The sequence below is a fragment of the Shewanella maritima genome, from assembly GCF_043643735.1.
Taxonomy (GTDB): Bacteria; Pseudomonadota; Gammaproteobacteria; order Enterobacterales; family Shewanellaceae; genus Shewanella; species Shewanella maritima_A.
In genome coordinates this window covers 1-57671 of the sequence record NZ_JBHZSM010000020.1, presented here as the reverse complement: position 1 = coordinate 57671, position 57671 = coordinate 1, and the positions used below count along the sequence as shown (strand labels likewise).

The following is a 57671-nucleotide window of genomic DNA, read 5'->3' as shown; positions in this document are numbered from 1 at the left end:
TCAAGGCAAAAGCCCCGCTGCAGCTGCCAAAGAGTTGTTAGGTCGTGACAAAAAGTCAGAGACAACAGATAGCTAATACTTGCTTGTCGACTCGGTATAAAAATATTCAAAAGGGTGCTAATATAGCGCCCTTTTTTGTGACTGGTCGAAAATTGTTCGGCTCGGTTTTAAAATTTTGAGTGAAGCCGTTAGGCGAACTTGACCATCATTATGAGAGTAAAGCATTGAAGCATCATGACGTAATTATTATCGGAGCAGGCGCTGCAGGGTTAATGTGTGCAGCAACCGCAGGCTATCGAGGGCGTGATGTGCTGGTGTTAGATAATGCTAAAAAAGCGGGTCGCAAAATTTTAATCAGTGGCGGTGGCCGTTGTAACTTCACCAATCAGAAAGTTGAACCACATCAGTTCATTTGTGCTAATCCTCATTTTGTAAAATCCGCGCTTGCCCGATATAAATCAACTGACTTCATTGAATTAGTTGAACGTCATGGCATTGAATATCATGAACGGGATCATGGCCAACTATTTTGCAATGACTCAGCTAAAGACATTGTCGATATGCTGCTTACTGAGTGTGAATGGGCAGGTGCTCAGGTGCAATTACGTACCGAAATCAGCCACATTGAAAAAGCCGCGTCAGGTTTGTTTCATATCGTCACCAACCAAGGGGAATACAGCTGTGATGCCTTAGTTGTGGCAACCGGTGGTTTATCCATGCCGAAACTAGGTGCCACCCCTTTTGGTTACCAATTAGCCGAGCAATTTGGTTTAAAGGTGTTACCGACGACGGCTGGCTTGGTGCCTTTTACTTGGCATGCCGAACAAAAAGCGAAATTTGAAGCGCTGTCGGGTATTGCGGTGCCCAGTACCATTACCGCCGAAGATGGCACTCAATTTAGTGAAGCCTTGTTATTTACCCATCGAGGTTTATCAGGCCCAGCTGTGTTGCAAATATCGAATTACTGGCAACCTGGTCAAGCCGTCTCAATCAACTTACTGCCTAATGACGATGCTACAGTTCTCCTCAGCCAAGCACTTGAATCCAGTCCCAAACAAAGCTTGCGTAACACCCTCAGTCAGTGGCTGCCGAAGCGATTAGTTGAGGCGCTATTTGAGTCTGTACAATTGGATAAAGCGTTAAACCAGCTTGGTCACGGTGAACGAGATTCAATTGCCCGGCAGTTAAATAGTTGGTCGATAGTGATGAATGGCACAGAAGGTTACCGCACTGCAGAGGTGACTTTAGGCGGTGTTGATACCAATGAGCTGTCTTCTAAAACCATGGAGTCAAAAAAAGTCGCCGGGCTATATTTTTCTGGCGAAGTGATGGATGTCAGCGGTTGGCTTGGCGGCTTTAATTTCCAATGGGCATGGGCGTCGGGTGTTGCGGTTGGGATTGCTGTGTGATTGTTTCTGGACATACTGTTTTGTTGAGATAGTCAGATTATTTGTATTTTACGCCGCTGACTTGGCAAATTGATTAGATGCCTTAGATACTGCTACATCAGACAGCCTTTTGATACTGTTGTTAAACAAATGTTGCATTTTATGGTTTTTCCTTTTAGGTTGTATTGGTTTTTAAGGATTGATACAACTCAAGGAAGAGAAAATGCGCAGCTTTTGCCGCTCTATATCGATATTTATTTCCGTTGCCCTAGGCTTTTTTACCCTATATACATCTCCTATTTATGCTTTGGGAATCATTACTCCAGCGCCTCCCACACCTGATTTATTAGGTGGGAAGTCAGGTACCCAAATTACCTTATCTTGGTCAATGGCATGTGATGTCAATCGGGTTGAAATCCAAGAATCTTTAACAACACAGTCATGGGTAAATATATACACTGGACAAGGTTTGTCTAGTGGCGGTGGTGGTGTAATGAGCTTGCAAAGTTCTTTGTATAACACTGCTATGGATCTTGATGGCTCTGATGTAAATGGTTTTACAGGGCCTGGTGATAGTATTGGCGGTTGTGTAAATTGGATGCCTAATCGTTACGTAGTTGCAACTAACAAAACTGCGCCTCTTTACTATTTCAGAATTAGAGCATGTAATTCATCAGGTTGTAGTGCATATAGCCAGCCAATAAATGTCGCTAGCTCAGGCAATTCAGGTGAAAAGTCGTTAGCAGCAATTACTGCCATTCCTAACAGTAGTAATCCTTTAACCACGCCCATTAGCGGAGATTTAGTCGGCGAAATACAGGGTAAATCGATTGTAGACGGTGGTGCGTTTTCCTACAGTGTACCCTTGCAAATTGCCCCAGGGCGTAAAGGGGTTCAACCTAACTTATCACTCAATTACAGCAGCCAATCAGGCGAAGGTATTGCAGGTATGGGGTGGAGTTTGTCAGCAAATAGTCAAATTTCCCGTTGTGGCAAAATTTACGATATCGACAACTCAACAACTAACGCCATATACAGCACGGCCGATAAAATCTGTCTTAATGGTCAAAGGCTGGTCCCCATCCCTGAGACCGAAGGTGGCACCCCTGGTGCTTATGGGCAAAATGGTACCTACTATCAAACGGAACGGAAAGGTGCGTTAGTTATCCAGCAATTGGGCGGTAATTTAAACACCAGTAACACTTATTTTGTTGGTTTTGAGCCTGATGGTACGCAGCATAGTTATGGCCGTACCAGTAATTCAAAAATTGTACCGGTTGGGCTAAGTCAAACATTGACTTGGTTGCAATCACTTACGCAGGACACTCATGGTAACGAAGTTAGTTATGTCTATGACGATTCAACCGCGGGGAGTCGTAATCTTGCCGATATTTATTACACTGGCCATAACGGCACTCAGGGGACTCGAAATGTACATTTAAATTACACCTCACGCCCAACAAAGAAGAGTTATCACTGGGGAGGTTATACCGTATCTAATAAACAGTTAGATAACATTGAACTTAATATCGATGGACAGTTAAAAGCGCAATGGTCACTCAATTACCGTACATCTACCTCAATCAATAAAGCTTCAATATTAGATAATCTTACCTACTGTAATGGTGATAATGCCTCTGAGTGTTTAACGACTCAATTTGATTGGTATACCCGTAACTACAGCCATTACTTAAAAAGCACTCATTCACTCTCACAAATAACAGATAACTACCAAGTCGGTTTGAGGGCCAAAAAGAGTGCTGATTATGATGGCGATGGTGTGTTAGATCTGGATATCCCTCTTGACGGCATTTATCTGTCTAGAACTGGGAATAAAGTGACCTACAGAGATTTGCCTTCTATTAGTTCAAGGCAGTGGGCTGGCGACATCAATGATGATGACTTACCTAACGCCAATGAAATATCTTCAAATATCGTCAATGGCAGCATTGACTATGACTTAGATGGGGCTGATGACTTCGTTTACACCAACGGTAATTCAAAGCTAGTCTTTGTCAGCTTTAACCCTGATGGCACCCGTAAGCGAGTGTATACCACAGGTATTAATGCTACCTGTTATGCGTCGATATATAACGATATTGGCAATAAGTTTTGTAATAGCCATGCAGTTGATTTTGATGGTGACGGCCGCAAAGATATTCTTTTAGCTAGCAATAAAGCCGTGGGTTCTAGCAATTACACCATTACCTACAAGGCATACCAACGTAATAAATCAGGTGATGGATTTGCCTATAAAGGTGCTTTTACGGCAGAAGCCAAAGAGCCCCTCGTTCCGATGGATGTTGACGGTGATGGCATCCTTGACCTTGCACCAAGTAAATTCCACAAAGAATTAAAATGGTACAAAATTGGTATCAATAGCTCAGGTCAAATTACAGCGACTAAACGGGTGAATACGTTTAATATTAATGTTGACGTTACCCACCGAGCCAACCCTAGCCAATGGGCTGATTTTAACGGTGATGGGCTAAGTGATATTCTGACGTTGCACAAAACCAATTCAAGTGACAATTTTTATACCCGTTACATCATACTCAATAAAGGTAATGGCAAGTTCACTTCTCCAATTAAAACAGCTCATAAAGAACTCGCATATACTGCCAGTGGTGCAATCGTAAAAGACCCAACATATGGCGGACCAGATGGATATGTGCACGAACAATTCATTCAATTTGTTGATTTCAATGGTGATGGGCGCCAAGATATTTTGTACCCAGATTCGAGCCGACGCAAATATATCTATGAATGTTGGGAGTGGAGTACTAATGAGGCTTGTCGAGCAGTCGATGGCGCTAACGCACCAAAGTTTTATGCGCACGATGTTTGGCATTGGAATGTGCTGTTAACCAATGAGAATGGCGTTTCATTCACCAATAAAACCTTACCAATATATGGCGCATTATCGACACTTTCGCCCATTGATTTAACCGGTGATGGCCGTATTGATTTTGTATCGGGTATCGGTTTTGAGTCAAATGCCACTAAAAGGCGATGGTACTTTGGATCAAAGTCAGGCAAGCCAAGCCACTATCCAGTGGGCTTTAAGTTGTTTGCCAATCATACTACTCAAGACACTGTAATAAACAGTGTGGCTACCGGAATGGGACAGAAATTTGCGGTTGATTATGCCATGTTGGCGGATACGAATTACCCACAACCTGTATCTAGCGGTGGCCACCCCTACGTGAACTTCACTAACACTATGCGTGTAGTGAAAGAAATCAGTAAAGACAACGGTAAAGGCTCAGTAAATAAAACCAGTTACCAGTATCGAAATGCACGTTTTCATGTTGCCGGTCGTGGTTTTCAAGGGTTCAGTGACATCATTGAAACCAGTCGTGATGCAAATAACTTGCATACGATAACTACAACTAATCGTTTTTCGCAAACATTTCCATGGTCGGGTACTGTCATCTACAAAAAAGTACAAGACGGTCTAAATCGAATCTTAAGCGAGTATGAGGTTGATACGCTTTATCCAAGTGCGAGTCAGTATCAAGCTTCACCAACCTCTGCTTGGTGTTTTTATCCAAAAGAGGTGACAAAAACCACGCGTGAGTTAATCCCTAATTCGTTAACCTCAACTGCGAAGACCAATGTGGTTAAAAAAACTCGTTTTTGTCAAACAATATTAGTATCAAAGTCGCTTGACGACGCCATAAACACGCATCAAAAGACCATCACTACTGACTTAACAGAGCAAATTGGTTGGTCAGTGCCGTTGACGATTTCGACGAGTCAAACGGTAAAATATAAAACGGCTCATCCTAGCGTTGTTATCGATCCTACGAATACCGCGACAAGCACCAAAATCACCAACACATACCGAAACAACAATAAAGGTGTGATGTCACTCTACTCCACTAAAACGGAAGGGACAGGTAGTCTTAAGGGCGTTGGCGCAACCACAATCTACACCGAATATGATAAATATGGCACGCCGTTAAAGGTCAGCACGGGTGATAGGTATACCAAACTGCAAATGACCTCAGACGGTTATTTTGCGAGTAAAAGCTTTAATGCGCAGTGGGGAACGACAGCAATAAACACCAATACTTATGATGCGCTTACCGGTAAATTAAAAACCTCACTTGATATCCATGGCGTACTCACAACCAATAAAGTTAATTTCCTTGGGCAAATTGAATCGACAACAGTAAAAAAAGGCAGCGTGACAGTCGCCCCAGCGACCTATATATCAAGGCAATGGCAGCAAGGTGAGTATGCCTTTAAGCAAACGCAGCAAACGGATGGGCAACCCACGTCAGTCACTTATGTCGATAGCCTTAATCGTCCGGTCAGAACCGAAATAGACGGGTTTGATGGTGTTGTGGTGTCCGCAACTGAGTTTGATGTTAGGGGTAATAAACTATCTGAAACCCTGCCAACACAATCCTACGGCTCGCATAAAGTCACCACATACCATGATTATGATGCGCTAGGTCGCCCCGCCTATAAACAGCATGACGATGGCATGGTGAGCTATCGCTCTGATTACACCTACTCGAGCAACTTAACCACCGATATTCAAGTCTCAGGTGGCATGAATGCAACCATGAGCCGTACTTACAACACTCAAGGGGCTTTGATTAGTACAACTGATGCCAATGGTAAAAAGAGTTATTTTGCCTATAACGCAACAAGCTTACCGGTACTCATTCAAGATGTACTTGGAAGTCGCATCACTGCCAGATACGATGATTTAGGGCGTAAGGCTTGGTTTGATGACCCTAACATGGGTAAATGGTCATTTACCTACAATCAGTTTGGTGAGCTAAAGACTCAAAAAGACGCCAGAGGTATTACTACGACTTTTGAGTACGACAAGGCTGCGCGGCCTACCACGCAGACTGTTAATGGCAAAACCAGAACCTGGGAGTACGATAACGTTGTAGGTAAGGGTAAGCTGTATAAAGCCTTTGTCGAGGGGCACAGCCAAACCCACAGCTATGACACCGCAGGGCGGATTAAACAGACCATGACAGCCATCGGTAATATCAGCTTTACTGAAAAGTTTGCCTATGACACTCGCTTTGGTCGTTTAAAGGCAATGCAATATCCAAGTGGTGAGCATGTGGCTTATCACTATGACGATAATGGCTTTGTCATTGAAGACTATCAGCTTTACACCGACAGCAGTGAAGTGACATTGCGTGAAGTGACCGAGTACAGCGCCTTTGGTAGTATTAATGAGCAGCGCTTTAGTAATAATAAAGTCCAAAAGTTCTATCGTAATGTGGCAGGTGTTCCTACTGACATTTGCACCAGCACCACAGGTAGCTGTAGTGCCTACGGCCTCCAGTCATTGGCTTACGACTATGACCCTATGGGTAACCTTGCTTATCAGCATAATCTAGTCGCAGATTTTAAAGAGAGTTACGTCTACGACGAGCTAATGCGCGTTGACTACTCAACCAAAGTTATCAAGGGCACAAGCTCAACCACAGACTATGACTATGACGCCGCGGGCAACATCTTGCTTAAGTCTGATTATGGTAGTCAGTTCAAGTATGGTAATACTGCCCGCAGCGCAGGCGGTAATGCGGGGCCAAATGCCATCAGGCAGTTTATGCGTAACGGCTCAACGTATAAATTCACCTATGATAACAACGGCAACCGCACATCGGGTGATGGCGCGACCATTACCTATGATGACCAAAACAAACCGCTTGAGGTGACCCGTAATGGCGTTACCAGTATTTTCAGTTACGATGCCAACGGTAATCGCTATAAACAGGTGAAGAAACAAGGCGGAATCACCTTATCTAACACCTACTATGTCGGCAGTTTCGAACGGGAAGTGACGGTATCTGACACCATAGACAAAACCTACATTGGTGACCACACCATTAAGATGAAAGCCCACGTAGGCTCGCTGGGTAATCAATCGGCGTTTCAGCATGTATTGCGTGACCATTTGGGCAGTGTTGATACCTTGCTAGATGCAAAATCAAGTAAGGTACTTCAATACCGAGGTTATGATGTGTTTGGCCGCCCAAGAGACATTGCAGCAGGTAACAGTCTGCTTGATGATTGGCAAGGCGTCACCAAAGGCTACACTGACCACGAGCACTTGAACGAGCAACAGCTCATTCATATGAATGGCCGCATATATGACTTCAATATTGGTCGCTTTTTAAGTGTTGACCCGTTTTTGCAGTTCCCAGAGAACAGTCAAAGTGCTAATCCGTATTCGTATATTTTGAACAATCCGATGTCAGGGACGGACCCGAGTGGTTATCAGTCTGAGTGCACAACAGGTTCTAATACTGGATTTGAAGGGTTTTGTTCGTCAGCTCAAATCGCTGAAGTTGAAGATGGAGAGGAGAAAGATGATGATACAGAGGTACCTGTATCAAACGGCCAAAAAAATGAAGCCAAAGGTGAGGATGTTGATTGGGCTAAACGGGTGATAGAAACCTATGGTAAAATAACAGGTGAGAAGGTGAGTAGCAGTGACGTTACCGAAACAGCAGCAAAACTTGCAACTGGAGCTTCAACTATTGCGTTAGGGCTTGAGAAAACGAAAAACTTGACACTATTAAATACTGCCGAGACAGGGACTGCCCTCATGGCTACAGGTTCAACCCTAAATGCTTGGGGGGTAAGCAATAACTCTAAAGCTGCAACCGCTTTGCTGTCACTAGATGCGTCTAAGCTAGGTAAAGAACTTGGAACAAAAGCAGGGGTTGCAGGACTCTTTGTAAGTCTAGCGTCTAACGCTGCGGCTTTAAATAACGGAAAAATCACTTCTTCGGAAGCAGTCGTTAAATCAAGCATTGATGTAAGTGCCTTATTAGTTGGGATAAGAGGAGGCCCAGTCGGCGCTACGGCTTCGATAGCTTATTCAGTGACAGATATCGTATACGGTGACGGTGGCGGAGTCATTCAACTAAAGCGCGATGCCGTTCAAGCGATTAATCAAATAGAAATCCAAATGGGAGCTAACAAAGTCAGCCAAAAAATTCAACAAAATCCACTGGGAACGATGAGACGCCTGTTTGGCCTGCCGAGTATTAAACTATGATTTTAAAGTTATATGACGATTTATTACAAGGATTATGGGCTTATTCTGTGAGTAAGGGGGTATCAGAAGAAAATGCATATTATTTGACTAGAATTCAAATCGTGATGTTTGAAATGTTTATATTTATTCCAATAATATTTCTTGCTTTTACCTTTGTTGATGTATCCGATAATCATATGATAATCGGGGTAACGGTTTTTGGCTTAGTATTAGAGACAATAAATCAATGGTATATAAATAAGAAGCAACTATTTCAAGGGGTTGATTGTGACGATGAAGTAACTAAAAAGAAGATTACAAAATGTAATGTTTTTTACATCTTTCTTTTTATATATGTACCTTTTGCAACTTACTTGTTGTCAGTACTGTGGTCATAAGGCTATTGAAAACGAGCAAGTACCAACGCATTTAAAAAGCCTATATCGGCACTAAATATAGTACACCCATAAAATTTGGGCGGCCAGACGAAACCTAGTCTTGGGAACTATGGTGCCACCCATTGTTAATGATGCGTTGTTTATAAATTAAATAGTAAATTAAATAGGACACCCATAGTTAATGGCATGGACGTCAACTTTCTACTAGGCTTTATTTGAGCATTAAACAAGGAGGTTATGATGCCGCGCCCTCGTAGAACTCAAATTAGCCTTGAAGACACTCCCTATTATCATTGTTGTAGTCGTGTGGTACGCCGTGCATTCTTATGTGGTGATGATAAATACACTGGTAAAAACTATGACTACAGACGTGGTTGGGTTGAAACGCTGATTCTTCAACTGACTGACGTGTTTGCGATTGATGTGGCGGCATATGCTGTGATGTCAAACCATCTGCATGTAGTGTTACATATTGATATTGAAGAAGTAAACAAATGGAGTGACCGTGAAGAATTAAATAGGACACCCATAGTTAATGGCATGGACGTCAACTTTCTACTAGGCTTTATTTGAGCATTAAACAAGGAGGTTATGATGCCGCGCCCTCGTAGAACTCAAATTAGCCTTGAAGACACTCCCTATTATCATTGTTGTAGTCGTGTGGTACGCCGTGCATTCTTATGTGGTGATGATAAATACACTGGTAAAAACTATGACTACAGACGTGGTTGGGTTGAAACGCTGATTCTTCAACTGACTGACGTGTTTGCGATTGATGTGGCGGCATATGCTGTGATGTCAAACCATCTGCATGTAGTGTTACATATTGATATTGAAGTAGTAAACAAATGGAGTGACCGTGATGTGGTGATGCAATGGCATAAGTTGTTTAAAGGCGATGCACTCACCCATAAATTTGCCAAAGGTCAGCTGATAGAAACCCATGAAGTAGTAAGGCTAAAGCACACCATCGCAATCTACAGAAGCCGATTATGTGATATTTCATGGTTTATGCGCTGCTTAAATGAACCTATCGCTAGACAAGCCAATCAAGAAGATAACTGCTCAGGTCGTTTCTGGGAGGGCAGGTTTAAATCTCAAGCTTTGTTAGATGAAGCAGCAGTATTAGCCTGTATGGCCTATGTTGACTTAAACCCCATACGTGCCAACATGGTGGCCACACCAGAGCAATCAGATTACACCAGTATTCAGCAGCGGATAAAAGCCGCCATCAAAGGAGAGCAACCTAAAGCGTTATTGCCATTTATTGGTAATGAACGTGCTAACCAGCCTAAAGGTATTGCGTTTTCATTACAGGATTACCTTGAATTAGTCGACGATACAGGTCGGATTATTCGTGATGATAAACGAGGTGCTATTAAAGCCGGCAGCACAAAAATACTCAATAGATTAAACATTAATCAAGCCAACTGGCTAAAGCTAACGACCGAGTTTGGGCAGTTATTCCATGGCCCTGTGGGTTCGCTGCAAGAGTTGACACAATATTGTGAGCATTTACAAAAGAGGCGACGGCACTTCGCTACAAGCTGCCAGTATTTTCAATAATCGGGTGCGCTGAACAGGTGCTTTCGAACCAATAAAGCAAAGCGCTTAATCTAACCATTTACCGACATTCGAGTGTCGGCAGCTTAGTAATGACTTAAAAAAGCAAATATAAGCTTAATACACTGAAAACCATCCAGTTTGGTTAACTCAATTCATTACCCACGCTGCAACAATAAAAAGGTCATGAGTGTTCACTTGCTAGCAGGTTAAAAGGCCACTATGTTATTGATTAACAATGGGTGGCTTGTTTTTTATTTTGGCCCAGTGGGTTCGCTGCAAGAGTTGACACAATATTGTGAGCATTTACAAAAGAGGCGACGGCACTTCGCTACAAGCTGCCAGTATTTTCAATAATCGGGTGCGCTGAACAGGTGCTTTCGAACCAATAAAGCAAAGCGCTTAATCTAACCATTTACCGACATTCGAGTGTCGGCAGCTTAGTAATGACTTAAAAAAGCAAATATAAGCTTAATACACTGAAAACCATCCAGTTTGGTTAACTCAATTCATTACCCACGCTGCAACAATAAAAAGGTCATGAGTGTTCACTTGCTAGCAGGTTAAAAGGCCACTATGTTATTGATTAACAATGGGTGGCTTGTTTTTTCTTTCTTTTTTCAACTTGATAACTGCTGGTTTCGGCTAGATCTGATTTCAGGTAGTTAAAGCCAAAATTTGAAGATTGAGCCAAGAAGGCATTAAGGGCCCAAGGACCTGAATCAGTGCTCACTGCATCAAAATAATAGCGATAACTGGCAAATAGATAAGCGTTGTCGCTGTTGTCTGTATCAATGATATATGAAGCACTAGTATCGTGATGAAAACTGTTATTCACTGTTGCTAGTGTATTGTTAGCTTGAGCAGAAAAAGCCATAAAGCTAATAGCAGTTGCTGCGGTCAGTTTGAGTGGCTGAGAGTGGCATCGTTTCATATTTACATCCTTGTCGGTTTAGTGGTTTAAATAACAATCCCACCTGTTATCATCTGGTAGCACTTGTATGCGATTGTATCAAATATTGCTATTTATCAATGATTTATGTTTGGTTTAATGTATATACAAGTGTGGGAGGTGTAAAGGCTGAAGTGATGAGGCTCCAATTGTGTAGTTTCGTTTCTTAGCGAAAATAACTTATTTTTGGGCTTGAATGGGAGTGAAATTACGTAAGCTATAACAATTAAATAGGCCACCCATAGTTAATGGCATAGACGCCAATTTTCTACTCGGTTTTGTTTGAGCATTAAACAAGGAGGTTATGTGCAGTGCCTTCGCAGAGCTCAATTTAGCCTTGAAAACTCACCTTAAAACTTTCCTCAGTAAACCTATTGCTCAATAGCGATGGTTGAACATGTCATCTTTCTACTACCTTCTAATTAAATACATAATAACTTCATATGTTTAATGGTTATTTTTGTTTGAAATTTGGGTATATTATCTGCTCGGTGTTTTAAACAACAAGGAATGAGTCTGTGAGCCTACAGGGTGTGAGCCGTCTTTCTGGGTTGTACTTGGGCGATCAAGTGCAGATGCACAATGGTGTGGCCAGTTGTATTAACCAAAAACATAAAGCGCAGCAATTGAATGTGCAATTTGATCGTATTTTAGGTAACAGTGAAGCCGACCCTAAGCATCACGGTGGCCTTGACCGCGTTATTCATCATTTTCCTCGAGAGCATTATGGCCAATACCGACGTTGGGATTTAATCCGTTCAGGCCGAGATGCACCCAGTATGGGGGAGAATATCTCAACTGTTGGTATCAATGAGCAACAGGTGTTTATTGGTGATATTGTGCAAATTGGTGATGTTACCTTGCAGGTCACGCAGCCACGATCGCCTTGCTTCAAGCTTAATTTACAATTTGACCATGTAGAATTTGCTTTAGCGATGCAAGAAACTGCTATGTGTGGCTGGTTCTACCGTGTGTTATCTGAAGGTGAGATCCACGCTAGCGATAGTTTGCAAATCATTGAGCGAAAGAGTGACATCAGTGTTGCTGAGGCGATGAAATTATATTTTGTACCCGAATTTGATGCTAACGCTTTTGAGCGATTAATAGCTTGTGAAGGCTTGGCACAAAGCTGGGTTGCGAGTTTAGAGAACCGCCTGCAACGTCAGGCCATTGAAGATTGGGAAATGCGATTATTTGGGCCAGCAGGTAAGCCGGCACATTTTGTGACGAGAACAATAAAGGAATAAGACATGAGTGAATTTTCAAGTGAGTTGAGCCAAGATACCAAAAACATTGGGGTACTAGTGCACGGTATGAGCTTAGTGGGGTACTTGATCCCGCTGGGTAGCATCTTTGGGCCATTAATTGTGTGGTTGATGAAAAAGGATGAATCTGATTTTATCGACCAATGTGGTAAAAATTGCTTGAACTATAAAATCAGCCTATTGATTTATGTGATTATTTCTAGTTTGTTAGCGCTTGTTTTAGTTGGGTTCGTATTTCTAGCGATACTAGGCATTATAGATATTATTCTAACTATTTTGGCTATGGTGAAAGCCAGTGATGGCATTGCCTATAAATACCCATTAACGATCAAATTTATTAAGTAACCACAGTATTCTTTCATACTAAGAAAACAAAAACGCCGCTAACAGGAATGTTAGCGGCGTTTTAATGGTGCAGAATCAATGGTTATTCCACTTTAAAGCGGGCAACTAATTCATCTAACCTATTTGCCAGTTGATTGAGGGACTCACTGGCTTGAGCTGCTGCTTGAGCGGTATCAGCTGTACGCAAGGTAATGTCATTGATCTCAGTGACATTATTATTTATCTCCTCAACCACAGTAGATTGCTGCTCTGTGGCCGCAGCCACTTGAATATTCATATCGCTAATGGATGCGATTTGTTGGCTGATCCCTGTTAATGACTGGCTGGCTTCGTCAACGGCATTTACACCGGCGAGTGAACGCTCCCGAGATTTCTCCATGGCATCTACCGCGCGTTTCGCTTCTGATTGCAGTTTATCAATCATGGTTTGTACTTCATTAGTTGAGTCTGCGGTGCGTGAAGCCAAACTACGCACTTCATCTGCCACAACAGCGAAACCACGACCAGCTTCACCTGCTCGTGCGGCTTCAATGGCAGCGTTGAGTGCAAGTAAGTTAGTTTGTTCTGAAATCGCGCGGATTACATCCAAAATACTGCCAATCGACTTAGTGTGGGTTGCCAGAGATTCAATAACTTCGCCTACTTGCTCAACTTCATCTGAAAGTTGATTAATTGTGGTGCGTGCGGTCATGACGACTTGCTGGCCATCAGATGACTCAGTATCGGCTTCTTTAGCACTCATGGCAGCTTGTGCAGCATTATTGGCAATCTCGTTAACGGTTGCCCCCATTTCATTAATCGCGGTGACAACCATCACTGTGCGGTCTTTTTGAAGATGGCTATCATTCAGTGTTTGATTCGCTTGGTCTGAAACATCTTTAGCTGAGTGACTGAGATGCTCACTTGTACGGGCAACCTCTATCACCGACTCTTGGATTTTACTGATAAAGCTATTAAAGCCTTGAGATAGCTGCGCGAGTTCATCATTACCTTCAACAGGTAGGCGCTGGCGTAAATCACCTTCACCTTCACCAATATCCTTGAACATATCTGCTACGCGGGTGATTGGACTGCTGACTGAGCGTGCAACCGAGATTGCAATGGCGATGGAAATGAGTGCAATGATGATGGTACTGATTAATATCTGATAGACCGCTTGGTCTAGTAGTGCATAAACCTCTGCTTCAGGTACTTGCGCCACGAGATACCAATCTAATGCCGAGATGTAGCTACTTGCCACTATTTGGCTTTCCCCATCTAGCTCGATATTCACTAGATTGAAGTCATTTTGCTGCATCAAGTTGCCAGTGTTGGCTTGTGGGTATAGTTGATTAATGGATGACTGCCCAATTAAGCTTGGGTTAGGGTGTAGCATTACCTTGCCTGATTTATCGACTAAATAGACAAAACCCGTATCTTCGATTTTAAAAGAGTCTAGAAATCGAACCATGTCATCCATGGCTTTAGCGAGTCCAACTAAGCCTCGTCCTGTGGGTTGTTGGTAGTTGATGAACAGTTTCACATCGCCATTTTCTTCGGTGAACACATTTAACATGCGCTCTTGACCACTATCACGATAACCAAAAAACCAACCATCCTGTTGTGAGTTCAGTATCCGTAAAAAACCATCTTGCGTGTAGTACGCTGCAGTCTCACGGTCGGCAATAGAAGCTTGTACTAGGTTATATTGACGGGTGATATCGCCAAGGTGAGCAATAACATCATCAGCGCCATCATCGGGGCGGCCTTGCTCAATCCAGTTTAAGATTAACCGGTTATTAGCCATTTGCTCTGCTGCGTTCGAGAGACTATTAATGTCTAATTCCACTTTATTGCGAATTTGCATTAATAGGCTAGGTAACTCAGAGGTTTGCATACGTTGCTCTACAACACTCTTTGCACTTCGCTGCCCCAATACACCGACCATGATGGTTGAAAGAAGTACAGCACAGGTCACCGTAAGTAGAATTTTTTGTTTGATGGTGAGGCTGTTAAATAATGTCATAAGTTTGCCTTGTGTACTCAGAAGTAAAAACTGTCAAAATCATGCTCTTTATATCGGCTTTGATGATAAAAACCTTTGCGGAATTTATTGCGCACTCGCTGGATAAGTTATAGACAGTAAAATAAAAAAACGCACCTCATCGGTGCGTTTTTGTTATTACATTTACATATTTGGATAGTTCGGTCCGCCGCCACCTTCGGGCGTTACCCAGGTAATGTTCTGGCTTGGGTCTTTAATGTCGCAGGTTTTACAGTGAATACAGTTTTGACCATTGATCACAAACTTGTTTTCACCTTCTTCTTCGACAATCTCGTAGACACCTGCTGGACAATAACGTTGAGCGGGCTCATCAAATTGCGCCAAATTAACATTCACAGGGATGCTTTGATCTTTTAGGCGCAAATGGCAAGGTTGGTCTTCTTCGTGGTAAGTATTTGATAAATACACCGACGAGAGCTTATCGAAGCTGAGTTGGCCGTCAGGCTTCGGGTAGTCAATTTTGTTGTAGTCGCTCGCTTTACCCATGCACTCGTGATCCGGCGTCGTATCTCGGAACGTGACTGGGAACTTACCACCAAACCAGTTTTGGTCGATGTAGTTGAATGCACCACCAACAAAAGTACCGAACTTATGTAATGCTGGGCCAAAGTTACGTGAGCTATGCAGCTCTTCATGCAACCAGCTATTTTCAAAGCGAGTCTGGAAACAATCTAAATCTTTGCCGCCATCAATGCCGGCAATAAGGCCTTCTGCTAAGGTTTCAGCCGCCAAAATACCGCTCTTCATCGCAGTATGTGTGCCTTTAATTTTGGCAAAGTTTAATGTACCTGCATCACAACCGACTAATAGTCCACCTGGGAAGCTCATTTTAGGTAATGAGTTTAAGCCGCCTTTTGCAATGGCGCGGGCACCATAAGTGATTCGCTCACCGCCACTCAGGTATTGACTGATGACCGGGTGTGTTTTGTAGCGTTGGAATTCATCAAACGGGCTAAGGTGTGGGTTTTTGTAATTTAAGTCGATGATTAATCCCACGGCGACTTGATTGTCTTCCATGTGGTACAGGAAGCCGCCACCAGAAGCGCCGTCAACTAAAGGCCAGCCACCTGTGTGCACCACTTTACCTTGCTGGTGTTGCTCTGCTGGGATCTTCCAGATTTCTTTGAAGCCAATGCCGTAGTGTTGAGGTGTTTTGCCATTGTCTAAATGATATTTAGCAATCAGTTGCTTACCAAGGTGGCCGCGACAACCTTCTGAAAATACTGTGTACTTAGCATGTAGCTCCATACCTGGCATGTAGCTGTCTTTTGGCTCGCCATTCTCGCCAACACCCATATCACCAATCAAAATGCCTTTGACTGAGTTATCGTCGTTGAACAGTAATTCGCTTGCGGCAAAGCCAGGGAATATCTCGACACCAAGCGCTTCAGCACGCTCGGCTAACCAACGGGCTAGGTTACCAACACTAACAATGTAATTGCCATCATTGTGCATGGTTTTCGGTACCATGCTATTCGGCATCAAGCGTGAGTTTTTGTCAGAGTTGAGTAAATAAATATCGTCATTAGTCACTGCCGTTTTTAACGGCGAAGCATCACAGTCGCGCCAGTCGTCAAATAGCTCGTCGAGCACATCAGGCTGGAAAACCGCCCCTGAAAGAATATGTGCACCGACTTCTGATCCTTTTTCAACGACACAAACGGTGATTTCTTTGTCTGCATCCTTTGATATTTGCATTAACCTGCAGGCGGTTGCTAGTCCAGCGGGGCCTGCTCCGACGATAACTACGTCGAACTCCATTGATTCGCGTTCCATCTTCTCACCTTCTGTTACCCGTGCATGGCGGGTTGACTATTGTTATGACGATTAATTGATCACATCAACTATTCCGCTAACGTAAACGATCGTTTATTTATTCTCTAACAATACCGTAATTTTTCGCTGGGGCACAGACTAAAACCTCAACAATTGATAGTGAGGTGAGTCACATTTTGTTAACGGTCAGATAGTGGGTATTGAAAATTTGATCTTTAGGGGTATTTGTTAAAGCTGATTTAAGCCTATAATTGAATACAGACGGTTCTCCGAGCTTTTTCTCCTAAGTCTAACGATATGGGGGATTAGCCGTGGTAATAGTGCCACCGGGGTGTGTAAAGAAATGCGCTCACCTCCCCAATTTGGAAAGGTTAACATGTCCCAACTACAGGATAATTTTGGTCGTAGGTTTCATTACCTGCGCATGTCAGTTACTGACGTTTGTAATTTCAAGTGTACCTATTGCTTACCCGATGGTTACCGCCCCGATGGCAAGCCCAAGTTTTTATCTCTGCCCGAGATAGAAAATTTAGTCTCGGCTTTTGCTGATGTCGGTACACAAAAAATTCGTATTACTGGTGGTGAGCCCTCACTGCGTAAAGATTTCACCGATATCATTCGCATCGTGGCCGATAATGCCAATATTCATACCGTGGCAACCACCACAAATGGTTACCGATTAGAAAAGCACGCAAAAGAATGGTACGAAGCGGGCTTGCGTCGTATTAATGTGTCGGTAGACAGCTTAGACCCACGTATGTTTTATCAAATCACAGGTGAAAACAAATTTGATGAAGTGATGCGTGGCATAGATGCCGCACTAGAGGCGGGATTTGAGCGTATTAAGGTCAATGCTGTGCTACTGAAAGATCTGAATGACAAAGATCTTCCTAAGTTTTTAGAGTGGATAAAACACACGCCCATCGATTTACGATTTATTGAATTGATGGAGACGGGGTTAGGCCACGATTACTTCAAAGCACATCATTTATCAGGACTAGATATAAAGCGAAAGCTTGAGCAAGACGGTTGGTTATACGACCTACCGAGTGTCAGTGATGGCCCTGCTCAAAACTTTAGCCACAGCGATTACCAAGGCCGAATTGGCTTGATCATGCCGTATGCTAAAGACTTCTGTGCTAGCTGTAATCGCTTACGCGTGTCAGCGAAGGGCAAGCTGCATTTATGCTTATTTACAGAAAATGGCTTGGATTTGCGGGATTTATTACAAGACCCATCACAAAAGCCAGAATTGATAGAACGTTTACATGGGCAATTAGCCCAGAAAAAAGAAACTCACTACTTACATCAAGGTGTCACTGGTGTTACTCAGCATTTAGCTTCAATTGGTGGCTAGTGTTACTTTTGATGACCGGTTGACTCGAATTTTAAACACAAGGCGAATCTAATGACCGAGCGTTTTACCCATATTAATGCCGATGGCAATGCCCATATGGTGGATGTGACTGAAAAAGCAATTACTGAGCGCGAAGCACGTGCTGAAGCATTCATTGAAATGGCGCCAAGTACCCTAGAGATGATTATGAGTGGCAGTCACCATAAAGGTGATGTGTTTGCGACCGCTCGTATTGCCGGCATTCAAGCGGCTAAAAAAACCTCAGATATTATCCCACTATGTCACCCATTAATGCTCACCAAAGTGGAAGTTGAGTTAGAAGCTCAGCCTGAATTAAATCGTGTGCGTATCACCAGTTTGTGTAAATTATCAGGTAAAACCGGCGTGGAGATGGAAGCGCTCACGGCGGCATCAGCGGCTGCACTCACTATTTATGATATGTGTAAAGCAGTGCAAAAAGACATGGTGATTAGCCAAGTTCGCTTGTTAGAAAAGCGTGGTGGTAAATCAGGTCATTTTAAGGCGTAATAACGCCAATCATTCTCCCAAAATTCGACCCAATTTGACCAGCTTATTAGCTGTGCAATTAAGAGATAAAGATATGATCCAAGTATTATTTTTTGCTCAAATTCGTGAATTGTTAGGTACTGCGAAAGTGGACATGCCAGCTGAAGGGATCAGCACGACTGATTCGTTACGTTTAGCATTAGCCGCTAAAGATGAGAAGTGGGCTAAAGTGTTGTCATCAGACAAATTGCTAGTGGCCGTTAACCAGACAATGAGTCAATGGGATACACCTGTTGCTGATGGTGATGAAGTTGCCTTTTTCCCACCTGTTACAGGAGGTTAATATGGCAGATGCTAACAACCAAGCAAAGGTGATAGTGCAAACACAAGACTTCAATGTCGCTGAAGAGTACGCCTTACTGGCCAATGACAATAGCGATGGTGCAGTGGTTAACTTTGTTGGTAAAGTGCGTGACTTCAATGACGGCAGCGTGGTGACCGACTTAACCCTGGAGCACTACCCTGGTATGACTGAAGCGGTATTGAACCAACTTGCTCAACAAGCATACGAACGCTGGCCTTTAAATAAAGTCACAATCATTCACCGCGTGGGCACCATGGCACTTGGCGAGCAGATTGTTTTCATTGGCGTGACCAGTGCACATCGTAAAGCGGCATTTGCAGCCTGTGAGTTTTTAATCGACTTTTTAAAAACCAAAGCACCGTTTTGGAAACTAGAAGCGGGTGACGATGGTGATAAGTGGGTTGAAGCGCGAGATAGTGATGAGCAAGCTGCAAAAATGTGGCAGGCATAATCAATCATTGTTGGAGACCTAATCGGCAATGTTGAATCGATATATTGGCGGTTGTCGCCGCCATCTTTTATTTGTGCTTTCTTTGCTGGTTCTAACCTTACCCTTGTCGGTTAGAGCCAATGATGTTCCTGCCATTGCAGCCGCTTCCAGTATTAAATTTGCCTTAGATGAGATTGTCGAGCAATTCACCCAAGATACAGGGCATAGAGTGCGCGTATCTTATGGTTCATCGGGTAATTTTGTCGCGCAAATTCAACATGGTGCCCCTTTCGAATTACTGCTATCTGCAGATAAACGTTATACAGAGCAATTAGTCACAGCCGGTCTCACCAATGATACTGGGGTGGTTTATGCCGTAGGTAAGCTTGTATTAGCAGCACCGAAACATTCCCCTTTAGAACTTGATGCACAACTTACAGGGTTAAAAGCCTTAATTGAGTCTGGGCAATTAAAGCGTTTTACAATTGCCAATCCACAGCATGCGCCATACGGTGAGCGTGCCCAGCAAGTGTTACAACAAGCTGGTTTGTGGGAATCGATTCAAGGCCAGCTTATCTACGGTGAAAACGTGTCTCAATCTGCCCAGTTTGCTATTAGTGGTTCGACACAAGGGGGATTAGTTGCGTTGTCATTAGCTAAGTCGCCAGTATTTGAAGCTCGAGCGAATTACATTGAAATCCCAATCAGCGCATACACGCCACTTGAGCAAAAAATGGTGTTACTGCGCAATGCAGGGCAAACGGCTCACGCATTTTTTGATTACCTGCAAACAGACACGGCACACGCTATTTTTCAGCAATATGGCTTTGGCAAAGGAGCTGAATGATGGATTGGGAAGCGCTGAGACTATCGATAAAGCTCAGTAGTTATACTGTCTTGTTGTTGATCCCATTAGCCATTGTGGCAGGGCGTGCGTTAGCTTACCGACAATTTAAAGGTAAATCTTGGGTTGAGGCGTTAATCATGGTGCCTTTGGTACTGCCTCCCACAGTTATCGGTTATTACCTGCTGGTGGGCTTAGGTAGCCAAAGCATGATTGGTCAATGGGTGCAGCAGGTGTTTGGCCAGCAACTTGTGTTCCATTTCTCTGGGCTGGTGATTGCCTGTATGTTGATAAACATTCCCTTTGCAGTGCAGCCTATTCAACGGGCATTTGAAACCATACCGCCAGATATTCGCGATGCGGCAGCATGCTGTGGCATGGGGCGCATGAGAACCTTTTTCAAAGTTGAGCTACCCATGGTTTGGCCTGGAGTACTCACTGCTTTTGTGTTGTGTTTCTCCCATGTATTAGGCGAGTTTGGCGTGGTACTGATGCTGGGGGGCAGTATTGCTGGTGAAACGAAAACGATTTCAATTGCCATTTACGATAGCGTGCAGGCGTTCGACTTTGACTCAGCGGGCTTGATGTCACTTATTTTATTGTTGTTTGCAATTAGTGCTTTGGCACTCACTACGGGGTTATCCCGCCGTTTAGGGGGGCAAAATGCACGCAAGTGATCATGAGTTACGTTGTGATATCCAGCAGCAAAGCCCCATTCCTATTCAGGCCAATTTTAGTTGTAAAAAAGGTGAGTTGCTTGCTGTTGTAGGGCCATCGGGTGGTGGTAAAACCACGTTGCTGCGAATGATCGCTGGACTCAGCAAACCGCAGTCAGGCGAAATTACCTGTGGCGATCAAACTTGGTTTGATAAGCAAATGTGCCTTTCACCGCAAGCGCGTCACATTGGTTATATGCCACAGCACTTTGGCTTATTCCCGCATTTGAGTGCCCTTGATAATGTAATGGCGGGGTTAGACCATTTGCCTAAACCACAGCGCCGAATTAAAGCGTTGGAATGGTTAGAGAAGGTTAATTTACAAGGCTTTCCTGAGCGTTTACCTGCGAATTTGTCTGGTGGTCAACGCCAACGTGTCGCGTTAGCAAGAGCATTAGCCAGAGAACCCAACATCTTACTGCTTGATGAGCCTTTCTCTGCGGTAGATAGAGAAACGCGTGAAAGGCTATACATTGAGCTTGCGAGGTTAAAGTCGCAGCTGTCGATACCGGTCGTAATGGTAACTCACGATATTAATGAAGCCTTATTACTGGCAGATAGAATGATATTAATCAGCCAAGGCAAAATGCTACAGCAGGGTAAGCCATTTGATGTGTTGTCACACCCGCACAATGAGGCGGTGGCAAGACAGATGGGGCTGCGTAATATTTTTGATGGTGAAGTGATTGCGATTGAGGCTGAAAATAATTTGGTTCGCTTACAGTTTGGCGAACATGTGATCGTATCTGATAGCCTGCCGCAGTGTGAGATTGGCCAAACAGTACGTTGGGTTATTCCCAATCAAGGGGTACGATTTAATTCCATTACCCGTGGCCGTTTGTGTCGTAGCATCAATAAAATCGATGTCACTATTGAGTCGTTATTGACCATGGGAGAGACGGTGAGAGTGATTGCCTCTATGCAAGGCGTACGTCATCACCTGAATACTGAAATACCATCACACTTGGCAGCCAAACTAGCCTTAAGAGTGGGCTTGCGTACGACGGTTGCCTTAAAATCCAATCAGGTTCATTTGTTGGTTGATAACCTAACTGACTAGGTAAAAATCGATGAACAGACTCAAGCCATTGTGTGCAATTAAGCCTATGTATTGGCATGTGCTTTTTATTTTTATGATCAATTATTAATCTTGCAAAACTTGGGTCTTGCCTAGCTCTTAGGTAAAGTAAGTATGTTGAATAGTTAAATTAGAGGCGAGTGATGGTTCGGTTGCTGTTAGCAATGTGTCTGTTCCCTGTTACTGTTTTCGCAAATCCAACTGTGCAAACTTTACTTGCACAGGGTGATTTTTTTGCGCCAATTACAGTGATGCAAGAACTTGAATCGAAGAATGATCGAGGCACAATTTGTGGTTTTGGCATGGATGTCGCGGACAAACAGTTAGTCTATAGGCTCTCTATGATTGACCTTTCCACAGGTAAAATATTACGTTTTCAGTATCTTGCTGCTGATGGTTCGTTGCTACAACAATCAGATGAACTGCTCACTAATCAAGGGGTGGAACAGGTCAATGCAGTGAAAATGCTCCAAGGTAAAAATATTCATTTCTCCGATTTAGTTGCGATGGCGAGAAAAAATCATCAAGGGCAGTTATTGCAGGCCGAACTCGATCACGACTTATCTATTAGTTACCTAGAGCTCAAATTATTGAACCAAAATAGCAAGAGCATCGTTGCTTTTGATATAAAAAACCTTCGCCCTCTGCCACTGTTGAAATGGGACTAAATGATATGCGCATATTAATTGTTGAAGACGATGCCACCACATTGAAATATGTCACTGACGGCTTTGTTGCTCAAGGGTTTGACGTAGAAAGCGCCACTGATGGCCAGTCTGGACTAACGCTAGCCAAGCATAATCAGTATGAATTAATTATTCTCGATAGAATGTTACCCAAACTTGATGGGTTAACTTTGTTATCAGCATTGCGAAACTGTGGCAATACTACACCTGTGTTGATCTTATCTGCGCTAAGCCATGTTGATGAACGTATTAAAGGGTTACGCGCGGGTGGCGATGACTATATGACCAAACCTTTCGCTTTTGATGAGTTATTGGTCAGGGCTGAAAAGCTAGGGCAACGAAATGTGCCACAACCTGCACAAACCGACCTGACTGTTGGTAGCCTGAATATGGAGTTACTTACTCGCAAAGTAACCCTAGATGGCCACGAATTGATGCTGCAGCCCAAAGAGTTTCAGTTATTGAAATACTTAATGGAGCATCCAAATAAAGTCATCAGCCGCACGCTGTTATTTGAAGCTGTGTGGGATTATCACTTCGACCCGAGAACCAATGTGATTGATGTACACATTGCCAAACTGCGTCGCAAGTTTGAAGAGATTGGCTACGGCGAACTGATTGAAACTGTACGAGGGGCTGGTTATCGCCTTTGCAAAGGGCATTAAGCCCTACCAAAGTAGTGCATGGCGTATCACGCTCATCTTCTCTACTTTGGTCACAATTTTGATTGTGCTGCTAGTATCAGGTTTATATCGGCAGTTGGTGCTTGAGCAGCAAAATCAGGTAGACAAGCACCTTGCTGCAGAAATGCAACGCTACCAACAATTGGCATTGACGGTAAACCGTCGAAGCTTTGCTGCACAAATTCGCGCAGCCGACCCCAAAACAGCCTTAATTGCTTGGCGAAGTAATGTCGATATGGTCGGCTCATTGACCTTCTTGCCAGAAGATATGCCACTTTTACCTAAAACCAAAGACTTCCCCATTTTTACTGGCGGCCCAGATAAGCTGCATATTTTAACGGGTGGTATTGTGATGACCCGCTATGGGCCAGTATTGATCGCGACGCGTACCGACCAATTTTCAGCACTGATAGATAAGTTTTTTAATGCCGCCTTTTGGGCTGTCGCTTTTGCACTAGCGATTACTTTGGCACTAGGTTATGTGTTTTCAAAAGCCATTTTAAGGCGGCTGGTGGAATATAACCGCTTGAGCGAACAAGTCGCCGCTGGGCATTACCAGACTCGTTTGCCGGTGAGTAAGCAACAAGATGAATTTGATATGCTGGCCAAGCAATTTAACTTGGTATTGGACTCGCTGGAGCAAAACTTACTGGCCGTAAGAGGGGTGACAGACAATATTGCCCATGATTTGCGTACGCCACTTTCACATTTGCGAATAGGTATTGAGCAATTGGTTTATAAGCCACCTGAACAATTGCATGATGCCGCAGCCGATTTGCTTGAGGAGCTTGATGATTGCTTGGTTACCTTTGATGCGATGCTGTCTTTGACTCGCATTGAGGAAGGACAGCAAACACTTGATTTACAGACAGTAAGTTTATCTGAGCTTAGTCAGGATTTATTTGATATGGCTGAGGTGCTCGCTGAAGCTAAAGAGCAAACGTTAACAATTTCTGTGCACAAAGATGTCCATATTCAAGGCGATAAAAACCTATTGTTTAGAGCTTTATTTAACTTGTTGGATAACGCGATAAAATACTCGCCTGAAGGGGCTAATATTGCCATTGAACAGAAGGGCAAGCAGATCATCATTAAAGATAATGGTCCAGGGATACCTGATGAAGATAAAGAACGGGTATTCGGCCGATTAGTCAGGCTTGACCCAAGTCGTCATTACAAAGGCACAGGCTTGGGCTTGTCGATGGTTAAGGCGATTTTATCCCGCCACCAAGCGGAAATTACCTTAAGCGATAATAATCCAGGTCTAGTGGTGAGTATCAAGTTTTAGTTTCATGCTTTAATCTTGTTTTTACTGGGCTATACCTACTTATAGACGAGTGGTCTAGTGCGGTTGTATTAGCTTGAATGGGATAGTTTCTCACCTTATTTACCATTGAATGTTTACAAGGAATCTATGTATCAAGTTGTTAGTCAGCATGATGATTTCGTGGTGATCCATAAACAGCCTAATGTGCACTTTCATAGCCAAGATGGCCATGCTGGTGTCGTGGCACAAGCTGAGCAAGACTTAGGGATAAAGCTGTATGCGGTTCATCGTCTTGATACGCCCACTTCAGGGCTAATTATCCTAGCAAAATCATCACAAGCGGCAGCTCAATTTACTGAGATGTTTAGTCAGCACCAGGTGCAAAAGTATTACCTAGCACTTGCTCAGGGAAAGCCCAAAAAGAAGCAAGGTTGGGTCAGTGGTGATATGGCTAAGGCTCGTCGTAGTATGTATAAGTTACTGCGCAGTCAGGACAACCCCGCTGTGACGCAGTTTTTCAGTCACAGTTTAGGTGATGGCTTACGTGCTTATTTATTGAAGCCTTTAAGCGGTAAAACTCATCAGTTGCGAGTGGCTTTAGCCAGTATTGGGGTGCCCATTCTTGGGGATAAGTTGTATGGTTCAACAAAAGACACTGCAGATCGATGTTACTTGCATGCTTATCAACTAGGTTTTACGTATTTAGGGCAGGCCTATTGCTTTAAAGCGTCACCTGAACAAGGTGAAGTGTTTACTCATGCCGCTTTGCAAACCTTGCTTAGCGAGCAGTGGCAACAGCCACAAGACCTCAATTGGCCAAAAACCTAAGCTGCCAGCTTAATGCAGTTTCTTCCGGCCCCTTTTGCTTCATACATGGCATTGTCTGCCAAACTCAACAGGTTATCCGTGCTGAGATTTGGTTGAATTGTGGCGATGCCAAAGCTTGCTGTAACTTTAATCACTTTAGAGTCTGTTTGGACTTGAAAGTTGGTCAACACTTGATGGCAACGCTCGGCAACAATGCGGGCTTGTTGCTGATCAGTGTTGGGCAAGATAATTAAAAACTCTTCACCACCAAAGCGGCAAAAAATATCATGCTTTTGGATTTCTAATCCGAGTGCTTGTGCTGTTTGCTGTAAGACTGAGTCGCCTACACCATGGCCATAGGTGTCATTAATTAACTTAAAATGGTCGAGATCAAACAGAATGACACTATAAACCTCTTTTGTATTAAGCCAGCGTTGATGTATTTTGGCGAGATGCCTTTGCAAATAATTACGGTTCCACACTCCAGTTAGTGCATCAACATTGGCAATCGTCATAATCTTAGTCACGAGTTTGTTGATTGAGTTACCCACAATCAGAATGTTCACCACTAAAATGAAAGCGATGTAAGCCCATAAAATGGGTTTTGCTTGTTCGGTATTGAGCGTCGCAAATGTATCAATGTGCTCTGGCAGCAAAATTAATATGAAAGTGCGTGAAGTAAATAACACAGAAATGATCAAGATTGGCACCACAAGCCAGTAAGTCGCAAATGATGTCATGGTTTCTTTGAATGCAAGGTAATGATCTCTTGCTAGACCATAGAAAATGATGGCAGCAGACAGCGAAAGCACACTAACAAGATAAGGTGCTGAGTCAGCATGAGGCGGCACAAATAGCATTGCTGCAGCTGTGATGACTATGATGGTGAGATCAATATGCAATGAAGATGGGAGCCGATAGAGTGTCTGCGCCCCTCGTCTGAGAGTGGCAAAACCAAATAAGATAATGACATCGGCAATTAGCCAATAAAGGTAACTGGATGCATCACTTCTTTGGGTATAGAGCAGCATGCCCACTAACACTAAAAAGTTGGCAAGCGCGAAGCGAATGCTAGCCTTTGGTGCCACACGCATTGGTCTAGCCATGATGACCCATGAAACTGACGCGACAGCCAGTAGAAGGCATATGACCTGAATCAAGGTGTTAGCTGAGTCTTGTTGCATGTGGATATCTTGTATTTGTGGTTATTTCTCACACTTTGTGCTGACAGAGTAGGTTAAAAATTCAGCGCTGGCAATCTGTATCATTGTCAATACGGGCTTAATTTTTGCCGCTGTTACTTAGGTGTGTAAAGCAAATGGTATTACGTCCCTGTTCTTTCGCTTGATACATGGCATCGTCTGCCAGCTTTAATAACTGTTCTACGGATAAGCCTATTTGACTACTTGCGCAGCCAATACTGGCAGTCACTTCAATGTTAGATTGTTTGTACTTCAACGGAAGTTTGTTAATGGCCACTTGTAGCTTCTCTGCCACTATCATTGATTGACGTTCATTGGTCGATGGCAAGATAACTAAGAATTCTTCTCCGCCATAGCGACAAATAAAATCCACGTTACGCAGTGTATTCTTCAATATTTTTGCCGTATGGATTAAGGCTTTGTCACCCACTAGGTGGCCATAGTTGTCATTAATTGCTTTGAAAAAGTCGAGATCCAAAATCAAAATACTGTATTGGCGCTTATCTCGCAGCCAAAGATTGTCCACTTCCGTGAGCTTATTCATCAGTGCGTGGCGATTCCATAATCCAGTAAGCTGGTCTTTATTTGCTAAGCCTTTGATTTTGTATACCAATCGTGTAATGGCATTACCAAATAGAATTATATTTACCAATAGCAGCAATATAATATATGCCCACATAATCTCTGGGCGATGCAAGCTATCTGCGGCGGCTAATAGTTCTATTTTTTCTGGATATAGTATTAAGGCAATAGAACGCACAATAAACAGAATAGCTACAAGAGATACAGGGATACTGACTAAGGCGGCATAGGGTGCAGATAAGCCTTTGCGGAAGGCTAAGTAGTTATCTTTGGTGATGAGTGCAAAGATGTACACCGACACAGCATTCATAATTAATACGGTGAAAATGGCATAGGTGATTTGTGGCGGTACGAGCAACATTAACAGTGCACTGGTAATTAATACCGTGCTGTCGCGTAAAGTTGTGTGCGGCATTTTGAACAAATGCTGCCCACCCCAACGAACCAGCATGAATCCAATGAGGAGTGCCATATCGGCGATAAACCAGCTTAAATAACTGACATCTGCAGTACGCTGAGTGTAGAGTAAAAAACCAATGACAATGGCAATATTGGCAAGGGAAAAGCGCATACTCGCCTTCGGCGAAATCTTAATTGGGTGTGCTAATAATCCCCATGCAAGCGCGCAACTTGCGGCGATTAAGCAAAGAAATTGCACATAAATCATTTCGACTAAGCGATCCCGTTATAATTAACAGACTAATTTGTCAGCATAAATGGATTTTTATTACCTGCAAAGCAGTATACCATCTGGTGTACAATATGTTGCATATGTTAGATTGATGTTGGTGTACATTAATTGTGTCAGTTAAGGGAAAACAATGACGACAAATAAACTACTACTAATCATTATTGCTATTTTACTCCCACCAGTCGCTGTATTTTTGAAAAAAGGCGTTGGTAAAGACTTACTAATCAATATCATACTTTGCTTATTCTTTTTTGTCCCCGGTTTGATTCATGCTATTTGGGTTGTGTTACAAGAGTAATGACGCAGCTTTCAGGCAACAAAAAACACAGCCTAGGCTGTGTTTTTTTTTATACTGCTTGGCAGTAATAGCTAATGAATATTGGTGGCACTGCAAAAATCATGAATCGACGTAAAAAAATTAATCAAACATTGAAAGCCAAAGCCAAAAAGGCGAATAGCAAGTTTCATAGCACCAATAAACCAAAGTATATTGCTAAGGCTGACCGAGAGGCTATGGAAAAAACCGAAGCGTGTGCATCAGTTGAAACCTTAGAGCCTGATCCAAAGTTACCTCAACAAGATTAACAGCATTACTCCGTGGGTGCAGGGGTGCCACATACACTGCATAGCGGCTGTTTAGGCAGTTTCATTGAGCGAAATTCCATTGTCATTGCATCAACCATTAAAATTCGGCCCGCTAAATTATCACCAAATTCGGCTAATGTTTTAATTGCTTCTGTCGCTTGTATACAGCCAACTAAGCCGACAACAGGCGCTAAAATGCCTGATTCAACACAGGTTAAGTGCTGCTCACCAAATAAGGCGCTATAGCATTGGTAACATGGACTATCAGCTTGATAATTAAAAACCGTTACCGTACCTTCCATTCGGATAGCCGCCGCAGAAATGAAAGTGACTTTATGTTTAAAGCAACTGCGATTGAGCTGTTCGCGCACCTGTACATTATCGGTACAATCAAGTACAAGTTGGTGTTCACTGACTAATTGGCTTAGCTCTTCTTCACTGAGCAAAGAGTTTATCGCATTCACTTCGATATGAGGGTTAAGCTGGCACAGTGATGCTTTAGCAGAGTCCACTTTGGCTAAACCTATATCGGCATCATGATGCAATACTTGGCGCTGTAAGTTGGTTACTTCGACGTGGTCAAAGTCTACAATTGTCATCTTGCCAACACCTGCAACGGCAAGATATTGGCTCGTAGCACAACCCAATCCTCCTGCACCTATGATTAACACTTTGGCCAGTTTCAGCTTTTCCTGACCTTCAAAATCCATGGCTTTGATAGAGATGTGGCGGCTATAACGTAATATTTCAGCATCGCTGAGAATGTCTTGTTCAATATCCATAATGGTGTGTTAACTCAATACCGTATTAAAAGGTTCAATGGTCACAATGGAGCCAGCAGGTGTATCACCTTGTTCGCGTTCAAGTAATACAAAGCAATTGGCCAAACTCATGGAGGTGAGCATGCCTGAACCTTGTCCGCCGGTCGTCGCGACTTCTAGTTCACCTTTGTCATTTGAAGTGACAACAGCTCGCTGATATTCAAAGCGGCCAGGATGTTTACGGATATCTGTAGTTAATTTAGCTTGGCAGATGAGTGGCTTAGTTGGCGTGAGCCCCTGCATTTTATTGATGAGTGGCCAAACTAATTTGTAAAACGTCACCATGGATGACACAGGGTTGCCAGGTAGACCACAAAATACAGCCTTGCCCAGTTTACCAAATGCAAAAGGTTTTCCTGGCTTGATAGCCAAACGCCAGAATGTAATTTCACCTTCTTCAGATAAAATTTGCTTGGTGTAATCGGCATCCCCAACTGAAACGCCACCTGAGGTTAATACCATATCAGCCCGTGATGCCGCTTCTCTAAAGGCACCACGAATCGCTTCTTTATCATCTTTAATCACGCCTAAATCGATCCACTCAATATTCGCTTTGGTTAATAAGCCTTGAATAGAGTAGCGGTTTGAGTCGTATATTTGTCCTGGTGCGAGCTCACTGCCAATGGGGCGAAGCTCATCACCGGTCGAGAAAAATGCCACAGTTAAGCGACGCTTAACGCGTACTTGGTCGATGCCTATGGTAGCTAAAATGCCCATTTCGGCCGCGCGAATAATCGTGCCTTTAGTCAGGATTTTTGTGCCACGTGTTAATTCTTCACCTTGCAATCGCACGTTGGCGCCCTTAGCTTTGGGCGATTCAATACTAATGAGCTTCCCTTGGGTCTGGGTTTTTTCTTGCATTTGAACAGTGTCATAACCACTCGGTACAGGTGCGCCTGTCATAATACGTATGCAGGTACCCGGCTCAGCCTTACCTTGATAAGGATGGCCAGCAAATGAAGTGCCTGCTAATGTCAGCTCTGTGGTACCGGAGGCGTCAAGATCTTCAAAACGAAATGCAAACCCATCCATTGAAGAGTTATCAAAGGGAGGTAAGTCAATACTCGAGGCAAGGTTTTCAGCAAGGATTCTACCTGTGGCATTGGCTAAGTTAACCATTTCACTGTCTTGAATTTCTTCAACCTGTGCCATGAGTTTTTCCATGGCTTCGGCTGGGTGCAATAATGCAGGTTGAGCACAAGGGTCTTGGGTTGGTAACATCTCAGATTCCTTTACACGCATAACATTGCCATATGGCAATGATGGCACAGATTGTCATTATTCTTAATACGCTAATATAACGTAATTATTGAATATAATAACGATCATAATATCGAATTATCACAAGAGTTATTCAGACATATGCCGCAAATTGAGCAATGCCAGCCCTGGTTTTTATATGTTATTCAGTGTGCCAATGGCCATTTGTATACTGGCGTGACGACCGACGTGGCGAGGCGGTTTAAAGAACACCAAAGCGGTAAGAAAGGCGCGAAGTTTTTGCAAGGTAAAGGGCCGCTCACCTTGGTTTACCAAGAGAGTCAAACGAATCGGAGTGAAGCGCAAAAGCGTGAAGCTGCGGTAAAAAAACTGCCTCGTGTAAAAAAGCTAGCCATGATTAATAGCCAGCAAAATCAACTGCTTCAAAAGTGATAGTAAATGCTATTCACGCTTGAAATAAGCTGCAGCATTTTATTAAAACAGTCTACACTTAGTTTGATAAACAACATACGGTTAACGACTGTTTATGTGGAATAACCACACATCAAGGTCGTTGCCTTGTAGAAATTTCTAACAAGTCGCTGCAACAATAATTTTGAAAGGTCAACAGGCCCTAGTAAGGATACTATGATTCGTTACCTCGCAACCTGCTTACTGTGTTTGCTATCTATTTTGGCAACCGACGCTAATTCACAAGAGGTGATTAAGATACAATCACCTAAATCTGAAGATAACTTAAGCCACCGATATTTTGTTGACCTATTGACGCTTATTTTACAGGAGACAAAGCACGACTATGGCGAAGTTAAATTAGTGCAGGTGGATGGTACTGTATCGCAATCGAGAGGCTTCAGTATGTTAACTCGTGGTAGTTTAGATGTATTTTGGGCGGGGACTAACGTACAGCGAGAAGCAAGGTTTTCAGCAATCAAGGTGCCATTAATTGGTGGGCTGTTGGGCTATAGAATGCCAGTCATTCGATATCAAGATGCCGACAAGTTTGGCGAGATTACCCAAGCAACACAATTGCAAAGCTTGGTTGCTTGTCAGGGCGCACAATGGCCTGATTCTGATATTCTGGAATTAAATCAATACCATGTTACAAGAGTGATTACCTTTGGTCTGATTTATGAAATGCTAGAACAAGGTCGCTGTGATTATTTTCCTCGCGGGCTAAATGAAGTTTACCCGGAAGTTGCAGGGAAGCCTGATCTAGTGGCCTTCGAAAATATCTTATTACATTACCCTTTACCCATGTATTTTTTCACCAGCAAAGGTAAACCGCAGTTGTCGAAGCGTTTAAACAAGGGAATGCAGAAATTAGTAGAGTCAGGTGATTTAATCGAGTTTATTGAAAATCATCCAACTACACGTGATATTTTTCCATTAACTCGCTATAGCGGCAGCCATATTTTTGAGTTAAACAACCCCTTATTACCACCTAATACAGAGACAAATAACGCGGCTATGTGGTTAACCATCCCGCGCCATTAATCTTTGCAATGTATGCTTAATCTAGCGAACGCAGCACAGGGTATTTACGGTATTGATTGTCGTAATATTCACTACGCTCATAGAACCAAGATAAGCGTGCCCGACTGTCTGCAGCAAAATCAGGATCTAATAAGGCTTGTTCAAATGCTATTTTTAATGCTGGATCTTCGGCTAGCATTTTGGCGGCTAGGACTTCTACCGCGTAGGCTTCAATATATTCTGTGCGAGTAAAAATACTATTGAACTCACCCCAATAAAATAGTGAATCTGGCGCTTGAGGCTCCAGTAGAAGCATGGCCAATATTCCCAGTGGTTGCTTGGTTGAGATTTTCACAGTGCCTGCTGGCAAGGTGGCTTCAATCTCGCTACTGGTCATATCGGCTTTCACCGTTTGTCTGCTTTCATAATCTTTACTACCAAATTGAGGCTTAGCAAAAGCATATTGGGTTAAATTGAGTGTTTGCGGCGTTTCTAAACGGGTCATTCTAATGCCATGCAGCGATAATTTATCAATCACATTTTGCCATTGCGGCGGAATATAATAGGCATCTGGGCGAGAGACTTGAATATCAGCTTTGGTGTTGCCAATCACAGGCAGATTTGGATAAAGGGTCGGCACACCACTCCAGCGAACCACTTTGTTGCCACTGATAGGGCTTTGTTCAAGTTGGTAGCCAATACCTTTAAAATCCCACCCTTGTTGCTGCAGTTCTTTTTGCCAGGTAATGGTGACGTTTGTTGGATGTTGAAACTTATCAGCATAAATGGCTGATTTAAGTTTAGTGGTGTGTGCTGCAACAGTTTTTAATGTCTGCTCTAACATCACATAAGTACCAAGTACGCGCTGTTTAAATGGCTTTAAACTGTGGTTTTCAATCAATATTGTCGGAAGGTGGCGCGCATCACCATAGCCATTTGAATAGCGTGCACTCGGATTCCATAAGGACAGGCCTTGTTGCATATCGGCATTGTCTATTGCAAAAACTAGCGGCCCTGGCACGTGCCCTTGAGCAGTTAGTGCCGCTTCAACTTCAGGGCGATAAACGGTGTCTAACCATTTAAATGCATTAGGGCTATAGCCTTGAGCGACATTGTAGCCAAAGGTGACATCATATTGATAATCAATGCCATCAGTGACATGTACGTCGATGTATAAATCCGGTTGCCAAATATTGATCGCACTAATCAAATGCTGCATTTCAGGCGCGTCAGCTTTAGCATAATCTCGGTTAAGGTTTAGGTTGGTTGCCGTAGTTCGCCAGCCCATATTAACTGGGCCACGTTGATTCACGCGGTTAAACTTGTCACTGCGCTCATGGCCATCTGTGCTTAAAATAGGGATGAATAATAAGTTGGTATTTTTAAGCAGATCAGATTTACCATTGAATGCGATATCTCTGAGCAGCATCATGCCAGCATCTTTACCATCAATTTCACCAGAGTGAATGCCCGCTTGCACCAAAACCGTGGCTAAGCCATTTTCTAATAACGCTTGCGGCGTATTGTCACCAGAATGAGTGGCAACAATCATCCAAATATCTCGGCCTTGGGGGCTTTCCCCTAGGCTCACTTTACTGAGCATGTCACTGCTGTCGACCAATTTATCTAGCCATAACATGGTGGTTTGGTAGTCCGGACTGTGTTGGTAACCTTGCTGCTCAAAAGGCGTTGCCCAAGGGGCATCGGGCTCCACTAATAATGATTCACTGTTACCTGACCACTCAGCAATCGGCGGTAATATTGGGTCATTAATGTAAGTGTTGGCCAAAGGCACTGGCGAGTGTTCAGCGTCAGAGGTAAGTTCAGTCGTATTGCTGTCGATGGGTTGTGGAGTCGGCAATGGGGGGTTATCAGCAGCAATGACCCACGAGGAAAATAATAGGGTGCTGATTAAACAAGATAGCTGAGCGCGCAACATTTCTGTCCTTAAATTGAGTGCCAATGTTGCTCAATCATAGCATTGCCAATGGTGTTGATAAACGCCTAAAAATCAATAAAAAAGCCTGAGGTAAACTCAGGCTTTTTGTTGAAGATGTCCCGTCCTGGAATGTGTTTACACTTTTAGGACGGGACAAGAACAAAGGCTAATTACGCCTTTGGCCCTGCGGCTTTGATATCTTCTGAAACATCATACTTGGCGAAGTTTTTCTCAAACTCTTGGGCTAATTGCTTCGCATACACTTGGTATTGCGCTTTATCCTGCCAGGTTTTTTCTGGGTTAAGTAAGTTGCTGTCAACACCAGAAACTTGTGTTGGCACGGATAGATTCAGCAGTGGCAAGAATTCAGTTTCAGCTTCTTTTAGCTCACCACTGACAATGGCATCAACAATCGCACGTGTAGTTGGGATATCAAACCGCTTACCAGTGCCATAAGGACCACCAGTCCAACCTGTGTTGACAAGGTAAACCTTACTGCCAAATGATTCGATGCGTTTCATCAACAGTTCAGCATATACGCCTGCTGGACGCGGGAAGAAAGGTGCGCCAAAACAGGTTGAGAATGTTGATTGAATAGCCGCTGTTGACCCCATTTCAGTGGAGCCAACTTTAGCCGTGTATCCAGATAAGAAGTGATATGCCGCTTGCTCTTTAGTCAGCACTGATACTGGTGGCAATACGCCAGATACATCGCATGTTAGGAATACAACTGAGTTTGGTTCTGCACCACGGTTTTCTTCCTTACGCTGGGCAATATGTTCTAGTGGGTATGCTGCTCGGCTATTTTCCGTCAGGCTTGTATCTGTGTAATCAGGAATGCGTTGCTCATCAAGCATCACGTTCTCTAATACTGTACCAAAGCGAATTGCATTCCAAATGACAGGCTCATTCTTTTGGCTCAAGTCGATGCATTTTGCATAGCAGCCGCCTTCAATATTAAATACGCCGCCAGGTGCCCAACCATGCTCATCATCACCAATTAAGAAACGCTTTGGGTCGGCTGATAACGTTGTTTTACCTGTACCTGATAAACCAAAGAATAGTGTTGTGTCACCGTCATGGCCAACATTCGCTGAGCAGTGCATAGGTAATACACCTTTCGCTGGCAGTAAGAAGTTCTGCACTGAGAACATCGACTTCTTCATTTCGCCCGCATATTTTAAACCTGCTAGCAGTACTTTACGCTCTGCAAAGTTGATGACAACGACGGCTTCAGAGTTGGTGCCATCACGCTCAGGCTCACAAACAAAGCCTGGCGCATTCATGATTTGCCATACGTCTTTATTGCCACGGTTGAAACTGTCTGGTGTGATAAACAAGTTGCGGGCAAATAGCTGATGCCATGCATACTCGGTAGTGACACGCACAGGTAGGTAATGGTCGTCGTCAGCGCCCACTTCCAGTTCTGACATAAATAATTCTTTTTCAGATAAATAGGCTTCTACGCGTCCCCATAATACATCAAACTTGCCTGCATCAAATGGACGGTTAACATTGCCCCATTCGATATCAGCTTCCGAGCCAGCTTCTTTTACTATGAAGCGATCTGCAGGGGAACGACCAGTACGCTCACCCGTTTTAGCGACCAAGGCACCATTTGCTGTGAGTTGACCTTCTTGACGAAGTAGCGCTAATTCAATTAATTGGGCTGAAGTAAGGTTAACGTGAACGCGGTGTTGTGATTCCGCCATAATGTCGATCTCCATGTCATTAGGTCGTTTGTTAGTGCGTGAACTGTTCGAGCACGCATACAGCGCCAAGTCACTTTTATCGATGTGTCTCTAGCGGACGGTGAGCTTGGTTGCGAAATTGTAACTTATGTTCACCATCATATGACATACAGTTTTGTAATTATTTTGAAAGTTTTTGGGGTGTGTGGTAGGGAATCAATGACTTAGCAATAAAAAAGGCGCCAATGGCGCCTTTATGTTGAAATGCTTTCAAGTTGATCGCTGAACTTTTTACTGTTTAGCTGCAGATTGTACTGGGCTATCAGCAAAAATGGCGGCAATATCGATAGCATCAAAGCTATAAGTGACATTACAGTACTCACACCCCATCAATACTTTACCTTCTTCTGCAAGAATGCTGTCGACCTCTTCTTTCGACACAGTACGAATTGCGCTGGCACTTCGCTCTCTTGAACAAGAGCATTTAAATGTTACCGGCACTGGGTCAAATAAGCGCACTTCTTCTTGATGATACAAGCGATGCAGGATATCAGTCGCTGGAAGCGTGAAAACCTCTTCGGCCTTGATGGTAGCGGTTAGCGTGGTTAGATGATCAAACTCTTCATTTGACTCTTTGTTGCTTGGCAATACCTGTAGCAGCATGCCCGCTGCTTTTGAGCCATCAGCAAATAACTTAATTTGAGTTGGTAACTGCTCTGACTGATTAAAGTACTCTTCAAGACATGCGCCTAAGTCGGCGTGTTCAAGAGAAACAATACCTTGATAGCGTTCACCTTCATCAGGCGTCAGGGTGATGACCATATGGCCTTTGCCAAATAGCTCTGCTAGCGCGGCATCATCAGCAAGTTCGCCATTCCAACGTGCCACACCCCTTAGCGCTTGGTGGTTATTACCATTGATCACTGCTAATGATACTGGTCCATCGCCTTGCAGTTGCACGCTGATGTTGCCAGAGAACTTAATGGTTGCAGTTAAAAGGGAAGTCGCAGCCATTAATTCCCCTAATAGCTTTTGCAAAGCTACAGGGTATTCATGCGCGGCTAAAATAGCTTGATAACTTTGCTCAAGCTGGACAATTTCACCGCGCACATCGGCATTTTCAAATAAATAACGGTGTAATGTATCTGAGTTCATGGTTTTTCTCGTAACAATTTGTAACCCGATCTTACTGTGTTTTAAAACGTAAAATCTGTCGGCGTTGTTTCTTATCCGGCTTATTTTCTGGAGCCGGATTATTCAATATATTGAGTCGTCTTGCTTCAGCGTTAAATTCACGCTTGGTTAAACTCTCAGGTGTTTCTTGGTATAAGGTTTGCGCTATCGTGGCTTTTTGCCTGTGCTCAGAAAGCTGGCAAATGACAACTTCTTTTTCGTCATGGCCTTGGCGTAATCTAATGGTTGCACCGACTTCAGCATTTTTGCTCGACTTGGTGCGTTGTCCGTTATAGTGGACTTTGCCGCCATTGATCATGTCTTTAGCAAGTGAGCGTGTTTTATAAAACCTTGCAGCCCATAGCCATTTGTCGAGTCTGACAGTTTGCTGTTTTGATGAATCTGCACTCATAAAAGTCTCCTAAATTAGGAAGTCGCTCACAACCTGATTAATTTTACGGTCATACAACATGGATACAATCGCAAAATTTATCATACTCCATAGTACTTTCAGGCGCGCAAAGTTAACATATTTTGTGTAAATTCGCCAATCTAATGCACCTTGTGGGCTTGTTGAGATTAACTGGCTGAGTTAGCATGAGTAGTTATCACTAAATTATGAAAATAAAAATAGCGACCTTTAAAAATAAAAATGAACCTGGGTCCTCTTCAATATGAATTTATTAGAAAAATTGGTTGCTAAATCTGCAGCAATTCCGCAAAAGACCGTAAGTAATATTATCTTTGGTTTGGGCGTGCTAATTGCATTGATGTTGGCGGCACAAATAACATGGAAGCTAGTGCCTGTTTCAGAGCAGCAATCTGCCTGGCAGCCAATGCCGATTACCTCTTCTTCTGGAGGTAATAGCATTGAGTTAAGCGCGGTACAGAAGTTGAAGCTATTTGGCAAAGCCGATGCGGAAGCGAGTAAGCCGAAACCGCGACAAGTAGAACAAATCACTGATGCGCCGAAGACTAGCCTGTCAATTTTATTGACGGGCGTTGTTGCTTCAACCGCCCAAAATAATGGCCTTGCGGTCATCGAATCTAAAGGCAATCAAGAAACCTACAAGTTAGGTGACCGGATTAAAGGTACCTCAGCGTCATTAAAAGAAGTGTACGCTGACCGCATTATCATTACTAATTCTGGTCGTTATGAAACCTTAATGCTTGATGGGTTGAAATACACTGCCAACAGTGCTGCGAACCAACCACAGCAGCAAGTCAACACACCTACAGAGGTCAAGCAACTAGATAAGCGCAGCAATGCTGAGTTTTCTCAAACGCTGGCCGAATCTCGTGATGAATTGTTAGCCGATCCAAACAAATTAACCGACTTCATTTCCATCTCTCCGGTAAGAGGTGCAGATGGCTTGTCTGGTTACCGCTTAAACCCGGGTAAAGATTTGGCTTTATTTACAGCAGCAGGCTTCAAGGCCAATGACTTAGCAAAAACAATTAATGGCTATGACTTAACTGATATGAGTCAGGGGTTAGAGGTGATGGCGCAATTGCCAGAACTCACTGAAATGTCCGTTATGGTTGAGCGCGAAGGTCAATTGATTGAAATCATGTTTAGTTTGCCAGAACAATAACTGGCAGTAGGGGATAGATTAAATGAATACAATAGGGATCCGACGTAAGATTATTGCTGGGCTTATCGCTAGCGCAGCATTATTTGCGTCGCAGCCATCTTGGTCAGAACAGTATGCTGCGAACTTTAAAGGCACTGATATCCAAGAGTTTATTAATATCGTAGGCAAGAACCTCAACAAAACGATTATTGTTGACCCTACTGTGCGCGGCAAAATCAATGTGCGTAGCTACGATTTATTAAATGACGAGCAATATTACCAATTCTTCCTCAATGTACTGCAAGTTTATGGCTACGCTGTGGTGGAAATGGAAAACAATATTATCAAGGTGATTAAGGATAAGGATGCTAAAACTGCATCGATTCGTGTTGCTGATGATGATACGCCCGGTTTAGGCGATGAAATGGTTACCCGTATTGTTGCCCTTTATAACACCGAGGCAAAACAATTAGCCCCGTTGTTGCGTCAGCTAAATGATAATGCTGGTGGCGGTAACGTAGTGAACTACGACCCATCTAACGTATTGATGATTTCTGGCCGTGCCGCAGTAGTTAATAAGTTGGTTGAAATTGTACGTCGTGTCGATAAGCAAGGTGATACCGAAGTTCAAGTGGTTTCACTCGAGTTTGCATCAGCTGGCGAAATTGTCCGTATTATCGATACGTTATACCGTTCTACGGCGAAACAAGCCCAGTTACCTGGTCAGGCACCTAAAGTGGTAGCCGATGAACGTACCAATGCTGTGGTTGTTAGTGGTGATGAAAAGAGCCGCGCCCGTGTGGTCGAGCTGATCAAACGTTTAGACTCAGAGCAAGCGAATACCGGCAACACCAAGGTTCGTTACTTACGTTACGCCAATGCCGAAGATTTAGTTGAAGTATTGACAGGCTTTGCTCAAAAATTAGAAAACAGCCAAGACGGTGGTAGTCAACAAGGTGGTGGTAATAGCCGTCGTAATGAAATCACTATCATGGCGCACACCGATACCAATGCGTTGGTGATCAGTGCTGAACCTGACCAAATGCGCACATTAGAGAGCGTCGTTAATCAACTTGATATTCGCCGCGCACAAGTATTGGTTGAAGCTATTATTGTAGAAGTTGCCGAAGGCGATGATGTTGGGTTTGGTATCCAGTGGGCTACAGAGTCTGGTGGTGGTACTCAGTTTAATAACTTAGGCCCAACCATTGGCGAAATTGGTGCCGGTATTTGGCAGGCACAAGGTGAAGAAGGTACAACGGTTTGTACTGAAAACGGTACCTGTACAGAAAACCCTGATACCCGAGGTGACATTACTCTACTAGCTCAGTCACTGGGTAAAGTAAATGGTATGGCTTGGGGTGTGGCAATGGGTGACTTTGGCGCTCTGATCCAGGCTGTGTCGAGCGATACCACATCAAATGTGTTAGCAACGCCATCTATCACCACGCTTGATAACCAAGAAGCCTCATTCATCGTGGGTGATGAAGTACCGATTCTAACCGGTAGCCAAAATTCAAGTAATGGTAACTCAAACCCTTTCCAAACGGTTGAGCGTAAAGAAGTGGGTGTGAAGCTTAAAGTGGTACCACAAATCAATGAAGGTACCTCGGTTAAGTTAACAATCGAACAAGAAGTGTCGGGTATTAACGGTCAAACCGGTGTCGACGTCACATTCGCAACACGTCGACTCACTACAACGGTGATGGCTGACTCTGGTCAAATTGTTGTCTTGGGTGGTTTGATTAACGAAGACGTACAAGAAAGTGTGCAAAAAGTCCCATTCCTTGGTGACCTGCCTATTATTGGTCACTTATTCAAGTCATCTTCTAGTGGCGTGAAAAAGCGTAACCTCATGGTATTCATTAAGCCGACCATTATTCGTGATGGTATTACCATGGAAGGTGTTGCAGGACGTAAGTACAACTACTTCCGAGCACTACAGCTTGAGCAACAAGAACGTGGTGTTCACTTAATGCCTGGTCAAGAAGTACCTGTATTAGAAGAGTGGGATCAAGAAGCTTTCCTACCTCAAGAAGTGAACGAGGTGCTTGAGCGCTATAAGAGTGGCCGCAGTTTAGATACGCAAATGCGTGAAACTGACCCAGCGCTGCGCGTTATTGATGAGAATAAGCAACCGAAGCAAGCTCAAGAAGACGGTAACGCTGATGACTGAAGCTACAAAAACTGAAGCGTTAGCTCAGGTCTCAAGTGAGTTGGCGATGGAAGTGGAAGGTGATGAAGTCTTCCACTCCAACAGCAAAGAGCAGCTGCCATTTGCTTTTTCGCATCGCTTTCATTTGGTGTTAACCAAAGAAGATGACCAGCTGCACCTGTATTACACCGATGAAACGCCGCTGAATGCCATGCTAGAAGTGCGACGCTACACAGGTGCAGAATTGCAAGTGAGCAAGTTAGAAAGTCATTTATTTGAAGCTAAGTTAACCCAAGCATTCCAAGCTAACTCTTCTGAAGCACAGCAGTTGATGGAAGATATTGGTAATGAAATGGATTTGTTCACGTTAGCTGAAGAATTACCACAGACCGAAGACTTACTTGAAGGCGATGATGATGCGCCAATCATTAAATTAATTAACGCCTTACTGTCAGAAGCCATTAAAGAAGAAGCATCTGATATTCACGTTGAAACCTACGAAAAACAATTGGTTGTGCGTTTCCGTGTCGATGGTGTTTTAAAAGAAGTGCTTAAACCAAATCGCAAGTTGTCATCGTTATTGGTGTCACGGATTAAGGTAATGGCACGTCTGGATATTGCAGAAAAACGTGTACCACAAGATGGCCGTATTTCATTGCGTATTGCCGGTCGCGCGGTCGATGTGCGTGTATCAACGATGCCATCGAGCCATGGTGAGCGCGTGGTAATGCGTCTGCTAGATAAAAATACCGGTAACCTTGACCTACTGCAGTTAGGGATGACTGAAGCCATTCGTGTTCAGTTTGACCAGCTGATCCGTAAACCGCACGGGATTATCCTTGTGACCGGCCCAACCGGTTCTGGTAAGAGTACCACCTTGTATGCGGGTTTAACTGAAATCAACTCGAAAGATACCAATATTCTGACCGTAGAAGATCCGATTGAGTATGAGTTAGAAGGTATCGGTCAAACTCAAGTTAACACCAAGGTCGACATGACCTTTGCCCGTGGCTTACGTGCTATTTTGCGTCAAGACCCTGATGTGGTGATGATTGGTGAGATCCGTGACCTTGAAACGGCTCAAATTGCAGTGCAAGCCTCGTTAACCGGTCACTTAGTCATTTCGACCTTGCACACTAACACCGCATCTGGCGCGATTACGCGTTTGCAAGATATGGGGGTTGAGCCATTCCTCGTATCATCGAGTCTGTTGGGCGTACTGGCTCAGCGACTTATCCGTACCCTATGTAATGAATGTAAAGAACTGCATGAGCCTGATGATCGTGAACGCGAACTATTAGGTATTACCGCCAATGACACGCGTAATATTTACCGTGCAACTGGTTGTAAAAAATGTGGTTTTAATGGCTACCGTGGCCGAACCGGTATCCATGAGTTACTCATTGTTGACGACAACGTACGTGAGTTAATTCATGGCGGTAAAGGTGAATTAGCCATTGAAAAATATATTCGTAGGGAAGTGCCAAGTATTCGTTTAGACGGCATGTCAAAAGTCCTTGCTGGCGTGACGACACTTGAAGAAGTGTTGCGTGTAACACGCGAGGAATAATTGATGGCAGCGTTTGAGTACAAGGCTCTTAATAAGCAAGGGAAGCAAGTTAAAGGTGTGGTTGAAGCGGATACCGCTCGCCACGCCCGTAGTCAGTTACGCGATCAACGCCTGATGCCGCTTGAAATTGTGCAGGTTAATGAAAAAGAAGCGCAATCAGGTAAAACCGGTTTTAGTTTAGCTGGCTTGTTTAAACAGCGTATTTCTGTTGCTGAACTCGCGTTAATCACCAGACAAATTGCAACCTTAGTTGCGGCAGGATTGCCGATTGAAGAAGCCCTAAAAGCGGTCGGTCAACAATCAGAGAAAGCACGCCTTGGCAGCATGATCATGGCTGTACGTTCTCGTGTTGTTGAAGGTTACAGTTTAGCCGATTCAATGGCTGAATTCCCTCATGTTTTTGATGATTTATATCGCGCAATGGTGGCCTCAGGCGAGAAATCAGGTCACTTAGAGATCGTGTTAAATCGTCTAGCTGACTACACCGAGCGTCGTCAGCAGTTAAAGTCTAAATTAACTCAAGCGATGATTTACCCTATCGTATTAACGGTTGTTGCCATCAGTGTGATTGCTGTGTTGCTTGCTGCTGTTGTTCCTAAGGTTGTCAGTCAATTTGAGCATATGGGACAAGATCTACCTGGCACAACACAGTTCTTAATTTTAGCGTCCGACTTTGTGCAAAATTACGGTGTGTTCGTTGTTGGCGTATTGATGCTCATGGTTGTGATATTTAAGCGATTGATTAAGCAACCGGCTATTCGGATGAAATACCATACGGCGTTATTAACTATGCCGGTGATCGGAAAGGTCAGTAAAGGGCTTAACACTGCTCGCTTTGCCCGTACCTTGAGTATTTTGTCGGCCAGTTCAGTGCCTCTACTTGACGGTATGCGTATTGCCAGTGAAGTACTACAAAATGTGAAAGTGCGTGCCAGCGTTGATGAAGCGACTGCGCGCGTGCGTGAAGGAACCAGTCTGGGTGCTGCACTTACGCAAACTAAACTGTTCCCAGCGATGATGCTGTATATGATTGCATCGGGCGAAAAAAGTGGTCAATTAGAAGATATGCTAGAACGCGCCGCTGATAACCAAGATCGAGAGTTTGAGGCAAACGTCAATCTAGCCTTGGGTGTATTTGAGCCTATGTTAGTAGTAAGCATGGCGTCTGTGGTGTTATTCATTGTGATGGCCATTTTACAGCCAATCTTAGAACTGAATAACTTAATTAGTGGCTAGCAAGGAAAGTGGTCACCGGCCAATTGGCCATGCAAAAGTTTTTTAATGAGGAAGATGTAATGCAAAGAAATCGTAATCAACGTGGTTTTACTTTATTAGAAGTCATGGTCGTTATCGTGATTTTAGGTATTTTGGCGTCAATGGTTGTACCGAACTTGATGGGGAATAAGGACACCGCTGATCAGCAAAAAGCAATTTCTGATATTGTCGCGCTAGAAAACGCATTAGACATGTATCGCCTTGATAATGGTGTTTACCCAACAACTGACCAAGGCCTTGATGCGTTAGTTAATAAGCCAACGTCATCACCTGAGCCGCGCAACTACCGTGAAGGCGGTTATATTCGTCGCTTACCATTAGATCCTTGGAGAAATGATTACTTATTGCTAAGCCCAGGCCAAAATGGTCGTATCGATATCTTCACTGCTGGCCCAGATAGTACGCCTGGCACTGAAGATGATATCGGCAACTGGAATATACAAGACTTCCAATAATATGAGGTCGTCTCGTCAATCAGGTTTTACTTTGCTGGAAGTCTTATTAGTTGCATTACTAATGGGGATTGCTGCCACCATGATAACCCTGACGTCCAGCACCGCGGGGCCTAAACAAGCGCTAGAAAAACACGCGCGACAATTTATGGCCGCCACGGAGCTGGTGATTGACGAAGCAGTACTTAGCGGTGCCTTTATTGGCATTGTGATTGAGGATAGCCAGTATCAGTTTGTCATGTATGAAGAGCAAAAATGGCAACCGATCATCCAAGACAGATTGCTGACCACCAAAACAATCGACGATGGTATGCAGATGAACTTGGTGCTTGATGGAATGCCCCTTGAGCAAGAAGATGAGCAAAGCGAGTCTTGGTTCGATGACCCATTTATTGATGACAAAGACAAGGAAGAGCGCAAAAAGTATCCTGAACCACAGATTATGCTGTTTCCTAGTGGGGAAATGACCCCCTTTGAATTGACGTTTGTGTTCGACTTACCTGGCACGCAACAAGAAACCGTTCGCGTGGTAGGTGATGCATTAGGCCGGATGGCGCTGGGGCAATTCGATGAAGACTACTAACAAAGGCATGACCCTATTAGAAGTCATTGTTGCTTTGGCGGTGTTTTCAATTGCTGCAGTTGCTATTGTCAAAAGTTTGGGTGATCAGATTGCCAATTTGCCGATATTAGAGCAGCGCACGTTAGCCCAATGGGTCGCCAGTAATCAAATGGTGGATGCACGTTTGATTGAGGGCTTTCCAGAGTTGGGACGTAAAGACGGCACTGAAGAGTTAGCTGGGCAAGAGTGGTACTGGCGCCGTGAAGTGATTAAAACCGTTGATGATAACTTTCGGATGATCCGTATTACTGTTAGCGAAGATGAAAGATTTAATCGTGTTGCCGCGCAGGTGAGTAGTTATGTGCATAACCGCCAGTAACGCAAATAAGGGTTTTACCTTATTGGAAATGCTCATTGCCATTTCTATTTTCACTATGCTTGGATTAGCTGCCAACTCGGTACTTGATACGGTCATGACCAATGATGAGACAACGGCTGAGTTTGCCAAACAATTAAAAAGTTTGCAGCAAGGTTTTGGTGCGATTGAGCGTGATTTAGGCCAAATGGTTGCACGAACCAAACGTAATTTTGAAGGTGAGCGTAGTGATTCATTCTTTGAAGCTGGTGATAATATTTTAGATTCTGATACCGAAGCGTTGAGTTTTTTTCGCTTAGGTTGGTTAAACCCTGATGGTATGTTGCCGCGGGGCAGTATTCAATCAGTGGCCTATGTTGTGCAGCAAGAACGTTTAGAGCGTTGGTATTTTCCTTACCCTGATCCTGAATTAGGTGCAGACCCGATAAAAAGTGTGGTAATTGAAGGTGTGCTAGGTGTGGAGTATTCGTTCTTCATTGATAAAGAGTGGCGTCGAAAAGTCGATGGTACTCAAATGCCTCAAGCCATTGCAATGGAAATCGAATTAGAAGGGTTAGGCACCATACAAAGGCGCTTTATGTTAGCGAAAGGTGCACCAGCAATTAGCGATGCTGATGATGATAATTCAGGCGGAAATAGCTCAGGTAACAGCTCTGGTAATAACTCAGGAAATAGTAATTCTGGAGGCAACTCCGGTGGTAGCTCAGGTGGCGGTAGCTCGGATGGTACTTAGATGATGAGACATATCCCACCGAGTCGCAGCAAGCAGCGAGGAGTTGCGCTGATATTTGTGATTTTAATTGTAGCGATGGTATCTATCATTGCTACCAATATCACCAGTCGTAACCAGTTATCTATGCGCCGTACTTTGAACGTAGCACAATTTGATCAAGCATACTGGTATGCATTATCGGCCGAAGAGCTAGCGATGAAGGTGTTACGTCAAGACATGAAAGATGCCGACGGTACTGTGCATTTACAGCAATATTGGGCATTAGCCGATGCTGTATTTCCTGTCGAAGGCGGTCAAATTGGCGGTAAAATCAGTGATATGCGTGCTTGTTTTAATCTGAATGCATTATCGCAACCTTCAACGGGTAATGAGAACGGTCAGCCAAAGCCCACAGTGGCGGCTAGGCAATATAAGTCTCTATTAGTAGCATTAGGTATGGATGATTTTGGCGCTGAGCGGCTGAGCCATACATTAAAAGATTATATCGATGAGGATACCGTCTCTAGCCCATACGGTGCTGAAGATGCGGAATATGAATCTCGTAATGTACCTTATCGAGCGGCAAATACGTTAATGCAACACCGCAGTGAATTACGTGCAGTTTTAGGTTACACGCAACAAACTTATTTAAACTTACTGCCATATGTGTGTGCTATCCCTGGTGATAACCGCCAGTTGCTTAACGTCAATACCATTGAGGTTGAACAAGCTGCGCTAATGGTTGGCATGTTTGATAATCAGATTACGCTGAGTGATGCACAAAGCATCATTAATCAAAGACCTGCAGACGGTTACGAAAAAATTGATGAGTTTTGGGAGAATTCCACATTAAGTAATGTGCAGTCTGCCAATGCTGACTTGAAATCCAGCTTTGTGGTTGATAGTAATTATTTTAGCCTAAAAGCTGGCGCGAAAGTCGATAACGCTATCTTTAAGATGGACAGTGTTTTACAACGGAGTGGCGAAAATTTTGAAGTGTTAACACGACAATATGGCGGCCAACAATAATGCAATCTCATGTAGTCTGTTTCAACGAGATTGGTGGAGAATAAAGTGTCTGAAAGGCTATTTATCCGCTTAGGGAGCACACAAGAGCAACCCTGCTCTTGGTTAGTGTGGTCAGAGCAAGAGCAAGAAATTATCGCATCAGGTGAATTGCCTGATGCTAACAGCTTGCCGACCCTGACTGAGCGAGCAGGTAACCGACCTGTTGATGTGTTAGTGCCAGCTACCAGTATGATGCTAACCCAAGTGGCATTACCTGAAAAAGGGCAACGCCAAGCAGTCAAGGCAATTCCATTTATGTTGGAAGACAACCTTGCGACTGATGTCGACAATATGCATGTGGTTGTCGGCCCACGCGATGGTGCAAACATTAATGTTGTTGCTGTTGCTCATGAGCAAATGCAAGAGTGGTTGCAGTGGTTAGCCCAGGCAGAATTAAAAGTAAAAAATATTGTTCCTGATTGCTTAGCACTGCCACTTGCTGATTGCCAATGGGCACTGCTTGAGCTGCAAGATGAATACTTACTGAGAACCGGTGACGGCTCAGGGTTAACTTTACCAAAATCATGGGCAGAGTTTGCTTTACCACAATTAGTTGCACAGCAAGCCAAAGGCACTGATGAAGAGACTGACACTTCAGTGACTGTCGCGGCCTATTCACCAGATGTTGATTTACCGAGTGTCGAGCTTGAACAACAGCAATTAGATTTACCCATGATGGTATTGGCTAAGGGGGCGATAAACGCACCACTCAACCTATTGACCGATATGTATAAGCCTAAGCGCGAATACAGCAAACATCTATTGGTATGGCGTAATGCAGCGATTATATTGATCGCCGTTGTGGTGTTGGCATTAGCGAATAAAGGGCTGTCTATTAGCCAGCTAAATAGTCAAACTGCTCAATTACGTGCCGAAAGTGAGGCTGTTTTTAAGCGAGTTGATCCAAGCGTTAATCGTATTGTGAATATTCGCTCTCAAATAGATAGCAGCTTACGCAGTTTGAGTAGTCAAGGTGGTGGCGCAGAGTTTTTTGCCATGCTCAATTCCCTTGAACCTGCATTTAAGAGTGTACCTGAATTGAAACCAACGACTTTGCGTTTTGATGCCAATCGCCGAGAGCTCAGAATGCAGATTACGGCTAAAACTTATGATCAAGTTGATAAGTTTAAGGGCTTGGTTTCAACGGACTTTGATATTGATGGCGGTGCTATTAATAACAATGAAGATAACATTACTAGCACTATCACCTTGAGGAGCAAATAGATGGAAAATTTGCAAACTTGGTGGCGGGGACTTGCCACTCGCGAACAGCAGTTAGTTGGTTTTTGTGGTGCCATGCTCGTGATTGGTATTTTGTATTGGGGGATCTGGTCACCAATCAGTCAGGCGCATGAAGATGCTCTACGCAGCCATGCTTCAGCCTCACAAACCCTCAGCTATGTTAAGCAAACCGCTAATAAAATTGCGGGAATGAAACAAAGTGGTGGCGCGCCTAAAGCAAGAGGCAGCTTAAGTTCGGTTGTTAACCAAACTGCTGGTCAATATAAGCTGGTTATTTCACGTATGCAGCCACAGGGTGACAATATTCAGCTATGGATGGATGATGTGCCTTTTGATGCACTGCTTGATTATTTACATGATTTAGTTGAGCAAAAAGGCTTAACGCTTGACAGTGTCGACTTAGCTGAATCTGATACTGCAGGGTACGTGCGTGTTAGACGGATCCAGCTTTCTCGATAAGGGTGATAAGTGAAGTTATTGATTAAAATTTTGTTGGGCATCGCGCTCTACCTTGTGTTTTTAGTCGTGTACATGCCTGCCAATTGGCTATTAAGTGTTGCGCCGCTGCCAAATAATGTCTCACTCACTGGTGTGACGGGCACGTTGTGGCAAGGTCGAGCCGCGCAGGTTTCATTTGATAAGCGTTCAGTTGAGCAAGTGTCATGGGAATTAAGCCCTTGGGGACTGTTGCTAGGACGAGCCAATATCGATTTTGAAATTGGTAATCGCAACAGTCTGGTTAATGGCCGTGGTTATGTGTCGTTATCAATGAGTGGTATTGATGCACAAGATCTTCGTTTTGAAGCGCCGAGTGGTTTTTTATTAGCTGGAGCCCGTTTACCTTTTCGTACGCGAGTGAATGGTGACTTATCGGTTGTGGTGGAAAATTTTGAGCAGGGTAAACCTTGGTGTGAGCAACTCGTTGGCCGCGCATTTATTAATGGTTTAGATGTAAGTAACCAATTTGGTAATTATCCACTAGGTAATTTGAATACTGGTCTTTCTTGCGAAGATGGTCAGATCAAGCTTACAGTGGATGAAGCCGCTAATGCGCTTGGCTTATCTGGTACTGTCCTGCTTGCAGAGAATAATCAAGTTATCGTATCTGCCAAAATCAAGCCGACCGATAGCCAACCCGATGACTTGCGTGAAGCCTTAGTATTTCTCGGTAAACAAGATAGCCAAGGATATTACGCGATTAATTATCGCGGCCGTATCCCTGGCATGTGATGCGATAGAAAAGTATCAGTTTTCACCTAGTTGAACTTGTAGCTTATTATAAGCCTCGTAAAAACCCCTTATGCTAATTGGTATAAGGGGTTTTTAGATCCTGTAACAACTGTCGATAATCATCAATTGCTGGAAAATCGCTAATGACATTATGTGGCTTCTGGCTATCAGGGTTGGTGATAGCTAACTGATATTCCACCCCTGCTAATTTTGATGCCGCAAGAATTGCTGGACTGTCATCAATGAATAAACACCGAGTTGGGTCCAATTGGTATTTTTCAAATGCATAACGCCAGAATTCAGGATGTTCTTTAGGGTAACCACTTTCATGGCTTGATAGCTTTTCGTCCAGCCCCATTGCGAGTTCAGTATGTTCAAGCTTTAATGCCAAGCTTTTAGGGTGGGCGTTAGTTAGCAAAATGCGGCGTTTATTGGCGTAGGCTAAGGCTTGCAGAAAAGGCATGCTGTCTTGGCGCATTTGAATGCGCTCAACGATGGAGTAATGCAGAGTGAGCAAATCTAGCCCAAGCTGTTGCTCCCAATAATCAAAACAGTACCATTCCAACGTGCCAACCACTTTATGATAGGCGGCAGTGACCATTTGCGATGCTTGCTGGTGTGAAATTCCTTGTTGATGGCTCAGCTGCTCTGGTACTAATTGTAGCCAAAAGTGATTATCGAAATGTAAATCTAATAAAGTACCATCCATGTCTAACAGCACAGTGTCGATTTGATGCCAAGGAAACATACAAATTCCAGTTGTAGAATATGTTTAGGGTAGTAAGATTGTATCTGTAATTTAGATATTCGTCACACTTAGAGGTTTCAATGACGCAGCAACACACTAAACCAGAAATTTTAGGCTCAGCGGTCGTTGCGCAAAGTCGACTTTTTAAGATTGAACAGATTGACTTGAAGTTTTCTAATGGTGAGTTACGCCAGTATGAACGTATGCAAGGTAATAACCGCGGCGCGGTAATGGTGGTGCCTGTGCATAATGGCCAGTTACTGCTGGCAAAAGAATATGCGGCGGGTACACATAACTATGAATTAGGCTTTCCTAAAGGGCTAATTGATCCCGGTGAGCAAGCTATAGAAGCCGCAAATCGCGAGCTACAAGAAGAAATTGGCTTTGCTAGCAGTAAGTTAACGCACTTAAAAGAAGTGTCATTAGCCCCAAGTTACTTTGCCAGCAAAATGCAGATTTATTTGGCAGAAGATCTCTATAGCAGCACGTTAGAAGGTGATGAACCTGAGCCGATAGAAGTCGTGCCATGGCCGTTAGCGGATTGGCAAGCATTGATTAATCAGGCTGATTTTAGTGAATCCCGCAGTATTACAGCATTGTTTTTGGCCCAACAGGTATTGGCAGCCAATGCGTAGTTGAAAAATGCTAATGTGTTTTTGGATTAAATATCACCACATTTTTAATCCTATGAGTTACAGTTAAGCAATATTCGGTTAATTTCCAATGGTTGGAGTTGTAATGAAACCAGAAAATATCATCGAACAAGTCATTCAAATTGCCACTAAAGCAGGGCAAGAAATTCGCGATATTTACCTCAAAGGCAATTTTGAGCGTGAAGTTAAGTCGGATAACACGCCAGTGACATCAGCAGATTTGGCAGCAAATGAAATCATTTGCAGTCAGTTGGCGCAATTAACTCCAGATATTCCGATTTTAAGTGAAGAATCAGCAGACATCGATTTCAGTGAACGTGGTCAATGGCAACGTTATTGGCTAGTTGACCCACTCGATGGGACGGGTGAATTTATTGCGGGCAGTGGTGATTTCTCTGTCATCATTGCTTTAGTTGAACATAATCGCCCGATAGTGGGTGTTGTGTATGCGCCAATGACCGAAGTTTGTTATTACGCGATTGCAGGCTTAGGTGCTTACAAGCGTGATAGCGAGAAAGAAGTGCGGATCAAAACTAAACAAGTTCCCGCTACCCAAAGCGAAAAACTGTGTATTGCAGTCAGTCGCAGACAAGATCCTAAATCTGTGCTGAAACTTTTCAATAATTCAAAGCATTGTGAGTTAGTTGTACTTGGTGGCGCAGCATTAAAAAGTTGCCTTGTTGCTGAAGGTCGCGCTGATTGCTATGTGCGCCTAGGGCCGACAGGTGAATGGGATACTGGTGCAGCTCAAATTATTGTAGAAGAAGCGGGTGGTTCAATTATGGATATTACGCTGCAGCCTCTGTCTTACAATGAACGTGAAACATTAGAAAACCCCAACTTTATTGTGGTTGGAACACCCAGCCTGCCATGGGATGAACTGTTAATTAACTAATTGTAAGTCTGTGAAAGCTAGCAATATTTGTATATTTTCTTATCAGTCTATATTATCCTCTACAGTTGTTTATTTGTTATGTAGTCAAATAAGAGGAATTATGAATTTAAAGGGATTTAAACAAGCCACACTGGCCGTAAGTGTGGCACTTGCCTTATCGGCTTGTGGTGGCAGTAGTGATAGTGATTCTGGTACTGGCGGTGTTCAACCTGCCGAGCAATTAACTGCTGAACTCGCGTTTCAAGCTTACCTATGTGATGCCAGACAACCAATTTCCAATGCCGATGTCATTGTCCATCAACAAGATGGCAGCATTCTGAGTCAAACTAAGACAGCGAGTGATGGTCTTGTGTCGATTGACTGGACTAATAACGCCCGTCATATCACTTTTGCCGTAGAAACCAGTGATGAGCTTAGCGTAAAGACTTATACCGAAGTCATTGGAGGTGACTTAGGTGTTAAAGTCTTTTATAACTCTGCGCTGGACCAACAATGTAATTGTGAGTCTGTTACTTTTGACTTGGCTGACGTTAATGCGGTATATGGCAACTATGGTGTAATAGTTAATGGTCGTAGGATTGATCAAACAAGCCAAGTGACTATTTGTGAGTACTCAGGTAATTTTGACCCGATTAATATTGTACTATCTCCGAATCAATCAGGTGCTATTGCATACGCAGCCCAACTTGAAGTGAATGCCAATGATATTTCACAAACGGTAGTCATTCCTTCAGGTATTTTTGCTGGTGCTGAAAATCAAGGGGAGAACATCCTAGTTTCGACTAAGGACGTTACCCATCATGACACCTATTTCAGAACATTTTCAGAAAATGAGTTTGGTCGTGTGAATGGGATTCTCTGGCCTAGTCTTTATGATGTGCATGTTTTTCCAGGCTTATATGACAATAACTTTGTGACCGCTGGGTTATGGGACCACTCACTGAGTAATCAATATGGTTATGTTACGCATTTTACAACGGATCGTATGCGCGTCACCGATACCAGCATTGAACAAGTTATCGATCTGCAAGATAACAAATTTGAATTGCTCAATGCGACCACATCAATGTTAGAGAATATGCTGGATGGTTCTGCGACATCGTACGATTTTTCAGGTATAGGTAATGGCAGGACATTACTGAGTGTAAGTTTAGATGGATACCTATCTAGTAGCTGGAACATTGAAGCACCATTAAAAGGCAATATGCCGGCATTAGCATTACCGAGTGATATCGAAGCTAAGCTGGAGCAAATGAACCAACCGGATTTTGTCGTGGACATATACGGTTATGGGACGCACTCTCATAGCGAATATAATGCATTTAGGCAGCAAAATGCCCGAATATCACGCGAACAACCCGATGTTAGACCTGCGGTATTTGACAATTATACCAATGAGAGCATTAGGGTACGCTTGTATTAGTGCTGTTAATTATCTCGTGAATAAAAAAGGCCACTTTTAAAGTGGCCTTGTGTTTTTTGCTGCGTTGCTACTAACTATAAGCTGCAGTCAGTAATTTCCAATGTCTTTGTTGTTCAGCTAGTTTGCACTTGAGTGATTCAACCTGTTGCTTCAATGGTGTTAGATTCATCTCTTTACGTTTAGCTTCTAATAGGCTTTTTTTAGCCTGATAGTAGTCAGCAAGATGTTGTTTAAGTAATTCGTATTCCGCTTGTAACTTTTCAAACACTTCATCGCAATTAGGTAAATGTGCTACTTTGTTTTTAGCTCTAAGTAGCTGCATTTGTAATCTGGCATGTTCAATTCGTTCTTGCGGCACTTTACGTAAATCCGTCGCGAGTCCGAACCAACTCATGCCTTTAATTAGCCATTTAGTTGGATCATAGTCCCACCATTTAATACCGTTACGGTAATCATTCTCAAAAATATGGTGAAAATTATGATAACCCTCACCGTATGTTAATAAGGCTAAAAACGCGTTATCACGAGCTGTATTCTTATTAGTGTACGGCTGTGAGCCCCAGATATGTGCAAGAGAGTTAATAAAGAAGGTGCAGTGATGTACAACGACTAATCGCAATAAGCCTGCCATCAAGACCATTGAAAGAATATCGCCATTTAGCCAGCCTAAGAAAATAGGCAAACCAATATTCATCACTATCACCAATAACAAGTAATGTTTGTGCTGCCACATCACTATGCGATCTTTTTGCAAGTCGCGTACATTTGAGTAATCGTGATAACGGCTAGCTTGGTACTCACGTAACATCCAACCGATATGACTGTACCAAAAACCCATTTTTGCTGAGTAAGGATCTTTATCATTATTATCAACATGTTTGTGATGAACGCGATGATCACTACACCAGTGTAATGCGCTGTTTTGCAATGCTAATGCGCCGCCAAGTGCAAACAGAAAACGCATTACGGGGTGAGCTTTGTATGCTTTATGAGACCAGAGTCGGTGATATCCTGCAGTGATTGATAAGCCGCTAGCATAAGCCAGCACGATAAATGCTATCCATTCCATGCCATCAAAACCATGCGTCATGGCTCGCCAAGGTACAAGTGTTATTGTTGCAATGAGGGTGCTGGCAAACAGAAAAGTGTTTAACCAAACAATAGGGGGCTTTTTCATTATTGTTGATCCAAAACTACATAGAATATTTAGCGTACATGTGTAAGCTAATTTAACTTAGGTTATCAAAATGATCAAGATAGCAAAGGCTGTGTTTTTATTTTAAAAACGGTATCATCTGTGCATTAATCTTGACTAATTGGATCGTCTAATGGGTGTTCGAGCTCAACAAAAAGAAAAAACACGCCGTGCATTAGTTGATGCCGCGTTTAATCAATTAAGTGCTGAAAGAAGTTTCTCGAGTTTAAGCTTACGTGAAGTTGCTCGTGAAGCGGGTATTGCACCAACCTCGTTTTACCGCCACTTTAAAGATATGAACGAGTTAGGTTTAACCATGGTGGATGAAGGTGGACTCACCTTACGCCAAATGATGCGCAAAGGTCGCCAACGTGCTGAAGCGGGTGGCAGTGTTATCCGTATTTCTGTCGATACTTTTATGGAAGTATTGGAGTCTAATCCGAATGTGTTTCGTATCTTATTACATGAACGCTCAGGCACTTCAGCAGCATTTCGCGCAGCGGTTGAGCGTGAGATAGAACACTTTATCTCTGAGTTAGCGCACTACACTATGGCCACGACCAAGCGCAGTGAGCAATTGGCCCGTGCTCAAGCAGAAGCATTAGTCATTTTGGTCTTTAATGCAGGTGCTACCGCGTTAGATTTAAAACGAAGTGACCGTAAACGTCTTGCTGATCAACTTGTCATGCAATTGCGTATGGTGGCAACGGGTGCCGATGCTTTGCAAAATAAGATGGAACAACGTCCAGAAGCCTAAAGATGTATTTCCAATAAAAAATGGCACTCGATTGAGTGCCATTTTTGTATTCGCTTTTCATTCACCAATATAGATTGAGTGACATACGCGCTATTTGCGGGTAAGTAATACCCCTGATTCCATATGGTGGGTATATGGGAACTGATCAAATAATGCAAAGCGAGTCACTTGATGAGTTTGCGATAACGTACGTAAGTTGTCTTTTAACGTTTCAGGGTTACATGAAATATACAGAATATTGTCGTAGTTCTGCATTAACTTTAATGTATCGTCATCAATACCTGCACGCGGCGGGTCAACAAAGATGGTGTTGCAGTTATAACTGTCTAAATCCACATCTTTTAATCTTCTAAAATCGCGTTTTTTTGCCATAGCATCGCTGAAGTCTTCTGCAGACATACGAATAATTTGTAAGTTGTCGACATTGTTCGCGGCGATATTATATTGGGCAGCATCAACAGAAGGTTTAGCTAACTCCGTAGCAAGCACACGGTCAAAGTTTTTAGCCAGTGCTATTGAGAAATTACCGTTACCACAATAAAGCTCTAATAAATCACCAGTACTATTGCTAGTGACATCAATGGCCCATTCGAGCATCTTAACTGATACCTTGGCATTTGGCTGAGTAAAGCTATTCTCAATTTGCTTGTATTGTAGCGTTTGGCCATCAACTTCTAGAGACTCAACAACATAATCTTTATCGAGATCGATTTTCTGTTTACGCGCGCGACCAATAATATTGACGTTAAAGCGCTGGGATAAATGTTGTTTCATTAACTCAGCTTGCTCACGCCAAGTATCATTGAGCTGACGGTGGTAAAGTAATGAAACTAAGATTTCACCGCTAAGTGTGGATAAAAAGTCGACTTGGAATAATTTAAAGCGTAGATCATGATTAGGGCGTAACTCTTCCATTAATGCCGTCATCATTTCATTAATAAGTTCACCTGCTGGTAAGTACTGATCAGTTCGCACTTTTTCATTAAGGGCTTTATCAAACATGTAGTAATAAAGATCATCACCATCATGCCAGACTCGGAACTCAGCACGCATGCGGTAGTGTTCGGGTTCAGAAGCGAAAACTTCAAGCTGTGGTGGAGTGAACTCTGCAAACTCTTGTTCTAGCGTGACCCTTTTGTGTTGTAATTGATCATTGTAATTCTTAGGGTCCATTGCAGCTAAATTCATTTTTTTCACCATAGGCTGTAAATTAAGGGCGCAAATATTATACTACACACCGTCTTTGTCCAGTGGATTGATCGTTAGTTAACGGTTATATCTGAATTTGCCTATCAAAGATTAACCGAGAAACAGTGGAGCCTTGCTTTGTCAGAATGTGATTACCTTAACCAACCCGTACTGATATTTGATTCTGGTGTTGGCGGACTATCAATCGTTGAGCATATTAAGCAAGCTTTACCACAACAGGACATCTTCTATTTATTTGATAATGCACGATTGCCCTATGGTGATCTTGAAGAGGCTGACCTGATTTCTGGTTGTGTAAAACTAATAGTTGAGCAGGCCAATGACATCGATGCTATTTGTGTTGTGGTTGCGTGTAATACTGCCAGCACAGTTGTATTAGATGAATTAAGAAGACAACTGGCGATACCCATTGTCGGAGTTGTGCCTGCCATTAAGCCAGCAGCGCTGCAAAGTAAAACAAAACATATTGCATTGTTAGCCACACCGGGCACTGTGACGCGAAGTTATACTCAAGAATTGATAAAGCAATATGCCAGTGGATGTGAAGTGGCTTTACTTGGTAGCTCAGAATTAGTGATGATGGCCGAACAAAAGCTAGATCAATGTGCTATAGATGTGCAACGGCTCAAGCAAATATTGTCTCCAATTAACAAAGTAGATATTGATACCATCGTATTGGGTTGCACACACTTTCCACTATTAGCAGATGAAATAAGCCAATGTTTTGATACGCCAGTTTCCTTAATGGACTCGGGTAGTGCAATTGCAGCTAGGGTCGTGTCATTAATAGACACTGATTTAGAGGTGGTTGTGTTAGGAAGACAAGCAAAGATGATGGCGGGATATACAGAAATGATTTCAACTGGGGTTATTGAAACTTTAGCTAACTACGGTATTAATAAACATCAATTACTACCGCAGTCAGCTAATATAAGCTATTAACTCGCTTTTACTTGATCCGCAGGATCAGATTCTTGCGATTTAGCTTCACGTACTTTTAGTGTACGTTCTTGGAAATTAAAGTCGTTCAGCTTATTCATTGCTTTCTTAGCACCAGCTTCAGACATCTCAACAAAACCGAAGCCTTTACGACGGCCAGTCTTGCGATCACGAACTAGACGAACAGAGTTAACAGGTCCGTATTCCCCAAAAAGCGCCTTCACTTCACCTTCATGTACACGATAAGGCAAGTTACCAACATAGAGAGTCATGGTTGGGCCTGAATATGGACCATCATTAGCTGTAGATTGATTAGGAACAAGAGTGAAAATAGCGGTTGTAACGGCGACACCTAAAATGAATGCCGCAAAAGGAGCAAGTTCAGCTGCAAATTGAAAAAGCACGAAAGCACCAACAAGTGCTGCAACTAAAACCATTAGTAATGATTTTTGCATAAAATTATCTCGAATGAATATAAATTGATAAATAACTGTTAAAAGCGCTTACATATTAATGAAAAAACTGGTTTGAAACCATAGCGCTGTTGAAAAAACGAACGTAAAACAGCGTGAAAACGTAAAAATAGTAATAAAAGCACCATAATCAGCAGAAAAAACCAGCTAAAGTACCATTTTCTAGGCATATCGAACAAAAGATCGGCATCCGATCGAAAAGATCTAAATTAGCCCTTGCGCAAAAATCTAAGCTGCCTATAATGCGCATCCACTGACACGGCACAGCAGCAAACACAAGGCATTAAG

55 protein-coding genes, 1 pseudogene and 1 riboswitch (1 of these 57 running past the window's edge) are annotated in these 57671 nt (G+C 43.3%); of the genes and pseudogenes, 41 read left to right on the top strand and 15 right to left on the bottom strand.

Annotation, left to right across the window (positions count from 1 at the left end):
* The 7 genes and pseudogenes from gpsA to ACHUGF_RS16820 all read left to right on the top strand — a co-directional run.
* Positions 1–76, top strand: the 3' portion of a protein-coding gene (gene gpsA, locus ACHUGF_RS16850) for an NAD(P)H-dependent glycerol-3-phosphate dehydrogenase (RefSeq protein ID WP_394132948.1). It extends 941 nt beyond the left edge of the window; only the last 76 of its 1017 coding nucleotides appear in the window; its start codon lies beyond the left edge, outside the window; its stop codon occupies positions 74–76.
* A gap of 148 nt (positions 77–224) precedes the next feature.
* Positions 225–1409, top strand: coding sequence for a BaiN/RdsA family NAD(P)/FAD-dependent oxidoreductase (locus ACHUGF_RS16845; protein WP_394132967.1), 1185 nt, complete (start codon positions 225–227; stop codon positions 1407–1409).
* 202 nt (positions 1410–1611) lie between these two features.
* The gene (locus tag ACHUGF_RS16840; RefSeq protein WP_394132947.1) at positions 1612–8436 is read left to right on the top strand and encodes a SpvB/TcaC N-terminal domain-containing protein; all 6825 of its coding nucleotides are present in this window, start codon (positions 1612–1614) and stop codon (positions 8434–8436) included.
* Positions 8433–8813 carry a hypothetical protein gene (locus ACHUGF_RS16835; protein WP_394132945.1) on the top strand — a complete coding sequence of 127 codons (381 nt, stop codon included), beginning with the start codon at positions 8433–8435 and terminating at the stop codon, positions 8811–8813. The genes ACHUGF_RS16840 and ACHUGF_RS16835 overlap by 4 nt, the downstream gene beginning before the upstream one ends.
* A gap of 237 nt (positions 8814–9050) precedes the next feature.
* A complete protein-coding gene (locus tag ACHUGF_RS16830) occupies positions 9051–9386 on the top strand; it encodes a hypothetical protein (protein WP_394132944.1) in 336 nt (111 codons plus the stop codon).
* A 21-nt stretch (positions 9387–9407) separates the two neighbouring features.
* The gene (locus tag ACHUGF_RS16825) at positions 9408–10379 is read left to right on the top strand and encodes a transposase (protein ID WP_394132966.1); all 972 of its coding nucleotides are present in this window, start codon (positions 9408–9410) and stop codon (positions 10377–10379) included.
* A 252-nt stretch (positions 10380–10631) separates the two neighbouring features.
* Positions 10632–10733 (top strand): annotated as a pseudogene (locus ACHUGF_RS16820) (transposase); the annotation flags it as partial.
* A gap of 229 nt (positions 10734–10962) precedes the next feature.
* On the opposite strand, the gene ACHUGF_RS16815 reads toward ACHUGF_RS16820, so the two are convergent.
* On the bottom strand, positions 10963–11310 hold the full coding sequence (locus ACHUGF_RS16815) for a hypothetical protein (RefSeq protein WP_394132943.1): 348 nt from the start codon (positions 11308–11310) through the stop codon (positions 10963–10965).
* Between the two features lie 536 nt (positions 11311–11846).
* Between ACHUGF_RS16815 and ACHUGF_RS16810 the strand changes: the two genes are divergently transcribed.
* Both ACHUGF_RS16810 and ACHUGF_RS16805 read left to right on the top strand, forming a co-directional pair.
* On the top strand, positions 11847–12575 hold the full coding sequence (locus tag ACHUGF_RS16810) for an MOSC domain-containing protein (RefSeq protein ID WP_394132942.1): 729 nt from the start codon (positions 11847–11849) through the stop codon (positions 12573–12575).
* 3 nt (positions 12576–12578) lie between these two features.
* A complete protein-coding gene (locus ACHUGF_RS16805) occupies positions 12579–12938 on the top strand; it encodes a DUF4870 domain-containing protein (protein ID WP_394132941.1) in 360 nt (119 codons plus the stop codon).
* An 82-nt stretch (positions 12939–13020) separates the two neighbouring features.
* Here ACHUGF_RS16805 and ACHUGF_RS16800 read toward each other — a convergent pair whose 3' ends face one another.
* Both ACHUGF_RS16800 and ACHUGF_RS16795 read right to left on the bottom strand, forming a co-directional pair.
* Complete coding sequence (locus ACHUGF_RS16800; RefSeq protein ID WP_394132940.1) at positions 13021–14943, bottom strand: methyl-accepting chemotaxis protein; 1923 nt, start codon at positions 14941–14943, stop codon at positions 13021–13023.
* Positions 14944–15105: 162 nt separating this feature from the next.
* Positions 15106–16758, bottom strand: coding sequence for an electron transfer flavoprotein-ubiquinone oxidoreductase (locus ACHUGF_RS16795; RefSeq protein ID WP_394132939.1), 1653 nt, complete (start codon positions 16756–16758; stop codon positions 15106–15108).
* Positions 16759–17013: 255 nt separating this feature from the next.
* Positions 17014–17147, top strand: a riboswitch (molybdenum cofactor riboswitch).
* On the opposite strand from ACHUGF_RS16795, the gene moaA reads away from it, so the two are divergent.
* The 11 genes from moaA to ACHUGF_RS16740 all read left to right on the top strand — a co-directional run bounded on the left by moaA (position 17135) and on the right by ACHUGF_RS16740 (position 25518).
* Entirely contained in the window at positions 17135–18115 is a 981-nt protein-coding gene (moaA, locus tag ACHUGF_RS16790) for a GTP 3',8-cyclase MoaA (protein ID WP_394132937.1), read from the top strand. Its footprint overlaps the riboswitch before it by 13 nt.
* 51 nt (positions 18116–18166) lie before the next feature.
* Positions 18167–18643 (top strand): cyclic pyranopterin monophosphate synthase MoaC, encoded by a 477-nt coding sequence (gene moaC / locus ACHUGF_RS16785; protein ID WP_394132935.1) that lies wholly within the window; start codon positions 18167–18169, stop codon positions 18641–18643.
* Positions 18644–18716: 73 nt separating this feature from the next.
* Entirely contained in the window at positions 18717–18965 is a 249-nt protein-coding gene (moaD, locus tag ACHUGF_RS16780; protein ID WP_394132933.1) for a molybdopterin synthase sulfur carrier subunit, read from the top strand.
* A gap of 1 nt (position 18966) precedes the next feature.
* Positions 18967–19437, top strand: coding sequence for a molybdopterin synthase catalytic subunit MoaE (moaE, locus tag ACHUGF_RS16775; RefSeq protein ID WP_394132932.1), 471 nt, complete (start codon positions 18967–18969; stop codon positions 19435–19437).
* A gap of 28 nt (positions 19438–19465) precedes the next feature.
* The gene (gene modA / locus ACHUGF_RS16770) at positions 19466–20263 is read left to right on the top strand and encodes a molybdate ABC transporter substrate-binding protein (RefSeq protein ID WP_394132931.1); all 798 of its coding nucleotides are present in this window, start codon (positions 19466–19468) and stop codon (positions 20261–20263) included.
* Positions 20263–20937, top strand: a complete 675-nt coding sequence (modB, locus tag ACHUGF_RS16765; protein ID WP_394132964.1) for a molybdate ABC transporter permease subunit — start codon at positions 20263–20265, stop codon at positions 20935–20937. Before modA ends, modB begins: the two co-directional genes overlap by 1 nt.
* On the top strand, positions 20924–22036 hold the full coding sequence (locus ACHUGF_RS16760; protein WP_394132930.1) for an ABC transporter ATP-binding protein: 1113 nt from the start codon (positions 20924–20926) through the stop codon (positions 22034–22036). Before modB ends, ACHUGF_RS16760 begins: the two co-directional genes overlap by 14 nt.
* A gap of 161 nt (positions 22037–22197) precedes the next feature.
* Positions 22198–22722: a hypothetical protein gene (locus tag ACHUGF_RS16755; protein ID WP_394132928.1), complete on the top strand. Its 525-nt coding sequence runs from the start codon at positions 22198–22200 to the stop codon at positions 22720–22722.
* 5 nt (positions 22723–22727) lie between these two features.
* Complete coding sequence (locus ACHUGF_RS16750) at positions 22728–23405, top strand: response regulator transcription factor (protein ID WP_394132926.1); 678 nt, start codon at positions 22728–22730, stop codon at positions 23403–23405.
* A gap of 25 nt (positions 23406–23430) precedes the next feature.
* A complete protein-coding gene (locus ACHUGF_RS16745) occupies positions 23431–24711 on the top strand; it encodes a sensor histidine kinase (RefSeq protein WP_394132963.1) in 1281 nt (426 codons plus the stop codon).
* 126 nt (positions 24712–24837) lie between these two features.
* Positions 24838–25518 carry a TIGR01621 family pseudouridine synthase gene (locus tag ACHUGF_RS16740; protein ID WP_394132925.1) on the top strand — a complete coding sequence of 227 codons (681 nt, stop codon included), beginning with the start codon at positions 24838–24840 and terminating at the stop codon, positions 25516–25518.
* Here the strand turns inward: ACHUGF_RS16740 and ACHUGF_RS16735 are convergent.
* Positions 25515–26681 carry a GGDEF domain-containing protein gene (locus ACHUGF_RS16735; protein WP_394132923.1) on the bottom strand — a complete coding sequence of 389 codons (1167 nt, stop codon included), beginning with the start codon at positions 26679–26681 and terminating at the stop codon, positions 25515–25517. The two genes, ACHUGF_RS16740 and ACHUGF_RS16735, sit on opposite strands and share 4 nt — an antisense overlap.
* Positions 26682–26778: 97 nt before the next feature.
* Positions 26779–27852, bottom strand: coding sequence for a GGDEF domain-containing protein (locus ACHUGF_RS16730; protein ID WP_394132921.1), 1074 nt, complete (start codon positions 27850–27852; stop codon positions 26779–26781).
* A 250-nt stretch (positions 27853–28102) separates the two neighbouring features.
* On the opposite strand from ACHUGF_RS16730, the gene ACHUGF_RS16725 reads away from it, so the two are divergent.
* Positions 28103–28270: a YqaE/Pmp3 family membrane protein gene (locus tag ACHUGF_RS16725; RefSeq protein ID WP_394132919.1), complete on the top strand. Its 168-nt coding sequence runs from the start codon at positions 28103–28105 to the stop codon at positions 28268–28270.
* A 101-nt stretch (positions 28271–28371) separates the two neighbouring features.
* A complete protein-coding gene (locus ACHUGF_RS16720; protein WP_394132962.1) occupies positions 28372–28557 on the top strand; it encodes a DUF2986 domain-containing protein in 186 nt (61 codons plus the stop codon).
* A gap of 5 nt (positions 28558–28562) precedes the next feature.
* On the opposite strand, the gene moeB is transcribed toward ACHUGF_RS16720, so the two are convergent.
* The gene (moeB, locus tag ACHUGF_RS16715; protein WP_394132918.1) at positions 28563–29339 is read right to left on the bottom strand and encodes a molybdopterin-synthase adenylyltransferase MoeB; all 777 of its coding nucleotides are present in this window, start codon (positions 29337–29339) and stop codon (positions 28563–28565) included.
* Between the two features lie 9 nt (positions 29340–29348).
* Positions 29349–30599 (bottom strand): molybdopterin molybdotransferase MoeA, encoded by a 1251-nt coding sequence (gene moeA / locus ACHUGF_RS16710; RefSeq protein WP_394132916.1) that lies wholly within the window; start codon positions 30597–30599, stop codon positions 29349–29351.
* A 141-nt stretch (positions 30600–30740) separates the two neighbouring features.
* Here moeA and ACHUGF_RS16705 point away from each other — a divergent pair, with 141 nt between their 5' ends.
* A complete protein-coding gene (locus ACHUGF_RS16705) occupies positions 30741–31031 on the top strand; it encodes a GIY-YIG nuclease family protein (protein ID WP_394132915.1) in 291 nt (96 codons plus the stop codon).
* A 195-nt stretch (positions 31032–31226) separates the two neighbouring features.
* A complete protein-coding gene (locus ACHUGF_RS16700; RefSeq protein WP_394132913.1) occupies positions 31227–32093 on the top strand; it encodes a hypothetical protein in 867 nt (288 codons plus the stop codon).
* A gap of 16 nt (positions 32094–32109) precedes the next feature.
* Here ACHUGF_RS16700 and ACHUGF_RS16695 read toward each other — a convergent pair whose 3' ends face one another.
* The 4 genes from ACHUGF_RS16695 to hslR all read right to left on the bottom strand — a co-directional run bounded on the left by ACHUGF_RS16695 (position 32110) and on the right by hslR (position 37287).
* Entirely contained in the window at positions 32110–34011 is a 1902-nt protein-coding gene (locus ACHUGF_RS16695) for a M14 family metallopeptidase (protein WP_394132911.1), read from the bottom strand.
* 170 nt (positions 34012–34181) lie between these two features.
* Positions 34182–35738 carry a phosphoenolpyruvate carboxykinase gene (locus ACHUGF_RS16690; RefSeq protein ID WP_394132909.1) on the bottom strand — a complete coding sequence of 519 codons (1557 nt, stop codon included), beginning with the start codon at positions 35736–35738 and terminating at the stop codon, positions 34182–34184.
* A 255-nt stretch (positions 35739–35993) separates the two neighbouring features.
* A complete protein-coding gene (gene hslO, locus ACHUGF_RS16685; RefSeq protein WP_394132907.1) occupies positions 35994–36857 on the bottom strand; it encodes an Hsp33 family molecular chaperone HslO in 864 nt (287 codons plus the stop codon).
* A gap of 31 nt (positions 36858–36888) precedes the next feature.
* Positions 36889–37287 carry a ribosome-associated heat shock protein Hsp15 gene (gene hslR, locus ACHUGF_RS16680; RefSeq protein WP_394132905.1) on the bottom strand — a complete coding sequence of 133 codons (399 nt, stop codon included), beginning with the start codon at positions 37285–37287 and terminating at the stop codon, positions 36889–36891.
* 262 nt (positions 37288–37549) lie between these two features.
* On the opposite strand from hslR, the gene gspC reads away from it, so the two are divergent.
* Genes gspC through ACHUGF_RS16620 form a run of 12 tightly spaced genes read left to right on the top strand, consistent with a single transcriptional unit; the run spans position 37550 to position 49091 of the window.
* Complete coding sequence (gspC, locus tag ACHUGF_RS16675) at positions 37550–38470, top strand: type II secretion system protein GspC (protein ID WP_394132903.1); 921 nt, start codon at positions 37550–37552, stop codon at positions 38468–38470.
* A gap of 22 nt (positions 38471–38492) precedes the next feature.
* Positions 38493–40625, top strand: a complete 2133-nt coding sequence (gene gspD / locus ACHUGF_RS16670; RefSeq protein ID WP_394132901.1) for a type II secretion system secretin GspD — start codon at positions 38493–38495, stop codon at positions 40623–40625.
* Positions 40618–42174, top strand: coding sequence for a type II secretion system ATPase GspE (gene gspE / locus ACHUGF_RS16665; protein WP_394132900.1), 1557 nt, complete (start codon positions 40618–40620; stop codon positions 42172–42174). Before gspD ends, gspE begins: the two co-directional genes overlap by 8 nt.
* 3 nt (positions 42175–42177) lie before the next feature.
* Positions 42178–43410 (top strand): type II secretion system inner membrane protein GspF, encoded by a 1233-nt coding sequence (gspF, locus tag ACHUGF_RS16660; RefSeq protein ID WP_394132899.1) that lies wholly within the window; start codon positions 42178–42180, stop codon positions 43408–43410.
* A gap of 59 nt (positions 43411–43469) precedes the next feature.
* Positions 43470–43904, top strand: a complete 435-nt coding sequence (gene gspG, locus ACHUGF_RS16655) for a type II secretion system major pseudopilin GspG (protein WP_394132898.1) — start codon at positions 43470–43472, stop codon at positions 43902–43904.
* Position 43905: 1 nt separating this feature from the next.
* Complete coding sequence (gene gspH / locus ACHUGF_RS16650) at positions 43906–44484, top strand: type II secretion system minor pseudopilin GspH (protein WP_394132896.1); 579 nt, start codon at positions 43906–43908, stop codon at positions 44482–44484.
* Positions 44471–44842 carry a type II secretion system minor pseudopilin GspI gene (gspI, locus tag ACHUGF_RS16645; protein WP_394132894.1) on the top strand — a complete coding sequence of 124 codons (372 nt, stop codon included), beginning with the start codon at positions 44471–44473 and terminating at the stop codon, positions 44840–44842. Before gspH ends, gspI begins: the two co-directional genes overlap by 14 nt.
* Positions 44823–45572 (top strand): type II secretion system minor pseudopilin GspJ, encoded by a 750-nt coding sequence (gene gspJ, locus ACHUGF_RS16640; RefSeq protein ID WP_394132893.1) that lies wholly within the window; start codon positions 44823–44825, stop codon positions 45570–45572. The genes gspI and gspJ overlap by 20 nt, the downstream gene beginning before the upstream one ends.
* Positions 45573–46580 (top strand): type II secretion system minor pseudopilin GspK, encoded by a 1008-nt coding sequence (gspK, locus tag ACHUGF_RS16635; protein WP_394132892.1) that lies wholly within the window; start codon positions 45573–45575, stop codon positions 46578–46580.
* Positions 46581–46625: 45 nt separating this feature from the next.
* On the top strand, positions 46626–47843 hold the full coding sequence (gspL, locus tag ACHUGF_RS16630; RefSeq protein WP_394132891.1) for a type II secretion system protein GspL: 1218 nt from the start codon (positions 46626–46628) through the stop codon (positions 47841–47843).
* Entirely contained in the window at positions 47844–48320 is a 477-nt protein-coding gene (locus ACHUGF_RS16625) for a type II secretion system protein M (protein ID WP_394132889.1), read from the top strand.
* 9 nt (positions 48321–48329) lie between these two features.
* Positions 48330–49091: a type II secretion system protein N gene (locus tag ACHUGF_RS16620; RefSeq protein WP_394132887.1), complete on the top strand. Its 762-nt coding sequence runs from the start codon at positions 48330–48332 to the stop codon at positions 49089–49091.
* Between the two features lie 73 nt (positions 49092–49164).
* On the opposite strand, the gene yrfG is transcribed toward ACHUGF_RS16620, so the two are convergent.
* Positions 49165–49839 (bottom strand): GMP/IMP nucleotidase, encoded by a 675-nt coding sequence (gene yrfG, locus ACHUGF_RS16615; protein WP_394132885.1) that lies wholly within the window; start codon positions 49837–49839, stop codon positions 49165–49167.
* 80 nt (positions 49840–49919) lie between these two features.
* Here yrfG and nudE point away from each other — a divergent pair, with 80 nt between their 5' ends.
* The 3 genes from nudE to ACHUGF_RS16600 all read left to right on the top strand — a co-directional run bounded on the left by nudE (position 49920) and on the right by ACHUGF_RS16600 (position 52810).
* On the top strand, positions 49920–50474 hold the full coding sequence (gene nudE, locus ACHUGF_RS16610; protein ID WP_394132883.1) for an ADP compounds hydrolase NudE: 555 nt from the start codon (positions 49920–49922) through the stop codon (positions 50472–50474).
* Between the two features lie 103 nt (positions 50475–50577).
* A complete protein-coding gene (cysQ, locus tag ACHUGF_RS16605) occupies positions 50578–51387 on the top strand; it encodes a 3'(2'),5'-bisphosphate nucleotidase CysQ (protein WP_394132882.1) in 810 nt (269 codons plus the stop codon).
* 100 nt (positions 51388–51487) lie between these two features.
* Positions 51488–52810, top strand: coding sequence for a hypothetical protein (locus ACHUGF_RS16600; RefSeq protein ID WP_394132880.1), 1323 nt, complete (start codon positions 51488–51490; stop codon positions 52808–52810).
* Positions 52811–52880: 70 nt separating this feature from the next.
* Here the strand turns inward: ACHUGF_RS16600 and ACHUGF_RS16595 are convergent, their stop codons facing one another.
* Positions 52881–53987: an acyl-CoA desaturase gene (locus ACHUGF_RS16595; protein WP_394132878.1), complete on the bottom strand. Its 1107-nt coding sequence runs from the start codon at positions 53985–53987 to the stop codon at positions 52881–52883.
* A 151-nt stretch (positions 53988–54138) separates the two neighbouring features.
* Between ACHUGF_RS16595 and fabR the strand changes: the two genes are divergently transcribed.
* Positions 54139–54762 carry an HTH-type transcriptional repressor FabR gene (gene fabR, locus ACHUGF_RS16590; protein WP_394132876.1) on the top strand — a complete coding sequence of 208 codons (624 nt, stop codon included), beginning with the start codon at positions 54139–54141 and terminating at the stop codon, positions 54760–54762.
* 90 nt (positions 54763–54852) lie between these two features.
* On the opposite strand, the gene trmA is transcribed toward fabR, so the two are convergent.
* Positions 54853–55950 (bottom strand): tRNA (uridine(54)-C5)-methyltransferase TrmA, encoded by a 1098-nt coding sequence (gene trmA, locus ACHUGF_RS16585; protein ID WP_394132874.1) that lies wholly within the window; start codon positions 55948–55950, stop codon positions 54853–54855.
* 138 nt (positions 55951–56088) lie between these two features.
* Here trmA and murI point away from each other — a divergent pair, with 138 nt between their 5' ends.
* Entirely contained in the window at positions 56089–56913 is an 825-nt protein-coding gene (gene murI, locus ACHUGF_RS16580) for a glutamate racemase (RefSeq protein ID WP_394132873.1), read from the top strand.
* On the opposite strand, the gene ACHUGF_RS16575 is transcribed toward murI, so the two are convergent.
* On the bottom strand, positions 56910–57365 hold the full coding sequence (locus ACHUGF_RS16575; protein ID WP_394132872.1) for an RNA recognition motif domain-containing protein: 456 nt from the start codon (positions 57363–57365) through the stop codon (positions 56910–56912). The two genes, murI and ACHUGF_RS16575, sit on opposite strands and share 4 nt — an antisense overlap.
* Between the last annotated feature and the right edge of the window lie 306 nt (positions 57366–57671).

Bases quoted from the DNA above. Each gene is read 5' to 3' on its own strand.
- ACHUGF_RS16840 (WP_394132947.1), top strand. From the start codon at position 1,612: ATGCGCAGCTTTTGCCGCTCTATATCGATATTTATTTCCGTTGCCCTA.
- ACHUGF_RS16835 (WP_394132945.1), top strand. From the start codon at position 8,433: ATGATTTTAAAGTTATATGACGATTTATTACAAGGATTATGGGCTTAT.
- ACHUGF_RS16830 (WP_394132944.1), top strand. From the start codon at position 9,051: ATGATGCCGCGCCCTCGTAGAACTCAAATTAGCCTTGAAGACACTCCC.
- ACHUGF_RS16825 (WP_394132966.1), top strand. From the start codon at position 9,408: ATGCCGCGCCCTCGTAGAACTCAAATTAGCCTTGAAGACACTCCCTAT.
- ACHUGF_RS16815 (WP_394132943.1), bottom strand. From the start codon at position 11,310: ATGAAACGATGCCACTCTCAGCCACTCAAACTGACCGCAGCAACTGCT.
- ACHUGF_RS16805 (WP_394132941.1), top strand. From the start codon at position 12,579: ATGAGTGAATTTTCAAGTGAGTTGAGCCAAGATACCAAAAACATTGGG.
- ACHUGF_RS16800 (WP_394132940.1), bottom strand. From the start codon at position 14,943: ATGACATTATTTAACAGCCTCACCATCAAACAAAAAATTCTACTTACG.
- ACHUGF_RS16795 (WP_394132939.1), bottom strand. From the start codon at position 16,758: ATGGAACGCGAATCAATGGAGTTCGACGTAGTTATCGTCGGAGCAGGC.
- moaA (WP_394132937.1), top strand. From the start codon at position 17,135: ATGTCCCAACTACAGGATAATTTTGGTCGTAGGTTTCATTACCTGCGC.
- moaC (WP_394132935.1), top strand. From the start codon at position 18,167: ATGACCGAGCGTTTTACCCATATTAATGCCGATGGCAATGCCCATATG.
- moaD (WP_394132933.1), top strand. From the start codon at position 18,717: ATGATCCAAGTATTATTTTTTGCTCAAATTCGTGAATTGTTAGGTACT.
- moaE (WP_394132932.1), top strand. From the start codon at position 18,967: ATGGCAGATGCTAACAACCAAGCAAAGGTGATAGTGCAAACACAAGAC.
- modA (WP_394132931.1), top strand. From the start codon at position 19,466: ATGTTGAATCGATATATTGGCGGTTGTCGCCGCCATCTTTTATTTGTG.
- modB (WP_394132964.1), top strand. From the start codon at position 20,263: ATGGATTGGGAAGCGCTGAGACTATCGATAAAGCTCAGTAGTTATACT.
- ACHUGF_RS16760 (WP_394132930.1), top strand. From the start codon at position 20,924: ATGCACGCAAGTGATCATGAGTTACGTTGTGATATCCAGCAGCAAAGC.
- ACHUGF_RS16755 (WP_394132928.1), top strand. From the start codon at position 22,198: ATGGTTCGGTTGCTGTTAGCAATGTGTCTGTTCCCTGTTACTGTTTTC.
- ACHUGF_RS16750 (WP_394132926.1), top strand. From the start codon at position 22,728: ATGCGCATATTAATTGTTGAAGACGATGCCACCACATTGAAATATGTC.
- ACHUGF_RS16740 (WP_394132925.1), top strand. From the start codon at position 24,838: ATGTATCAAGTTGTTAGTCAGCATGATGATTTCGTGGTGATCCATAAA.
- ACHUGF_RS16735 (WP_394132923.1), bottom strand. From the start codon at position 26,681: ATGCAACAAGACTCAGCTAACACCTTGATTCAGGTCATATGCCTTCTA.
- ACHUGF_RS16730 (WP_394132921.1), bottom strand. From the start codon at position 27,852: ATGCGCTTTTCCCTTGCCAATATTGCCATTGTCATTGGTTTTTTACTC.
- ACHUGF_RS16725 (WP_394132919.1), top strand. From the start codon at position 28,103: ATGACGACAAATAAACTACTACTAATCATTATTGCTATTTTACTCCCA.
- ACHUGF_RS16720 (WP_394132962.1), top strand. From the start codon at position 28,372: ATGAATCGACGTAAAAAAATTAATCAAACATTGAAAGCCAAAGCCAAA.
- moeB (WP_394132918.1), bottom strand. From the start codon at position 29,339: ATGGATATTGAACAAGACATTCTCAGCGATGCTGAAATATTACGTTAT.
- moeA (WP_394132916.1), bottom strand. From the start codon at position 30,599: ATGTTACCAACCCAAGACCCTTGTGCTCAACCTGCATTATTGCACCCA.
- ACHUGF_RS16705 (WP_394132915.1), top strand. From the start codon at position 30,741: ATGCCGCAAATTGAGCAATGCCAGCCCTGGTTTTTATATGTTATTCAG.
- ACHUGF_RS16700 (WP_394132913.1), top strand. From the start codon at position 31,227: ATGATTCGTTACCTCGCAACCTGCTTACTGTGTTTGCTATCTATTTTG.
- ACHUGF_RS16695 (WP_394132911.1), bottom strand. From the start codon at position 34,011: ATGTTGCGCGCTCAGCTATCTTGTTTAATCAGCACCCTATTATTTTCC.
- ACHUGF_RS16690 (WP_394132909.1), bottom strand. From the start codon at position 35,738: ATGGAGATCGACATTATGGCGGAATCACAACACCGCGTTCACGTTAAC.
- hslO (WP_394132907.1), bottom strand. From the start codon at position 36,857: ATGAACTCAGATACATTACACCGTTATTTATTTGAAAATGCCGATGTG.
- hslR (WP_394132905.1), bottom strand. From the start codon at position 37,287: ATGAGTGCAGATTCATCAAAACAGCAAACTGTCAGACTCGACAAATGG.
- gspC (WP_394132903.1), top strand. From the start codon at position 37,550: ATGAATTTATTAGAAAAATTGGTTGCTAAATCTGCAGCAATTCCGCAA.
- gspD (WP_394132901.1), top strand. From the start codon at position 38,493: ATGAATACAATAGGGATCCGACGTAAGATTATTGCTGGGCTTATCGCT.
- gspE (WP_394132900.1), top strand. From the start codon at position 40,618: ATGACTGAAGCTACAAAAACTGAAGCGTTAGCTCAGGTCTCAAGTGAG.
- gspF (WP_394132899.1), top strand. From the start codon at position 42,178: ATGGCAGCGTTTGAGTACAAGGCTCTTAATAAGCAAGGGAAGCAAGTT.
- gspG (WP_394132898.1), top strand. From the start codon at position 43,470: ATGCAAAGAAATCGTAATCAACGTGGTTTTACTTTATTAGAAGTCATG.
- gspH (WP_394132896.1), top strand. From the start codon at position 43,906: ATGAGGTCGTCTCGTCAATCAGGTTTTACTTTGCTGGAAGTCTTATTA.
- gspI (WP_394132894.1), top strand. From the start codon at position 44,471: ATGAAGACTACTAACAAAGGCATGACCCTATTAGAAGTCATTGTTGCT.
- gspJ (WP_394132893.1), top strand. From the start codon at position 44,823: ATGTGCATAACCGCCAGTAACGCAAATAAGGGTTTTACCTTATTGGAA.
- gspK (WP_394132892.1), top strand. From the start codon at position 45,573: ATGATGAGACATATCCCACCGAGTCGCAGCAAGCAGCGAGGAGTTGCG.
- ACHUGF_RS16625 (WP_394132889.1), top strand. From the start codon at position 47,844: ATGGAAAATTTGCAAACTTGGTGGCGGGGACTTGCCACTCGCGAACAG.
- yrfG (WP_394132885.1), bottom strand. From the start codon at position 49,839: ATGTTTCCTTGGCATCAAATCGACACTGTGCTGTTAGACATGGATGGT.
- nudE (WP_394132883.1), top strand. From the start codon at position 49,920: ATGACGCAGCAACACACTAAACCAGAAATTTTAGGCTCAGCGGTCGTT.
- cysQ (WP_394132882.1), top strand. From the start codon at position 50,578: ATGAAACCAGAAAATATCATCGAACAAGTCATTCAAATTGCCACTAAA.
- ACHUGF_RS16600 (WP_394132880.1), top strand. From the start codon at position 51,488: ATGAATTTAAAGGGATTTAAACAAGCCACACTGGCCGTAAGTGTGGCA.
- ACHUGF_RS16595 (WP_394132878.1), bottom strand. From the start codon at position 53,987: ATGAAAAAGCCCCCTATTGTTTGGTTAAACACTTTTCTGTTTGCCAGC.
- fabR (WP_394132876.1), top strand. From the start codon at position 54,139: ATGGGTGTTCGAGCTCAACAAAAAGAAAAAACACGCCGTGCATTAGTT.
- trmA (WP_394132874.1), bottom strand. From the start codon at position 55,950: ATGAATTTAGCTGCAATGGACCCTAAGAATTACAATGATCAATTACAA.
- ACHUGF_RS16575 (WP_394132872.1), bottom strand. From the start codon at position 57,365: ATGCAAAAATCATTACTAATGGTTTTAGTTGCAGCACTTGTTGGTGCT.